We start from the raw sequence: 45,186 nt of genomic DNA on the forward strand, positions 1-45,186 counted from the left end.
GTCGGACTCGCCGTCGGACAGGTCGTGCTCGGTCCGGTCAGCGACGCGTCGGGGCGACGGCGATTACTTCTGGCCGGTACCGGCATGTTCACCATGTGGTCCTTGGTCTGCGCCCTCGCCCCGTCCATCGCCGTTTTCGATGTCGCCCGGCTGTTTCAGGGGATCGCCGGCAGCGCGGGGCTCGTCATAGGACGGGCGGTGGTCAGCGACCTGTTCACCGGCACGCTGGCGGCCCGCCGGCTCGCCACACTGAGTGTGATAGCGATGACCGCGCCGGTGCTGGCGCCGGTCCTCGGGGGCCTCGTCCTCGGTGTCGGGTCGTGGCGTCTGGTGTTTGTGGCGCTGGCCATGGCCGGGCTGGTGTTGCTGACCGCGGTCCGGGCGTGGGTTCCCGAATCGCTCCCCGCCGAACGGCGACGTACCGGCGGTCTGCGGGCCGTACTCGCAGCGGTGGGCGGATTGCTTCGGCGTCGCGAACTGGTCGGCTACGTCCTCGTCATGGGGTGTGGACTGGCCGCCCTGTTCGCCTACATCTCCGGCTCACCGTTCGTCTTCCAGAACATCTACGGCTTGTCCCCCACGGGCTACAGCCTCGTCTTCGCCACGAACGCCGTCGGCACCGTAGGAGCCGGGGTCCTCTTCGGGCGGCTGGCGGGGCGCGTGCGTCTCAACTCCCTGCTCGTCATCGGTGTGAGCATCACCGTCGCCGCCACGATCACACTGATGACCCTGCTCGCCGTCGGCATCAGCACGCTCTCCACCACGTGGGCCTGCCTGTTCGGCCTGACCTTCGGGTTCGGGCTGATACTGCCCTCCGCCACCACCCTCGTCCTCGCGGTCGGCAGCGATGCCCCTGGAGCCGCTTCCGGCATGCTCGGGGGCGCACAGTTCGCGCTCGGGGCCGCGGCCGCGCCGCTACCCGGTGTCCTGGGGAGCATCACCGCCATGTCGACGGCCGTCGTGGTGCTGGGCTTCGTTCTGCTCTCCGCGATTGCACTGATCACGCTCGCCCGGCCGTGGCAGGGCCGCGGCGAGCCCGCCGAGCACTCCTGAGACGTGCGGCAGGAGCCATGCACGCCGCGGAGGCCCCGGGCAGCGCTTACGGCGGGTGCTCGCAGGAAGCCACCATTCCCCGTAACGACAACCGGCCCCCGCCCAGGACATCACCCGAACGGGGACCGGCTCCACGAGGCGGACCTCAGGCCGCGAACTTCATGAGACGGGCCTCATAGCGCCCAACCCATCGCATCGCTGGTCTGATGGCGCCGGCCTGCAACGCCCGGCCTCAGTGGGATTCCTTGAGCACCATGGCCGACCCACCACCGCGCCGCTTGGGTTCGGCCACTGCCGAGAGCTTGCCGTCCGGCAGGAACTCCAGGGCGGCCACCGCTCCGATCTCCGGTGAGGGCGTGAAGGCCTTCGGGGCGAGGACGAACTTATGGCCCATGGCTTCCAGTTTCTTCCGCTCGGGAGACTTGAGGAAGGCCGGTTCGGCTTCGGTGGCGGTCTGGTTGCGCTGGGAGAGACGCGGTGCGGCGACCGAGGCCGGGAGCGACATGCCGAGGTCGACGCGGTTGACCAGGGTCTGCAGCACGGTCGTGATGATCGTGGCGCCGCCCGGTGAACCCACCGCGAGCATCGGCTTGCCGTCCCGCAGGACGATCGTCGGCGACATGCTGCTGCGCGGGCGCTTGCCGGGGCCCGGCAGGTTCGGGTCCGGCGTCCCCTTGGTGAGGGGGGCGAAGTCGAAGTCGGTCAGCTCGTTGTTGAGCAGGAACCCGCGTCCGGGCACGGTGATGGCCGAGCCGCCGGTCTGCTCGATCGTCAGGGTGTAGGAGACGACATTGCCCCAGCGGTCCGCGGCCACCAGATGTGTGGTCGAGGGCCCTTCGTGCGGCTGCTTGCCACCGGTCTTGTGCTCGCAGCCCGATCCCGGGTGGCGTGGGTCGGCGGGAGCGAGTGGGCTGGTCAGGGCCTTGTCCGAGCGGATCAGACAGGCCCGGTCCTTCGCGAACTCCTTGGCGAGCAGCGGCTTGGTGGGCACGTCCGAGAACGCCGGGTCGCCCACCCAGCGGTTGCGGTCGGCGAACGAGATCCGGCTGGCCTCCAGGTAGTGGTGCAGGGCCTGGGTCTTGTCGGTCTTGGAGAGGCCGACGTCCTCCAGGATGTTCAGTGCCTCGCCCACGGTGGTGCCGCCGGACGAGGACGGTGCCATGGAGTAGACGTCCAGCCCGTGATGGGTGGTCCGGGTCGGGTTCCGGTGTACGGCCTTGTAGTCGGCGAGGTCCTTCGCCTTCATGAGACCGGGGAGCGCCTTGTGCGAGGAGCTGGGAGCCATCGGCGGCTTCTTGACGGTCCGCACCACATCGCGCCCGACCGACCCGTGGTAGAGCGCGTCGACGCCTTCCCGGGCGAGCTGCCGGTAGGTCCGGGCGAGGTCGGGGTTGCGGAAGCGCGAGCCGACCACCGGGAGCTTGCCCTTGGGCAGGAACAGGTCGGTGGTGGACTTGAAGTCGCGGAAGCGCTTCTCGTTCATGGCGGTCTGCGCCCGGAACTCGTCGTTGACCACGAAGCCGTCGCGGGCCACCTGGGTGGCCGGGCGCAGCGCCTTCGCCAGTGAGATCGTGCCCCAGTTCTTGAGCGCCTTGTCCCAGGTCGCCGGCGTGCCGGGGATGCCGACCGACAGGCCGGAGTTGATCACGTCGTCGGTGGGGAGCGGCTTGCCGGTCGAGGGGTCGAGGAAGGAGTCCGGCCGCATGCGGCGCGGCGCGGTCTCCCGGCCGTCGATGGTGCGCACCTTCTTGGCCTTGGCGTCGTAGTAGACCATGTAGCCGCCGCCCCCGACTCCCGCGGAGTAGGGCTCGACCACGCCGAGTGCGGCGGCAGTTGCCACCGCCGCGTCCACGGCGTTGCCTCCCTTGCGCAGCACCTCGATTCCGGCCCGGGAGGCATACGGATTCACGCTGGACACCGCGCCGCCGCTGCCGGTGGCCACGGCCTTCTTCGCGGGCGGCCGGTCCGTGGCTTCGGCGGCGGACGCGGAGCCGTTGACATTGCAGGAGGTGGCCAGCAGGGAAAGACTGAGCGTAGCCGCAGACGCGGCAGCGACAGCGGCACGGCGGACAGCCATACGGCCTCCAGGTCTTCACTGTGTGGATGCGAGCGAATTCCGAAACACTGGCACCGCTCGACCGCCGGATCAACGCTGAGCTGCAAGGTTTGCGCGAGATCTGAGGTTTCCGCCCGGTAACCCCATGGGGGCCTGGAAGCACGGAGTCTGGATTTAGGGGTATTGCGGGCGCCGTGGGCGGGGCTCGGGGGCCGGCCGCCGGGTGTGGCCGTGCGCGCCGGTCCTTCTCAGGGTCAGGCGATCCAGTGTGGCGGGCGGGCGGTGGACGTCGGGGGGAGGCCGTCGGCGAGGGCGGTGGCCATGCGCTGGACGGCCTCGTGCAGGGTGTCCGGTGGCACGGTGTACGGGATGCGGAGGCGCTGCTCGAAGAGGCCCGGGTCGGGGGCGAAGTGGGCGCCGCCCTCGATACGTACTCCGTAGTCCCGTGCCCGGTCGGCCAGGGACGAAGCGATGGGTGCGCCGAGGTCGACCCACAACGAGAGGCCGCCGGGCGGCAGTTGCCAGGTCCACTGCGGGAGGTGCTCGACGAGTGCCGCGGTCAGGGCGGTGCGCTGCCGGCGCAGCTGTTCCAGGCGGGGTGGCAGCAGCTCTTCGGCCTGTGCCAGCAGGGCGAGGGCCAGCAGCTGGTCCAGGACCGAGCCGCCCATGTCGGTGGCGACCCGCTGGCCGGCGAGTTCGGTGACGAGCCGGGCGGGGGCGCGCAGCCAGCCGATGCGCAGACCGCCCCAGTGGGTCTTGCTCATCGAGCCGAGGGTGATGACCTGGCTGTTGCCGCCAGGTGTGCCGTAGGAGGCGAAGGGCGGCGGGGCGGGGACGTCGAGGGCGAGGTCGGCCAGGGTCTCGTCGATGACCAGCCAGGTGCCGGCGCGCTGTGTGGCGCGCAGCACGCGGGCTCGGTCGCGCTCGGGCATGAGTGAGCCGGTGGGATTGTGGAAGTCCGGTATCAGGTAGGCGAGTTGGGGCACCACCTGACGCACGGTCGATTCGACGATCTCGATGTCCCAGCCGGTGTCGGTCACCGGGACCGACACCGTGCGCAGCCGGCCGCGGCGCATGGCCTCCAGCGCGTTCGGATACGACGGGTTCTCGACCATCACCCGGTCGCCCGGGCGGCACAGCAGCCCCAGGACGAGGGTGAGGGCGTGCTGGGCACCGGAGGTCACCAGGATCTGTTCGGGCCGGGTGGCCAGCCCGCGCCGGGTGAAGCGCTCGGCGACGGCGGCGCGCAGTTCCGGCAGGCCGTAGGGGTGGTAGCCGGGGGTGTGTACGTGCTCGGCGAGCTGCGGGGCGATCCGGGTGAGCGCCTCGGTGAGCGTTTGTTCCGGCAGACCGGGGGCGGCCCTGGCCAGGTCGATCGCGGTGTCCTGGGCACCCAGGAGGCGGGTGATGCCGCTGGGGGCCTGCCCGTCCGGCAGCGCGGTCCACGTACCGGCGCCCTGGCGGCTGCGGGCGTAGCCGCTCTCGCGCAGCAGGTCGTACACAGCGGTGACGGTGGCCCGGCTGGTGTTGAGGGCCGCGGCCAGTTCCCGTTCGGCGGGGAGTCTGACGTGCAGCGCGATACGGCCGTCCAGGATGAGCGCGCTGATCGAACGGGCCAGGTGACGGTAGGCGGGCCGGGTTCCCGCGGGGGCGGGCAGCATCGCGGCAAGCTGCCGGCTCCCGAGGGTGCGGTCGGTGCGGTCCACCCTGTCCACGGGCCGGAAAGGATGCGGGTCCGCCATACCACTCCCCCTGGATTGGCCGTGTTGCCCAGGCCAATCACTGTACAGACTCACCGTATTGGTCACGCCCGAGCAGGCACCGAGAGCGCGGGCAGGGACATCCACGGAGGGGACCGGGCATGCAGCAGGACAGTGACGAGCGGCAGGAACGGGGAGTCGGGCCTGATCGTGGGGAGCATGTGGCCACGGCGGCGGGAGAACGGGGTACCGGGCAGGACGGCGGCGCCGAGTCCTCGCCGTGCCGGGGGTCGGCCGCCGCAGCGTCCCGTACACGCCCGTCGTCGCCGCCCCCACTGACCTGTATCCCCGTCGGCGAGCGGCCGTTGTGGCGTCTGCCCCAACTGTTCGTCGGCCTGGCGCTGTACGGGTTCAGTCTCTCGGTCCTGGTGAGGGCCGGACTGGGCGTCAACCCCTGGAGCGTCCTGTACGAGGGGCTGGAGCGCCACACCGCGCTGAGTTTCGGCACGATCAGCGCCGTACTGGGGGTGCTCGTACTGCTGTTGTGGATTCCGCTCCGGCAGCGGCCGACGCTCGGCACCGTCGCCAACATCGTCGTCCTGGCCTGCTCGTCCGACCTCGGTCTCCTTCTCCTCCCCCACCACTTCGGGCTCCCCGCCCGGATCGGGCTGCTCGTCGGTGGCGTCCTCCTCAACGGGCTGTCGGTCGCCGTCTACGTCGGCGCGCGCTTCGGCCCCGGTCCCCGGGACGGGCTGATGACCGGTGCGTCCGCCGTGACCGGGCGCTCCCTCCGGCAGGTCCGCACCGTGATCGAGGTCGCCGTGCTCGTGCTGGGCGGGCTGCTCGGCGGAAGTGTGGGACCGGGCACCGTGCTGTACGCGCTCGCGGTCGGTCCGGTCACCCAGTTCCTCCTGCCCTGGTGCGCCTGCCGGAGCGCTGCCGAACGCGGCGGCGACGGGGGCCGGGCAGCCGGACGCCGCGTCTGACCGGACTCGGACCACGGCCGGGAGAGGCCCCGCCAACAGCTTCGCTCCCCTCCGTGACCTGCAAGCCGGGGCCGCGTGCCGACCCGATGACGGGGGATGTGAGGATTACCGGCATGAGTAACGACGTGTACTTCGACATCACCATCAACGGCGACCCGGCCGGCCGGATCGTCTTCACGCTCTTCGACGACGTGGTCCCCAAGACCGCGCAGAACTTCCGCGAGCTCGCCACCGGCCAGCACGGCTTCGGCTACGAGGGCTCCGGCTTCCACCGTGTCATCCCCGACTTCATGCTCCAGGGTGGCGACTTCACCGCCGGCAACGGCACCGGCGGCAAGAGCATCTACGGCGAGAAGTTCGCGGACGAGAACTTCACCCTCAAGCACACCAAGCCGGGCCAGCTCTCCATGGCCAACGCCGGCCCGAACACCAACGGGTCGCAGTTCTTCATCACCACCATCGTCACCGACTGGCTCGACAACAAGCACGTCGTCTTCGGCGAGGTCGTCGAGGGCATGGAGCTCGTCAAGAAGATCGAGTCCCTCGGCTCGCGCAGCGGCGCCACCAAGGCCGACATCGTCATCGCGAAGTCCGGTGTGATCGGCGCCTGACCTGGTCAGACACCGAGGCATGTCCGGTTGGTCGGCGCGGGACCTCCCCCGGCCACCGGACAGCCCCTGACCCGTCAGCCGGCCTGCCAGCCGGACCAGCGGGTCACCTGGATCTCCACCACCGGGCCGTCCGGTGAACGGTCGGCGTACTGCCGTGGGTACTTGCGCGTCAGCAGGTCGACATAGCGCGCGGAGGCCGACGACCGCTCGGCCGGTGGCAGCACGGAGGCCGTGCCGTCTGCGCGCGCCCACCACAGGCGGTCCCAGTCCTCGTCATAGCCGTCGACGAGGAGACAGACCCGGGGGTGGGCGCGGATGTTGGCCAGCCGCTTGAGGCGTGCCGAGCGCTTCGGTTTGTGATCCACCGCGAAGACCACGGTGTCACCGGTCAGCGCGAAGACGGCGGGCACCAGGTGCGGGCGGCCGGCGTCGTCGATGGTCGCGAGGCGGGCGATCCGGGCCCGGGTGAAACGCTCCCGGGCCTGCCCTCCGGTCATCCTGGGCACTGCGGTGTCCGGCGGCTCATCGGAAGCGTTCCGCGACGCCGGAGAGCCGGTCCAGGTACGCGCGGGTCTCGGGCTCCGGCAGCGTCGGCAGGGAGAACAGCAGGCGCTCGACACCGAGCTGGGTGTACTGCTCGACGGTCGCGGGCTCGTCGGCCGCCGCGTAGACCGTCACCGGCACGCTGCGGCCCGCGACGCCGCGCAGCCGGTCGATCTTCGGCCCCAGCTCCTGCGGCGGCAGGCTGTTGGCGAGCCAGGCGTCGCCCAGGGCGGCCACCCGGTCGAAGGCCGCCTCGCCACCGCCCACGTAAATCGGCGGATGCGGACGCTGGACCGGTTTCGGCCAGGAGTAGACCGGGTCGAAATCGACGAACTCCCCGTGGAACTCGGCCTTGTCCCGCGTCCACAGCTCGCGCATCGCCCGCAGCCGCTCGTCCACGAGCCGTCCCCGGGTACGTGGATCGGTGCCGTGGTTCGCCATCTCCTCCCGGTTCCAGCCGACGCCGATGCCGAAGAGGGCCCGCCCGCCGGAGACCAGGTCCAGTGAGGCCACCTCCTTGGCCGCGATGATCGGGTCCCGCTGCGCCACCAGCGCGATACCGGTGCCCAGCAGAATCCGCTCGGTCACCGCGGCGGCCGCGCCGAGTGCGACGAACGGGTTGAGGGTCCGGTAGTAGATCTCCGGCAGTTCCCCACCGCCCGGGTAGGGCGAGCGGCGGTCCACCGGGATGTGGGTGTGCTCGGCGATGAGCAGGGAGTCGAACCCCCGCTCCTCGACGGCACGCCCGAGCGCGGCGGGCGCGATGCCCTGATCGGTGACGAAGGTCGATACACCGAACTTCAAGGGGGGGCTCCCTCGGATCGGGGTCGCGGGGTGCGGGCTTGCGAGTCCACGGGCCGGACCGGTGCGGAAGACCGGCCCCAGGGCAGGTACCCGGATCGGCCCGAGGCCAACAATCCGTGCGGCCGACCGGGCGAGCACGGGCGGCCGCGGGACGGGCCCGCGATCCGGCAGAAAACGCTTTGCGGTGTCGCCTTCGGTGGGAGATATGGTCGCCCAGCAAGCGCGGGAAGGACGTACCGCATTTCGCGGCGCGCGGCGTTGTCAGCCGTTCGACGCCCCCCTCAGCAGAGAGGCAGAGTCCGCACCATGACCGCAAACGCTTCCGGACGAGTGACACCACAGGGGCCGTGGAACGACGGCGGCGTCGTGGTGATCACCGGCATCCAGGCGGCCGGCAAGTCCACGGTGGCCCAGGCACTCGCCGAGCGTTTGCCCCGATCCGTCCACCTGCGCGGTGACACCTTCCGCCGCAACATCGTCCGGGGCCAGATCACCATGACGGCTGACGCGGCGGAGCCCGCCGTCGCCCAGCTCGAACTGCGCCACCGGATGACGGCGCACTGTGCCGACGCGTACGCACAGGCCGGCTTCACCGTCATCGCGCAGGACATCCTCATCGGCCGGTACCTCGCCGAGATGACCGGGCTCATCAAGACCAGGCCGCTCGCGGTCGTCGTGCTCCTCCCCGATCCGGCGGCGGTCGAGGCCCGCGAGGCGTCCCGCCCCAAGACGGCGTACGGCCCCGACTGGTCCGTAGGGGACCTGGACAAGCTGATGCGGGCCGAGACGCCCCGGGACATCGGTCTGTGGCTGGACACCTCACGGCAGACGGTGGACGAGACAGTCGACGAGATCCTCAGCCGGGCATGGACCGAGGGCGCCGTCGGCTGAGGACGACGGGGGTCTCACAGCGCCCGGACGGGACGGAGAGGCAGCGGTTGCGGCGCGAAGGGCAGGCCCGCGCCACACCGGGCGACAGCCCCCTCAGCCCCCCGGACCGACCGGCTCCGGCGGCACCCGCAGCACGCCGTAGACGGACCAGGCCACCGAGACCATGGGGACGGCGACGACGGCGCCGAGTACGCCCGCGGTGACACTGCCGCAGATGACCGTGAGGGCGACCACCACCGGATGCAGCTGGACCGCCTTGCTCATCACGAGCGGGTGCAGCACATGGCCTTCCAGCTGGCCGATGAGGACGATCAGCACGATGACACCGGCGGCCACCACCGGCCCCTTCGCGGCCAGCGCCACCACGGCGGCGACGGCCAGGGCCACCGGCGAGCCCACCAGGGGGATGAAGGCGGCGAAGAACTCCAGTACGGCCAGGGGGAGGGCGAGCGGAATCCCCAGGGCGAAGAGGCCCACTCCCACGAGAATGGCGTTGATGGCGGCCACCACCACGATGCCGCGGGTGTAGCCGGTGAAGGTGATCCATGCGGCGGCACCGGCGGCCTGCACGGGATGCCGTCCGCGGGCCGGCAGCTGGCCGCCGAACCAGGTCCACATCCGGTCGCCCGAGTGCAGAAAGAAGACCGAGCAGAACAGCGCCAGCACCCCCACCGTCACGGCGGCCACCAGCTGGCCGAAGCCGCTGAGGGCGGTGCTGATCAAGGTGGCGCGATGGCTGGTCACAAAGCGCGACAGCCGGGCCTGCACGTCGGAGAGCGTCCCCGGACGCAGATGGACCGGCGGCCCTTCGAGCCACTGCTCGATGCGCTCCACGCCGCCGACGAACTCCCGGCGCAGCCCGTCCCACTCACCGGCGACGGTCGCCCCGATCAGGCTCAGGACGGTGAACAGGAGCAGGATGCCGACCAGCAGGCCGACCGCGACCGCCGCCGACCGTGGCATCCAGCGGCTCAGCAGACTGACCTCGGGCTCCAGGAGGGCCGTCAGCACCAGGGCCAGGAAGACCGCCAGCGTCACCAGGTGGAAGCGTCCCAGGGCGGCGAAGATCCCGTAGGCGGCCGCCCCGACGATGATCAGGCGCCAGGCGTATCCCGCCGCCACCCGCAGGGTCGGCGAGACCGCGATCCCCTCCCCCAGGTCACGGTCCGGTGCACGCCCCCGCGCCCGCCGCCCGCCCAGGGTCCTCGCCCCGCGGGCGGTACGCCCTGCCGCGCCCCGGGGCCGCCGGGGCCCGTTCCCGTGGGGTCCGGGGGCCCGCTCGCGTTCCCCGCCGGATCGGTTCCGCACTTGGCCGCCACCGCCTCCCGCCCCTCCCGTGGCCAGCGCCGGAAGGGGGACGACTGCCGCGCGCGAGGCCGGTGCCGACCCGCTGCGTATACCCAGAGGTGGTATCACCGCGGAGCCGTCTTCGAACGTGTGCGGCCGTCCATTCCCCCAATGGAGCAGGCCGCCGGCGTACCCACACGGAGATCTTTCCGCGGCCCGCGGCGGGAATCGGCGAAAGAAATCCTCGGGCGGTCGTGTCACGGTGTCGATTCGGGGCGGGGCCCTTCGTATAGAGGGTGAGAGGCCGGCCCACGCCGGCGCGACGAACGGCCGAGGAGGCCCACCATGACGCACTACCTGCTCAGCATCTATCAGCCGGACGGGCCCCCACCGTCGGCGGAGTTCCTGGAGCCGATCATGCGGGACGTCGAGGCCGTGAACGCCGAGCTCAGGGCGGCCGGCGCCTGGGTGTTCGCCGGGGGTCTGCACCCGCCGGGCACGGCGACCGTGGTGCGGCAGAAGGACGACGAGACGCTCATGACGGACGGTCCGTACCTTGAGGGCAAGGAGCACATCGGCGGGTTCACCGTCATCGAGGCCCCGGACCTCGATGCCGCGCTCGATTGGGGCCGCAAGCTCGCCCGCGCCACCACACTCCCCATCGAGGTGAGGCCGCTGCAGCACGGGTCCTGCGGGTGACGTCCGGTGTGCCGGGGGCGGCCGCGGCCGAGGTCGGGCGCGTGTTCCGTGAGGAGTATGGGCGTGCGGTCGCCGTCCTGGTCCGTGTCTTCGGTGACCTCGATGTCGCCGAGGAGGCGGTCCAGGAGGCCTTCACCACGGCGGCCGAGCGCTGGCCGTCCGCCGGTCTGCCGCCGAGCCCGGCGGGCTGGATCATCACCACCGCCCGCAACCGTGCGATCGACCGGCTGCGCCGGGAGGCGTCCCGCGACGACCGGCACGCGCAGGCCGCGCTGCTGCACGCCGGCGCCGAACCGGCCGAGGAGGGACCCGTGCGCGACGACCGGCTACGTCTGATCTTCACCTGCTGCCACCCCGCGCTCGCCCCCGCCGCCCGGGTCGCGTTGACGCTCCGGCTCCTCGGCGGGCTCACCACCGCCGAGATCGCCCGCGCCTTCCTGGTCTCCGAGCCGACCATGGCGCAACGCCTCGTCCGGGCGAAGGGCAAGATCCGCGACGCGCGGATTCCCTACCGCGTCCCGACCGACGCCGACCTCCCGGACCGCCTGCGGGCCGTTTTGGCCGTGGTCTACCTCGTCTTCAACGAGGGCTACACGGCCAGTTCGGGTGAGTCGCTGGTCCGCGAGGACCTCTGCCGGGAGGCGATCCGGCTCGGGCGGCTGCTCACCGAGCTGCTGCCGGACGAGCCCGAGGCGATGGGGCTGCTGGCCCTCATGCTGCTCACCGCCTCGCGGCGGGCCGCCCGTACCGGTTCGGACGGCGAACTCGTGCTGCTGGCCGACCAGGACCGCAGCCGCTGGGACCACGCGCTCGTCGCCGAGGGCCAGGCGCTCGTCCGGCGGTGCCTGCGACGCGACGCGCCCGGCCCGTATCAGATCCAGGCGGCCATCAACGCCGTCCACAGCGACGCGCCGTCCGCGGCGGCCACCGACTGGCGGCAGATCCTTCAGCTGTACGACCAGTTGCTCGCCGTCGACCCGAGCCCCGTCGTGGCGCTGAACCGCGCGGTGGCGGTGGCCGAGGTCGAGGGCCCGGAGGCGGCGCTCGCCCTCGTCGACGGCCTCCCCCTCGACCGGTACCACCTCTTCCACGCCGTCCGCGCCGATCTGCTCCGCCGCCTCCATCGCAACGGCGAGGCGGCCCAGGCGTACGAGAAGGCCCTCGCCCGGACCGGCAACGCGGCCGAACGCCACTTCCTGGAGCGCGGCCTTCAGACCCTCCCCCGGGACGGGCCCGGCGAGTGAGCACGGGCCGGTGCCCTGCGTGTCCCTGACGTGGCTCCGCCCCCGGGCCTGCGCCCGCCCGAGGGACGGCGTGCCGCTGTCCTCGGGGCCGTCACGCCGGGGCGGCGGTGAGCGAGGGAAGCGGCGTGGGTGGCGTGGGGGCGGCCGCGTCCCGGAGGCTCTGGCATTCGTCCGTCAGATGCGCGAGGGCGGCGGTGAGGGCTTCCTCCGCCTGGTCGTGCGGCGGGGTCTCCGGCAGCACGGTCACGGACAGCTGGCGCAGCAGTTCGGTGTGGGCCGTCAGCGCCTGCCGGGTGCGGGGGTCGGTGTGGTCGGTGAGCAGCAGACGTGCCGCGGTGTTGGCGGCGCGCAGCCGGGGCTGGTGCATCCGGCGGTGCGAGCGGGGCAGGGCGCGCCAGGCCGTGTTGGCGACGGTCACCAGGCGCCAGATCTCGTTGTCCGCGGGTTCGGTGTCGTAGAACCGCAGGCCGTACCGGCTGACCACCCAATAGGAGCCGGCCAGGACGAAGGCGGTCGCGGCGTCGAAGGCCAGCCAGAATTCCAGCAGATGGGGCTCCCCGAAGAGCGCCCGAACCGCCAGCGCCGCCCCCGCTCCGCCGCCACCGAACACCACGGCCGCCGCGAGCAGCAGGAGGAGCGCGGCCGGGAGGGCGCCGATCCCGTTGGCGCTGTCGAGGCGCGCCATGCCCTTCCAGTGCGGCGCGAGATAGCGGGCGTAGCGGGCCCATCTGGGGGCGGGTTCGATCAGGGCGATACGCCCCGCCCAGCTGACGCTCTGCGGTCTCTTGGCGCTGTTGATGCCCGGGGCCGGGCTGCTACAGGGAATCACGTGAGCGACAACGAGCCGTACGGGAAAACGCGACATGCGAAGCCGAGGTTTACCGACCAGATTCCTCCCTCCGGCCGGGCGCACGCCGCCGCACTCCGAATGCGCCGGTGGCATACCCGGTCGATCATCCGATACATAGGCGCGGTGGGGGCGGGTCCGGACGGACCGGTTCTGCTGTTCTCGCAGCTCGGCATCGCAGCCGGAGTCTCAGTCCTTCGCTTCCCCGATGGGCAACGGTGCGAGGGAGTCCGTCATCTGGCCCAGAATCCGCGCGATCGTGGCCCTCAGGTCGCTGTGCCACTCCTGCTCCGACACCCCGAAGGCCAGGGGCAGCGGTCCCCACCAGTACGTCTCCTCCCATGCGCAGGCCTCGAAGCCTCTGCCGTCGAAGTCGTGACGGAGCCGTGCGTCGATGTCTTTCATGACCCGCAGATAGACGTCGTACAGCGCTTGGCGGCCGGTTTCGGGCACGTGGTGCTTCGACAGCGCGAAGTAGAGGGGGCTCGGGCTGGGACGCCCCCAGTCGGCCGGGGCGAAACCGATCACCAGGCGGTGGCCGGCCCACTCCGCGTGTCCCCGGTAGTTGTGGTTGCCCGCTCTGACCCACTTCGGCGCCAGGGCCTGTCCCACCAGGCTGCCGAGCACCTCCACGGCTTGCTGGGCGGCGGCGCACCCCATCTCGAAGAGATCGCCGAATTCGGCGGCCAGCAGTTGATCACGACGCCATTCCACGAGCATCCCCTCAAACCGTCGTACGAGTGCATGAACCTGCCGGATCTCCTGCGGCAGTTCCTGCTCATCCGGTGCGCCGCGGACCTCCAGCAGCCGTAGGAGGTCGACCCAGCTGACAGCGGCCAGATGTCTGCCTTCGGTCAGCGCGTGCCAGTGAATGCCCTCGGGGTCCTTGACGGGTGCGCCCCGCACCGCGAATCCGGCCTCCGCGGCCTTCCTGGTAGCCGCCTCCAGCAGGTGGGGTACGCGCCAGGAGGGACACACCAACAACAACGTCCCGCCTGGGGCGATTCTCTCCAGGTAGGTGACCGGCTGGTGATCCGTCAATCCGGAGCCGAACTTCCCTTCGATCAGCACCAGCGTCGTGTTCCTCGCCAGACCCGCTAGGTCAGGCCGGGCGGAATCACCGTCGGACCGCGCTTCGGGACGGAACCTGACGGCAGAGGTGACTGTGCGGTCATGCCGGCCGCGCTCGGCCAATTCGGCCAGTGTCGTGCGCACCGACTCGTAGTGTTGCGCCAGATAGCACAGTGCCTCCGTGACCAACGGCTCCTTGTCCACCTTGAATCGCTGCGCCAAGTGGGCGAGCACGGATCTGTCCTGCACCAGGTTCCCCCTCGCCCGCCGGGCGGCGGGACCCGGATCGTGGAAGCGCACGGTCAGTGTGGCAGGCAGGCGAGGCGTCGCGGGGTGAATCTCGGCAGCCCGGCAGTCCGGGATCGGAAGGCCGGCCAGCCCGGATCGCTTCTTCCGATCACGGTGGGGACCAGCCTCCTGGCTCGCGGGATTCCGGTGAACCCACTCCCCTCAACCTCCACCCCCGTGGCGCCCTTGCAGGGTGGGGAGGTTGCGGTCAGGGTGGTCGCACGCGGCGGATGGCCGTTGGCGTCGGTGGGTTTCGTTACACGGTTGGAGTGAGCGTGGCTTCCTTCGTACTGCCTCATGAGGTGCACGGGACGGGATCGCACAAGGTCGTCCTCGTGCACGGGTGGTTCGCCGACCGGTCGGCGTTCGATCCGGTGCGGGCGGATCTCGATCAGGGGGCGTTTCAGTACGCGCTGGTCGATCTCCGGGGGTACGGGGCGGCGAAGGGGGCGGACGGCGCGTACACCACGGGTGAGGGGGCGGCGGATGTGCTGGCGCTCGCCAATCGGCTGGGCTGGGAACGGTTCTCGGTGGTCGGGCATTCGATGGGGGCGAGCGTGGTGCAGCGGGTGCTGGCGGCGGCGCCGCGGCGGGTGCGCCGGATGGTCGGGATCTCGCCGGTTCCCGCCTCCGGGTTGCCGCTGCCGCCGCAGGAGTGGGAGCTGTTCTCCTCCGCGGACCGCACCCCGGAGAACCGGCGGGCCATCATCGATCTCACCACCGGCGGGCGGCGCCCGGCCGCCTGGCTGGACCGGATGGTGCGGCGGTCGCTGGAGTGCAGCGATCCGAAGGCGTTCCGGTCCTGGCTGGACTCCTGGTCGAGGGAGGGCTTCGCGACCGAGGTGGAGGGCTCGCGGGTGCCGGCGCTGGCGGTGACCGGCACGCTGGACCCCGCGCTGACCGCCGAGCTGACGCGGCAGACCTGGATGCGGTGGTACACCCGCGGTGAGCTGGTCGAGCTGCCCTCGGCGGGGCACTACGCCATGGACGAGACGCCGCTGGAACTGATCCGGGCCGTGGAGGACTTCCTGCGCGCCGACGAGGACGGCGCGGCGGCCGGACGACCGTGACCGCGGCCGGTGAAGCGGAGCGGGAGGGGCCGGATGTCTTCGATCCGCGGCGCTACGCCGACGGGCTGCCGCACGCGTCGTACCGGCTCCTGCGTGACCGGCACCCGGTGGCGTGGCAGGAGGAGCACGAGGTGCTGGGCTGGCCCGCCGGACCGGGCTTCTGGGCGGTCACCCGGCACGAGGACGTCGTACGGGTCCTGAAGGACGCCCGCACCTTCTCCTCGCACCTGGGCGCCACCCAGATCCGTGACCCCGACCCCGCCGATCTGCCGTTCATCCGGCGCATGATGCTCAATCAGGACCCGCCGGACCACGGGCGGCTGCGCCGTTCGGTCAGCCGGGCCTTCACCCCTCGTCAGGTCGGCCGTTTCGGTGCGGTGGTGCGCGAGCGGGCGCGTGCCCTGCTGACCGCGGCGGTCGACGCGGCGCGCGCGGGGAACGGGGCGTGTGATCTCGTCACGGCGGTCACCGACGACTTCGCGCTGCTCAACCTCGCCGATCTGCTCGGTGTGCCGCCCGCCGAGCGCGGGCTGCTCCTGGAGTGGACCCGTCGGGTCATCGGCTACCAGGACCCGGACGAGTCGGGCCCACCCGTGTCCGGCCCGGACGGGCGGCCCGCCGACCCGCGCTCGCCGGCGATGCTGCAGGACATGTTCGGCTTCGCGCGGGAGCTGGCCGCCCACAAGCGGCGGTATCCGGGCGACGACGTGATGACGGTGCTCGCCGCGGACCCCGAACTGGCCACGGCCGAGCTGGAGATGTTCTTCTTCCTGCTGACCGTCGCGGGCAATGACACCGTCCGCAGCGCGGCGCCCGGCGGACTGCTGGCGCTGGCCCGGCATCCGGCTGCGTACCACCGGCTGCGCACGGGCGCCGTGGGCACGGCGACGGCGGTGGAGGAGCTGCTGCGCTGGCATCCGCCGGTGCTCAGCTTCCGCCGTACCGCGGCCCATGACACCGAGGTGGCCGGGCGTCGCGTGCGCGCGGGCGACAAGGTGGTGGTCTTCCACGGCTCGGCGAACTACGACGAGCGGGTCTTCGCCGCCCCGCACCGGCTGGACCTCGCCCGGTCCGTGAACCCCCATGTCTCGTTCGGTGACGGTCCGCACGTCTGCCTGGGCGCGCATCTGGCCCGGCTGCAGTTGCGGGTGCTGTACGAGGAGACCTGCCGGCTGCTTCCCGCCCTGGCCGTCGCCGGTCCGCCGCAGCGGCTGGTGTCGAACTTCATCAACGGTCTGAAGTCGCTGCCGCTGCGGCTGGTGGACGGGCCGGCCGGCGACCGCTCCTGAGGTCGTGCGGGGTGGTGGTGTCCGACAGCCGTGGGCGGTCAGGGCAGGGAGGTGGCCGCGAGGTCGGGTGTCTGCTGCAACAGGGCGGCGGTGAGGGGGTGTTGAGGGGCGGAGAGCAGCTGGTCGGTGGGGCCTTGTTCCCTGAGGTGGCCGTTGTCGAGGACGGCGATGCGGGTGGCCAGGGTCGCGGTGTCGTGGTCGTGGGTGATGAGGACCAGGGACAGGTCGGGGTGGGTCCGTACGAGGCCGGCGAGGAGCGTGCGGAGGGCGCGGCGGGTGACGGAGTCCTGGCCGGAGGTGATCTCGTCGCAGATCAGGACCCGTGGGCGGGCCAGCAGGGCGCGGGCCAGGGCGGCGCGCTGGAGTTCACCGCCGGAGAGTTCCGGGGGCCGGCGGCGTACGAGGTCGGCGGCCAGTCCGAGGGTGCTGAGGGTGTGCTCGGCCTCGGCCAGGGCCGTGGCCGGCGGGACGGCACGTAGCCGGACGGCGCTGCGCATCACCTGGTCGAGGACCGGGCGGTGTTCGTCGAAGGCGGCGCGGGCGTCCTGGAAGACGTACTGGACCGCCGCCAGTTGCGCACGGGTGCGGTCGCGGAGGCTGCGGGGCAGGGCGACCCCGTCCAGCAGGATCTCGCCGTCGTGACTCCGGTGGAGACCGGCGAGACAGCGGGCGAGGGTGGTCTTGCCGCTGCCGGAGCGGCCCACGACGGCCGAACAGCCGGGCGGGAGCGAGAGTTCGGGGAGGTGCAGGACGGTGGACCTGCCGTGGCGGGCGGTGAGGGTGCGGATCTGGAGCAGGGGCGTGGTGGGGGCGGGGGTGGGGCCGGAGGCCACCGCGGCGGCCTCCGGGGCGGCAGCGGGCGTGAGCAAGGCCCGGGTCCAGGCGTGCTGGGGGCGGGTCCAGAGCTGGTCCGGGGGGCCGGATTCCACGAGGCGGCCGGCGCGCATGACATGGACCTCGTGGGCCAGGGCCCGGACGACCTCCAGGTCGTGGCTCAGGAGCAGTACGGCGATGCCCTCCCGTGCCACGGCAGCCAGGTGAGCGGCGATCTGCTGCTTCGTCAGGGCGTCCTGGCCGGTGGTGGGTTCGTCCGCGACGACGGTGCGGGCGCCGGTCAGCAGGGCCTGGGCGAGGACGACGCGTTGTTGCTGGCCGCCGGAGAGCTGGTGCGGGTAGCGGTGCAGCAGGGTCTCGCCGTCGGGGAGCTGGGCCTGGGCGAGGGCGCGCAGGATGTGGTGCCGGATCGCGGGGCGGCGGGCGCGGCGGGGCAGATGACGTACCTGGGTGCGGGCGATGTCCTGGAGGAGGGCGGCGACCGGCCGGGCGGGGTTGAGGACGGTGGCGGGGTGCTGGGGTACGTAGCCGACGAGGGTGTCGGGGACACGGACCTCGCCGGTCACCGTGGCGCCGGGCGGATACTCGTTCAGCAGGGCGAGTCCGGTGGTGGTCTTGCCGCTGCCGGAGGCGCCGATCAGGGCGGTGATCCGGCCGGGTGGCACCCGCAGGCTCACTCCGTCGACGAGGGCCCGGCCGTCGATGTCGACGCGGAGGTCCCGGATTTCGGCGGCCTCGGTCAGATGCACGGGTTGCTCTTCTCGTCTCGTCCGGGGGTGGGGGGTGTGCGGTCGGTGGCGGGAGGGACGGGGGTGCGGCCGGTCGGTGAGGCAGGGGCCGGTGCGGGCCGGACCTCGCGACGGTTCCTTTTCGGTGTGCGGTCGCGCTGGGTGAGGGCGGCGTCGAAGAGCAGGTTGGTGCCCATGGTCAACGCCATGATCAGTACGGCGGGCAGCAGGACGGCCCAGGGCTGGACGAACATGCCGGTGCGGTTGCGGTCGACCATCACCGCCCAGTCGGCGGCGTCCGGTTCGGCGCCGACGCCGAGGAAGGCGGCCGTGGCGACCAGGTACAGCACACCGGTCAGCCGGACCCCGGCGTCGGCGGCGAGGGTGCGCAGCGCCGAGCGGCCGACGTAGCCGACGGCGGTCCGCCACCAGGTCTCCCCCTGCATCCGCAGGGCCTCGACCGCGGGACGGGCGGCCGCTTCGGCGGTGGCGGCCCGGACCGCGCGGACCGCGTCCGGGATGTTGACCAGTGCGACCAGCAGGGCGAGGCCAACGGCGCCGGGCGTCAGGACGGCCGCCACCAGCAGGATGAACAGCAGTGACGGCACGGCGAGCAGCACGTCCAGCGGCCGCATCACCAGTTCTTCCAGCCAGCCGCGGTGGGTCAGTGCGCCGATGAGGCCGAGCGGGATGGCCGCCGCGTAGGCCAGTGCCGTTGCCGCGAGGGCGGTCAGGACCACCGGGCGGCCGCCGAGCAGCACCTGCCGCCAGACGTCCCGGCCGACGAAGTCGGTGCCGGCCCAGTGCCCGCCGCCGAGGGTGAAGGAGGCGGCCCGTGGGCCGGGTTCCCCGGCGAACAGCGGCCCGAGCAGGGCGAGGAGCAGCGGGACGGTGATGATCAGCAGGGCGAGGGTGAAGCGGCCGGGTCCGGGCGCCGTGCGGGGGCTCATGCCGCCACCGCCGTTCGGGGCACCAGCCGGTGCGTGGCCAGGTCCGCGGCGAGGTTGAGGAGGACGGCGGTGCAGCCGAAGACGACCGCCAGGCCCTGGATGACGGGGACGTCGCGTTCGGCCACGGCGTTCATCAGGACCGTGCCGAGTCCGGGGATCACGAAGAGGGCCTCCACGACGATGACGCCGCACAGCAGCCAGTCGACCGTGCGGGCGAGCTGCTGGGCGGCGGGGGCAAGGGCGTTGGGGAGGGCGTGCGTGTAGCGGACGCGCGCGCCGGGGATGCCGTAGCGGCGGGCCTGCGCGACGTACGGCGAGGCCAGGGCCTCGATCATGCCGGCACGGACCAGCCGGGCCAGGGAGCACACCGGGCGGGACAGCAGCACCAGTACGGGCAGCACCAGCGCCGCGGGGTGGGCGAGCAGGTCGTCGCCGTAGCCGACGGCGGTCGGCGGCAGCCAGCCAAGGCGCAGTGCGAAGACCGTCACCAGCAGCACCCCGAAGGCGAACTCCGGTACCGCGTACACCCCCAGGGTCACCGAGCTGATGAGGCGGTCGGCGAGCCGTCCTTCGTGGCGGGCGGCCAGCACACCGAGGCCGCCGGCCAGCGGGACCAGCAGGAGCAGGGTGAGCGCGGCGAGCAGCAGGGTCGGGCCGAAGCCGTCGGCGAGGTAGGAGCTGACCGGCCGGCCGGAGGTGAGCGAGGTGCCGAGGTCGCCGTGCAGCAGCCCGGCCGCCCATGCGGCGAGGCGTTCGTGGGCGGGCCGGTCCAGGTGCAGGCTCTCCCGGAGGGCCGCGATCCGCGCGGGGTCGGGCTGGTCGCCGGCGAGCGCCACCGCGGCGTCGCCCGGCAGCGCCTCGGTGAGGGCGAAGACGAGCAGCACGACGGCGAGGGTCTGTGCGGCGCCGAGCAGCAGCCGCCGGGCCGCCCATGACCGCAGCGCCGTCACGCGAGCCACACCTTGTCGAAGCGGGCCCAGTCGAGCGTGTTGGCGGGGGCCCGGTGCGCCACGCCGCGCACCGTACGGGCGGTGCCCAGAATCCAGTCGGCGAAGCCCCAGACCAGGAAGCCGCCCTCGGCGTGCAGCCGGCGCTGCATGCGCGCGTACACGGCGGCCCGGTCCGTCTTGTCCTTGGTGGACTGGGCCTGCTGGTAGAGCGCGTCGAAGTCCTTGTGCTGCCACTTGGTGGCGTTGGTGGTGGAGCCGGACAGCAGGCGCTGGGAGAAGTGCGACTCGATGGGCATCGCGCCGGAGCGGTAGCAGCACAGCGTTCCGGAGTCGAGGGTGTCCTGCCAGTAGCTGTCCTTGCTGCCCATCGCCACCTTCACCCGCACGCCGGCCTTGGCGGCCTGGTCCCGGAAGATGGCGGCGGACTCGGTGAATCCGGCGGCGACGGCCGAGGTGTCCAGGGTGACCCGCAGCCCGTCGGCGCCGGCCTTCTTCAGCAGGTGGCGGGCCCGGTCCAGGTCCTGTTCGCGCTGCGGCAGGCCGTCCGCGTAGTACTCGTACCCCTTGCCGAAGAGGTCGTTGCCGACCTCGCCGGCGCCGGAGAGCGCGCCGTCGACCAGTTCCTTGCGGTCGGTGAGGAGGAAGAACGCCTCGCGCACCCGCTTGTCATCGAACGGCGGCCGGTCGGTCTTCATCGCGAACGCCTGCATGGCGCTGTTGCGCAGCCGGATGATCTCGATCTGTCCCTTGCCCTGGTGTGCGCGGGCGGTGGTCGGGCTCAGCTCGTGGGCGTACTCGACCTGGCCGCCCAGCAGGGAGTTGAGGCGTGCGGACTCCTCGTTGGCGACCAGGAGTTCCAGCTGCTCCAGGTGGGGCGCGCCGTCCCAGTAGTCGTCGTTGCGCCGGAAGACGGCGGAGCGTCCGGGGGTGAAGGAGACGAAGCGGAACGGGCCGCTGCCGACCGGCCGGGTGTCGAAGTCCGTCGCGCCGTCGGGGACGATGTAGGCGCCGAACGCGGCCAGGATGTTGGGGAATTCGGCGGTGGGGCGCTTCAGGGCGAACGTGAGGGTGCGGTCGTCGACGGCCCGGCTGGCCTTGAGGTCGAGGGGCTCCAGTGAGGCCTTGGCGCGGAACGTCTTCTTCGGGTCGGCGATGCGGCGGAAGCTGTAGAGGACATCGCGGGCGGTGACCGGCTTCCCGTTGTGGAAGGTCGCCTTGCGCAGCTTCACCGTCCAGCGGTCCAGGGCGGCGTTCGGCTCCCAGGACGCGGCCAGCCGCGGCTCGGCGGCGAGGTCGGCGCCGAAGTCGGCGAGCTTGTCGAAGAGCGCCTTGGCGCGGGCGGCGTCGGCGAAGAGGTTGGCGAGGTGCGGGTCGAGGGTCTCGCTCGCGCCGCCGCCGGCGAAGGCGGCCCGCAGCCTTCCGCCGCGGCGGGGCTTGCCGTCGCCGTCGGCGGCGTCCGGGGTGTGGCCCGTGCAGCCGGTGAGGGAGAGCGCGCCGAGGCCGGCCGCCGCGCCGGCCGCGGCGAGGAAGCCGCGGCGGCGCAGGCCGGGGAAGCGGGTGTCGTGGGCGGGGCCTTCGTACATGGCGGGTTCCTTGGGGTGCGCGGAGGGAGGAGGCCGGGCGGCGTTCAGCCGTGCCGGGTGAGGCGGGCGACGAGGTGGAGCCGGTCCCCGTCGGCGGACTGTCCGGGGGCGGCGCCCTCGTGCCAGGGCGGCTCGGTGCGCGGCCCCGGCCCGTCGTGCAGTGCGAGGACCTCGAAGCCGTGCGCGGCCAGGAGGTGGCGCAGTTCCTGGGGGAAGAGCAGCCGCCATGCGGAGCGCTGCTCGTGGGGCGGGGAGCCATCGTCGCTGGTCCAGACGCGGGTGCGGCGCAGGAGTTGGGCGGCGCGGTCGACGGTCAGCGTGGTGGTGGAGGTGTGGACGGTGCCCTGCCAGGTGATGTCGTGGACGGCGGGGGCGTCGAGCAGTTCCGTACGGCCGAGGAAGAAGGCGCCGTTGCGCATCTCGGCCACGAGCAGCCCGCCGGGGGTGAGGCTTCGCCGGCAGGAGGCGAGGAAGCCGTCGAGTTCGGCGTTGGTGTGGCAGTAGAGCAGGGCGCTGTCCAGGCAGAGGACGGCGTCGAAGGGGCCTTGGCGGAGGTCGAAGTCGCGCAGGTCGGCCTGTACGTAGTCCGGTCCGGGGTGCCGGGTGCGGGCGTGGGCCAGCATCGCGGCGGAGAGGTCGGCGCCGACGACGTCGCGGCCCGCCCCGTGCAGGTGGGCGGCGTCGCGTCCGGTGCCGCAGCCGAGGTCCAGGACGCGGGGTCCCGCGTGGTGCCGGCGCAGGCAGTCCTCGGCCCAGCGGCCGGCGAGGCGGGCGGTGTCGGGGAAGCGGGCCTCGTAGAGCTCCGGGTTGTCGGTGAGCAGGTTTGCGCTGGTCATCTGCGTTTCCATGGGTGTCAGGCCTTCTGCGCTGTCGTGGGTGCGGCGGTGGCCGGGGGCGCGGTGGGGTGTCCCGGCAGGCCGCGCAGCCGGTGCAGCCAGGCGACGCCGGCCGCGGAGACGAGGCCGAAGGCCAGGCAGCACGCCCAGGGCAGCCACTGCGTACGGGTGTGCTCACCGGTGTCCATGGCCCAGCCGACGACGGTGTTGCCGGCCGCCGCGGCGATCCCGGAGACCACGTAGAACAGTCCGAAGTAGGTGCCGGTGAGTTCGGCGCGTCCGAAGGCGGGGATCAGCTCCATCACGAACGGCTGGGCGACCATGACGCCGAGGTAGAGCAGCAGCGCCCCGGCCAGGACGGGCAGTGCGCGCAGCGCGGCGTCACCCGGGCCGCCGGACGGTGCTCCCAGGCCCGCGAACGCCATCGGCGGGACGAAGGCGAGGCCCATCAGGCCGAGCCCGGCGCTGATCCACCGTGCCCGGCTCCCGCGCTTCGTGAGGGCGCGGGTGATCCGCATCTGGAGCGTGAGGTTGGCGACGGTGCCGATGAGGAACACCAGGCCGGCCGCGCCGTCCCAGCCGGTGGCCCGCCGGACGCCGTCGGGCAGCAGCAGGTACAGCTGGTTCTGCAAGGTGAACATACCGACCATGGCCAGCGCGAACGCCAGGAAGACGCGGTTGCCGAGGACTTCGCGCCAGTCGCCGAGGAGGCTGTTGGCGGCCGGGGCGACCGTGGAGGCGGGCAGCACGACGGCCTGGGCGATGGTGAGCAGGGCGAAGATCCCGGCGGCGGTGAGCGCGGAGGCCCGGAAGTCGACCAGCAGCAGGGCGCTGCCGAGCAGCGGCCCGATCAGTGCGCCGGTGGTCGCGAAGACGTTGAACAGGGCGAACGCCTCGGCCTTTCGCTCGCCCGCCTCCTGAGCGAGGTAGGCGCGGACGGCGGGGTTGAACAGCGCCCCGGCCAGCCCGCTGAGCACGGACGCGGCGAGGAGTACGGGCAGGCCGTCGCCGAGCGCGAAGAGGCCGAAGCCGACGGTCCGCAGGGCACAGCCGGCGATGATGACCCCGCGCGCGCCCAGCCGGTCGGCGGCCGAGCCGCCGATGAGGAACAGGCCCTGCTGGCTCAGGTTGCGGACGCCGAGGACGATCCCGACGACCGCGGCGGACATCCCCAGGTCCTCCCCGAGGTGCACGGCGAGGTACGGAATGAGCAGGTAGAAGCCGGTGTTGACGCCGAGCTGATTGATCAGCAGCAGCCGGATGGCGACGGGGAAGCGGCGCATCTCGTGCCAGGTCCTCATCGGGCCGCCTCCCCGTGCCCGGCCGGCTCCGGCGTCTCCTGGCCCGCTGTCCCGTGCGGTGCCGGCTCCTCGTCCGGTGGCGGTGTGCCGTCGGCGGGCCGTACGCCGAGGCCCGGTTCGCGGCCGGCCCGTACGGTGCCGTCGGTGCCGCCGATGCCGGTCCAGGGGTCGTGGGCGAGCAGCAGGTGGCCGTCCAGGTCGGTCCACCGGGCGCGGTCGGCGAGGTGGACGGCCGGGGCGAGGCCGAGTGAGCTGGCGGTGAGGCAGCCCAGCATCAGCGCGGTGCCGGTGCCGGCGAGCAGGTCGGCGATGCGCAGCGCCGCGGTGACGCCGCCGCACTTGGCGAGTTTGACGTTGATGCCGTGCACCCGCCCGGCCAGCCGCCGGGCGTCCTCGAAGCCGGCCGCGTCCTCGTCGGCGATGACCGGCAGCGGTGAGCGTGCGGCGAGCGCGGCCAGCGCCTCGGGGTCGCCGGGGGCGAGCGGCTGCTCAACCGCCTCGACGCCGAGGCCGGCGTAGCGGGGCAGCAGGGTGTCGGCCAGGGCGGGGCTCCAGGCGCCGTTGGGGTCGAGGAGCAGCCGGGCGTGCGGGGCGGCGTTGCGGACCGCCAGGACCCGGTCGAGGTCGTCCTCGGGGTCCGGGGCACCGGCCTTGATCTTGAGGACGGAGAAGCCGAGCCGGGCCAGCCGGGCCGCCTCCTCGGCGGCCGCGCGGCACGAGGTGATGCCGATGGTGCGGGCGGTGGTGGCGGTCGGCGGCTGCGGGGCGCCGAGCAGTTGGTGCACGGGGCGGCCGGCGCGCTTCCCGACGAGGTCGAGCAGCGCGGACTCCACGGCCGCGGTCACCGCGGCCGGTGTGCCGGGTGCGGGCAGTTCGCCCGCGCGCAGGGCGTCGAGGGCGCTCTCCGGGGTGGCGCAGCGGGCGAGTTCCCGTGCGGCCTCGTGCAGCAGCCGGCCGAGGGTGGCGGTGTCCAGGCCGTAGTACGTGCTGGTGACGGCTTCTCCGTAGCCGCTCAGGCCTTGGTGCTCGACGGCGAGCCAGACGGCGTCGCGGGCGGCCATCGTGGAGCGGGAGATGCGCAGCGGCTCGGTGAGGGCGAGTCGTACGGTGCGCTGGCTGACCTTCACGGGGCTTCTTCCCAGGTGGTGGGGCGGGTGGGGTGGTGCGAGGCGGTGGGCGGCAGAGTGTGCGGGCGTCCGCTCCCCGCGTCCGCGGGCGTGAGCGGATCGGTGACCGTCCCGCAGCGGGTCCATCCGGTCGCCTCGGCGGCCGCCGGGTGCGGGATCTCGACCGGGCGGGTGGCGGCGGTGGTCAGGTCCAGGCCGTGGGCGGTGGCGAAGTCGTCGTCGTAGACGCTGTTGAGGTAGCGCTGCGGCCCGTCGGGGAAGACGGTGGCGACCACGGCTCCGGGGTGGACCCGGGCGGCCCATGCGGAGACCAGGGCGACCGCGCCGGTGCTCCAGCCGCCGCTGACGAAGTTGCCGGTGGCGAGCCTGCGGCAGGCGTCGGCGGACTCGGCCGGGCCGACCCAGTGCACCTCGTCGAAGGCGTCGTAGGCGACATTGCGCGGGTGGATGCTGCTGCCGAGGCCCCGCATCAGCCGGGCCCGGGCGGGCTGGCCGAAGATCGTCGAGCCGGTGGCGTCGACGCCGATCAGCCGCAGGTGCGGCCAGTGCCGGCGCAGCGGGCCGATGACGCCGGCGCTGTGGCCGCCGGTGCCGACGCTGCACACCAGGACGTCGAGGTGGTCGAGTTCGGCGGCCATCTCGGCGGCGAGGGAGGCGTAACCGGCCACGTTGTCGGGGTTGTTGTACTGGTCGGGCCAGTAGGCGCCGGGCAGTTCGGCGAGCAGCTGCCGCAGCCGGGCGAGCCGGGCCGCCTGCCAGCCGCCCTCGGCGGCCGGCCGGTCGACGAGTTCGAGCCGGACCCCGTGGGTCCGCAGCAGCCGGCGCATGGACGGCTCCAGCTCGGTGTCGCCGACCAGCACGACGGGGTGGCCGAGTGCCTGGCCCGCGAAGGCCAGACCGATGCCGAGGGTGCCGGAGGTGGACTCCACGACGGGTGCACCGGGCCGCAGTTGGCCGCGTTCGCGGGCGCCGAGCAGCATGGACACGGCGGCCCGTGCCTTCATGCCGCCCGCGCCGAGCCCTTCGAGCTTGGCCCAGAAGCCGGGGTGCGGACAGGGCAGGTCGGCGGTGACCCGGGCGAGCGGGGTGCGGCCGAGCAGGCCCAGGAGCGCGCGGTTGCCGGTGGGGTGCCGGACGGCGGTGGTCACCGGGCGGCTCCCGGTGCCTGGTAGCGGTGGACGGTGCCGGGACCGCCGTCGAGCCAGAAGAACGGGTACGGCTCCGCGCACACCGCGCTCACCCCGGACCCGAGGAACCGCGGCAGCACCGCGCTGCCCGTCTGGGCGAACATCACCAGCGGCTTGCCGTGGCGCAGGGCGTGCTCCCGCAGCGGTTCGAAGGTGCCGTTGCCCAGCGTCATTCCGGAGGCGAGCACTGCGTCGCAGTGCGCGAGTTCGGCGAGCGCGTCGGTGCGGACCGGTTCGCCCCACTCCGTCGTGCCGCCCTTGAGGTCGCAGGGCACATACGACAGTCCGCGCGCACGCAGCGCCTCCAGCAGCGAGTTGACCACGCCGACCACGAGCACCCGGGCGCCCGGCGCGGCGTCGACTAGTCCGGCGACGGCCCTCGCCCTGGCCTGGGACTTCCGCAGGGAGGACCCGGCCGGCAGTGACCAGGCCCGGGCGCCGTTGGCGGGTGTGTGCGGGAGGACGTGCATCAGATAGGCGTCGAGGGCGGCCACCCGCACCGGGCGCAGTTCGTGTGCCAGGAGGCGGGCCAGGTCAGCGCCGACGCAGTCCTCGATCGCGGCGTCCGGCAGGGCACCGGGCTCCACCGCGCAGGAGCCGACCGCGCCGGCCAGCCGCAGGCTGAGCACCTCGTTGCGGTAGCCGCCGCTGCGGCCCTGGTGGCGTACGGCCTGCCGGGTGCTGAAGGCGACGGCGACCCGCTGGGTGCGCGGGTCGGGCCCGAACTCGCCGTCGAGGACGCGGGCCACGAGGTCGTCGTAGGACGTGGCGGGGGCCGGGAGGCCGGTGGTGGGGGTGGTCATCGGGTCACCACCCGCGGGCGCAGCCCGGACAGCAGCGCCTCGACGCTCCGGCGCGCGGCGGGCCCCTCGGCGTCGCCGGCCATGACGTGGCCGAGGTACTCGTTGTTGCTGCCGGCCGCCTTGACCGCGGTGCCGGGCTCGGCGAGCCGGAGTTCGAGCACGCCCGCCGCGTTCCGTACGCGGTCCGCTCCGTCGACCTCCTCCAGTACGCCCGCGGACTGCGGAACGAGGAAGCCGATCGCCGCGCTGTGCAGCCCGGTGTCCCGTATGCGCAGGTCGGGCCGCTGGCCGAGCGCCAGATCCACCGCGGCGGCGGCTATGTCGACGCCGGTGACATGGCGGATGAGTTCGGTGATGCGGTTGCCCGCCGGGCGGGGGTTGACCTCGATCAGGCGTGGTCCGTCGGGCGTCAGCTTGATCTCCGTGTGGGCCACGACGCCGTCGAGCCCGAGGGCCTCGATCGCCTGACGGGCCGTCTCCCCCGCCGCCGTCACGTCAGCCGCGGGGAGCGCGGCGGGGAACATGTGGCCGGTCTCGATGAAGGCCGGTGCCCCGCCGACGCTCTTGTCGGTCACCCCGATCACCTCGGTGCGGCCGCCGGACGTCACGGTCTCGACGCTGACCTCGGGGCCGTGGAGCAGCTCTTCGAGGAGCACCACGGGCGCCCGGCGCTGGCCGCGGGCGTTGACGGGGAAGGCATCGAGCGCGCGGTAGGCGCGGGCCAGCTCCGCCTCGTCGTCGACGCGCCGTACGAACATGCCGGCGCACAGGTCGACGGGCTTGAGCACCAGCGGATACCCGATCTCCGCGGCCGCGGCGGCCGCTTCGGACCGGTCCGCGCAGACCGCGAAGCGCGGCCCGGGGAGCCCGGCGGCGGCGAGCACCTGCCGGGTCGTGTCCTTGCGGCAGGCGTTCTCGACCGCTTCGGGTGCCGGGCCGGGCAGCCCGAGCCGGCCGGCGATCCGTGCGACGGCCGGGAGGTAGTAGTCGCAGGAGGTGATCACGCCGTCGAAGCCGAGCGCGGGGTGCAGCCGCTCGACGTACGGGAGCAGCGTTTCGAGGTCGTTGGTGTCGGCGGTGAGCACATTGCGGGCGCCGAGCAACGGGTGGGCGCTGCCCTCGGGCGCGGAGCGCAGGTAGTGGTGCAGGTCTCGGGTGAGAAAGGTGAACTCGTGTCCGCCCTCGCGGATCGCACGCGGGAGCAGCCTGCTCATCGCTCCGACCCAGCTCTCGACCATCAGCAGATGAGCCACGGTGTCCCTTCTTCGCAGCGTTGTCCGGGCTTTGTTGCGGCGGTAGTTGACGGCACGGCGCCCCGTGGGCGGGGGCCGTCCGCTTGACCGGGCCACACTGTAAACGATAATCATTTTCACTACAAAGTCCTGTGGCCCCTCCGCCGCACTCCCGAATGCGAGACCCGTGATTCCTGCCGTACGCCGCACCGGCCTGCTCTGCGCCCTGACCGCCACCGCCGCCCTGCTCCCGGCCGCCCCCGCGCCCGCCGCTCCCCCGCCCCCGGCGCTCCGCTTCGGCGCCTGCCCCGACTCCGTACCGGACCCGCCCGCGCCCGCCCGTGTGGAGTGCGGCCGGCTCCGCGTCCCCCTGGACCGCGGCCACCCGCACGGCGCGCACCTCGACATCGCGGTGTCCCGCGTCCGCGCCTCCGGAACGGCCGCCGAGCGGCGTGGCGTCCTGCTGGTCAATCCGGGCGGGCCCGGCGGATCGGGCCTCCCCTACGCGGTGACCAAGCGCGCCAAACTCCCGGAGCAGGTGCGGCGTTCGTACGACGTGATCGGCTTCGACCCGCGCGGCACCGGTGCGAGCGCGCCCGCGGACTGCGGCCCGATGGGCGGCCTCTTCGACAGCCCGGGGCAAGACCCGGTGCCGGCCGGGCCCACGGCCGAGCGCACCTACCTCGACGGGCTTCGGCGCACCGCCGACGACTGCGCCCGGCACGTCAAGGAGGCCCTGCCGCACCTCTCGACCACCGAGACCGCACGCGACATGGACGCCCTGCGCGAGGCGCTCGGTGAGCGCCGGATCGGCTATCTCGGCGTCTCCTACGGCAGCTATCTCGGAGCCGCCTATGCCGCCCAATTCCCGCAGCGGGTGGGCCGGATGGTGCTCGACAGCGTGGTCGGCCCCGAGGACTGGTACGACTTCGACCTGCTCCAGAGCCGGGCGCTGGTGCGTCAGCGGAAGGTGTTCTTCGACTGGGCGGCCCGGCACCCGGAGCGCTTCGGGCTCGGCGCCGACGGAGCGGCGGTCCGCGCCGCCTACCAGCGGGTCAGGGACGGCCTCGCCGGGCACCCGGTGGACGGCTTCGGCGCCGCGGAGTTCGACCGCACCGTGTACCGGGCGATGGGCCGCACCGAACGCTGGGCGGGCCTCGTCGACGGCCTGCGGACCTATCTGCGCGACGGCACCACCGGCCCGCTGCGCCCCGCCGAGCCCTTCGACGGCCCCGCGTCACGTACGTTCGAGGCCGCCAACCGCACGGTCAAGTGCGCGGACGGACCGGCACCCTCGCCCGCCCGCGTCCTCTCCGACATCCGTCGGATGCGGCGGCTCGACCCGCAGCCGGTGCTCACCGGGATGGAGGCCTCGGTGTGCGCGTACTGGCACCACCGGCCCGCGCACGGTACGCCGCTCGGCAGCCCGGACGCGCCACCGGTCCTGCTGATCGCTTCCGAGCACGACCCCGTCACCCCGATCGCGGGCGCGCGCGCACTCCAGCGGCGGCTGCCCGGCTCCCGCCTCATCTCGCTCCACGACGACTACTCGCACGGGGTGTTCGCCAGCCGGGGCAACGGCTGTGTGGACGGCACGGCCGCGGCCTATCTGACCGACGGCACCGTGCCCCGCGCCGATGTGCACTGCACCGGGCCCGGACTGCCCACCCCGTGAGGCACGTCGCCTGACCGCCGCAGGCCCGGACCGCACCCCGGGGACCGGGCCTGCGCCCTCGCCCGCCCGGCGGTCACCCTCCGCCCGCGCCCGCCGCCGCGCATATCGCGCAGCGGTCCTTGCCGTCCCAGCCGTCCCAGCCGAACGCCGCGGGCGACAGGGCCAGCCCCTCCAGTTCGCCGCGCACCGCCACCCGGTACGCCCACACCGCCGCCAGGTAGGGGTGGTAGGCGTCGTGGAAGGCGGGTGAGGCCGACGAGGCGCCCGTCGCGACCACCCGCTGGAGGATGCGGAGATGCTCGAACATCGTCTGCCCCGCACTGGCGACGGTGGTGGTCGCATCGATGAACAGCCGCTCACGCACCTCGTGGATCGCGGCCTCGCTCACGGCCGCACGGGCGGCCGCCGCGAGATCGGCTTCCGCGTCCGGGTCCTGGGCGACCTGCCGCAACCGCGCGTGGCACACCCCGGCGGCCTTGATGAACTCGATGTACACCGTCCGCCGCCGTGCCTCGGCGCCCCGGTCGTTCTCGTGCCGGTGCCGCAGGTGGTCGGCGAGCACGGTGCCGGCGATGGCGATGCCACCCCCGCCCAACGTCGCGACGAGCGTCCCCCAGTCCACGCTGCCCCTCTTCTGACCGAGCCGCCGAAGCCGGGACGTCACCCACGGCCCGCCGGCAGAACAAGTGCCGGGCCGCCATGGGGAGTTGGTACCCCCGGGCACCGGCCGAGCGTCACCGACGCGCACGATCCCGCGCGTCGGTGACGCTACCCCTTCCCCGGGGCCACGGCCTCAAGATCGTCGATACTGCCGGACATGATCGCCGGGAGGTGCTCGGTGAGGTGCTCGAGGGGCCAGTCCCACCAGGCCAGCGCCAGCAGCCGGGCGATGTCCGCGTCGTCGTAGCGGCGGCGGATCAGCCGGGCCGGGTTCCCGCCGACGATCCCGTAGTCCGGAACGTCATCGACGACCACGGCCCCGGACGCGATCACCGCGCCATGACCGATGCGGACACCCGGCATCACCATGGCGCGGTATCCGAACCAGACATCGTTGCCGACCACGGTGTCCCCGCGGCCGGGAAGGCCGGTGATCAGATCGAAGTGCTCCGCCCAGGAGCCGCCCATGATGGGGAACGGGAACGTGGAGGGGCCGTCCATACGGTGGTTGGCGCCGTTCATCAGGAACCGCACGCCCTCGCCCAGCGCGCAGAACTTCCCGATGACCAGCTTCTCCGGCCCGTAGTGGTAGAGCACATTGCGGGTCTCGAACGCCGTCGGATCGTCCGGGTCGTCGTAGTAGGAGAACTCCCCGACCTCGATCAGCGGTGAGGTCACCAACGGCTTCAGCAACACCACCCGCGGCTGCTCGGGCATCGGATGCACGACGGTCGGATCGGCAGGAACAACAGGCATCGCACATCAGCTCTCTCACCCGGCACGGACGGACCCGGCCATGATCGCAACCTGCCCCCGCCCGAGCCACCGGCTTTCACCGGGCAGGCGGAGGTCACCACCACGGCCCCGGCCGACCGACGAGGGCAAGACCGGCGGCGGGGCTACGACCGGCGGCGGGGCTTCCCGCGCTTGCCGCCCTTGGGAGCGCCGGAACCGCTCCGTGCCCCCTTACCGGCCGGCTTCCCCGCCGTCCGGCCCGTCGCCTTGCCCGCCGCGGGCTTCCGCCGGGCGCCGCCCGTCTCGGGCCGCTTGGCCTTCGACTGCGCCGGGGCCTCGGCCTGGGTGCGTCCCCGCGAGCTGTTCACCGTCCGCCCGCGGACGATCCCGATGAAGTCCTCCACCATGTCGGTGGTCTCTTCCTGCGGCCACGACAGTGCGACGCGCGACGCGGGGGCGTCGGTGACCGTCCGGTAGGTGAGGTCCTTGCGGTGGTGCAGACGGGCGAGTGACTGCGGGACCACGAGGACTCCCACGCCCGCCGCCACCAGCTCGATGGCGTCCGCCGTCGTGGCGGGGCGGTCGATCGCGGGCAGTCCGGGCCGCTGCTCCCAGTCGAGGGTCTCGTCGAGCGGATGCAGCACGATCTCGTCGGCCAGCTCGTCGGTCGACACCTCGTCGGCCGCCGTCACCAGGTGATCCTTCGGGATCACGACCACGGTCGCCTCGGTGTAGAGGGGGATCGCGGCGAGATCCGTCCGGTCGACGGGCATCCGCACGAAACCGGCGTCGGCGCCACCGCCCCGCAGCAGCTCACAGGCTTCGGCGGCGGGCACCGGGACCAGGGTCAGTGGGATGTCGGGCAGCCGCTCGTTCCAGATCCGCACCCACTTCGTGGGCGTCACTCCCGGGACATAGGCGAGCCGGAACGACGGGGAGGATTCCGAGCTTGTCACGCCGCCAGGTTACCGGTCGTGGTCGGAGGTAGCGCACATGCTCGATACCCTTGACCTCATGAAGTCGCACCAGACCCCCCAGACGATGAAGCCCGCGACCGCGGCGAAGAAGCTGGGGGTGTACCTCGAGGCCACCCCCGCCGAGTTCCGGGAGGGTGTCGTCTCGCGCACCGAGCTGAACGCACTGCAGGCCGATCCGCCCGAGTGGCTCGTGGACCTGCGACGCAACGGCCCGCACCCCCGTCCGGTGGTCGCGGCGAAGCTCGGCGTCTCCATCTCCGGCCTCGCCCGCGCCGGAGTCACCGAAGCACTCACCACGGAGCAGATCGACGCGGTGAAGGAGGAGAACCCCGAGTGGCTCCAGCAGGAGCGCGCCACCCAGGCCGATGCCCGCAAGGAAACGGCCCGGATCAAGGAGAAGAACGCGGAGCGAGCCGAGCAGCAGCGCCAGCCGCGCTCCTGACCTCTGTCCTCCGCCCCTGAACGCCGGCCACGGGCGCACGGGTGCCCCCTTCCGCCCCGGCCCGGCAGGCGGGCGCCTCCGCCCGTAGCCGGCCGTCACGAACAGGGCACCCTGAGCGAGCCCGGCTACTCGAACCGCGAGGGATCGCCCGCCCCTCGCCGCACGATCTCGGCACCGCCGCCGGAGAAGTCGATGACCGTGGTCGGCTCGGTGCCGCAGTCGCCCGAGTCGAGCACCGCGTCCACCACGTGGTCGAGCCGCTCCTTGATCTCCCAGCCCTGCGTCATCGGCTCCTCCTCGTCGGGCAGGAGCAGAGTGCTGGAGAGCAGCGGCTCACCCAGCTCACCGAGCAGGGCCTGCGGCACGACATGGTCCGGGATACGGACGCCCACCGTCTTCTTCTTCGGATGCAGCAGCTGGCGCGGCACCTCCTTCGTCGCGGGCAGGATGAAGGTGTAACTGCCGGGCGTGGCCGCCTTGATCGCACGGAACACGTCATTGTCGATATGCACGAACTGGCCCAGCTGGGAGAAGTTCTGGCACACGAGGGTGAAGTGGTGACGGTCGTCGAGGTTCCGGATCGACCGAATCCGCTCAAGGCCGCTGCGGCTGCCCAGCCGGCATCCCAGCGCGAAGCAGGAGTCCGTCGGGTACGCGACGAGTGCGTCGGAGCGGATGCTGTCGGCCACCGTGCTGATGGTGCGCCGCTGAGGATTCTCGGGGTGTACGTCGAAATACTTCGCCATCCGTCGAGCCTACGTGATCAGGCCTTCCACGCTGGATGACCAGGTCGCCGACGCCCCGTCCCGTGACCTTGCCGACCGCCGCCACCGCGGACGGAGGACCCCCGGAAAGCGCATCCCGGTGGCCGCGACGCCGACCGGCTCACGCTCACCGCTCCAGCAGCAGCCGGGCGATCGCGAGCTGCTCCTGCTCCAGCGCGTCCTCCCCGTCCTCGATGTTCCACAGCAGGTTCTGCAGCGCCCGCCCCAGCGTCCATGCGGCCGCCCGCTGCCGGTCGAGGCCCAGCACCTCCGTCATCAGGTCGAAGCGGTAGCGCACTTCGGACAGGTCGAAGTCATTGGCGAGCGCGGGCATCAGGTCGAAGCCCGGGTCGCCGGCCAGCGGCTTGGGGTCGATGGCGAGCCACGGCTCCCGTTCCCCGGCGAGGATGTTGTCGTAGTGCAGATCCCAGTGGAGCAGCCGGTCGCCGGGTTCGCCGACGACCTCGCGTACGGCCGCCGCGCAGCTCTTCAGGACCGCACGCTCGGCCGGGTCCGCAACAGCCCGGACCGCGTCCGGCACCGAGTCGATCATCTGCTGCGCGATGTCCCCCAGCTGCCGCAGACCGTCCGGCGCGGGCACACTGTTGAGCCTGGCCAGCAGCTCGGCGAGGATACGGACGGCCTCACGGGAGTCGTCGAGCGTCGACAAGTGGCGCTGCTCGTCGAGGCGTTCGAGAAGTAGCGTGTTGGTGTCCGCATCGTGGTCGAGCAGCCGGACGACGCCGTCGCCGCCCCAGACCCGCAGCGCGACCGGCTCCCCTTCGCTCTCCTCGTCGAGCAACTGCATCTTCAGTGCGGCCGGCGTCCCGTCGGCCCGCTCCACGGGCAGGACGAGCGCCGCCATCCCGCACAACGAGGGACCGGTCACCTTCAGCCCCCAGCGGTCGAGGAACTCCGCGGCCCGCTCCGGCAGCGCGTCGATGAACTCGCGACCCGCCGCACCGTTGAATGTGGTCTGCGTGGCGACGAGTTCGCCGGGGATTTCGATCACGCCGCCGATCCTAGGGGCGTAGCTGCCGCGGTCGTATCGGATTTCCACCGTGCGGCAGGCGCACGCACACGCCACGGCGGAGCGGGAGTGGCGAATGCCGTACGTCTCCGTCGGCAAGCCAGATTCTGCCGGGCTCAGGCGTGGCGGCCTGTCGCGGTGGGGAGAAAGACACCCTGACTCCGGGGGTGGTCGATGAACGGCGACATAGCGGGAAACCGAAGTCTGCTGGGCAGGCTCCGTGGTGCGCTCGCGCTGTGCGTCTTTCTCGGGGGACTGAGCCTGGCGCTGGTGTCCAACGGCCGGCCCGGCTTCTTGTGGTCCGCGCTCAACGAGCTGGCCCTCTTCGCCGCGGCAGCCGTCGCGATCCCGTTCTACTACGACCTGTTTCTCAAGGACGTCGAGCGGGTGCGTTTTCTCGGCGAGATGACCCGGTTACTGGATGAACGGCTGCCTGCCGGTGGTGCCGGCCGCGGCCTCACCGTCCGTGCCGAGGGTCGGCCGTCGCCGGCGGAGAAGGCCGAGTTCCTGGCGGGGGCGCACTCGGAGATCATCGAGATCGGGGTGGCGCTCCGCAGCCTGGCCGGCCTCTTCGTCTCACGGCCCGAACGGGACTTCGCCGGTCCGGTCCGCCGGCTCCTGAGCGAGGGCGTGAACATCACGTATGTGGTCGCCGATCCCGAGTCGGCCCTGATCGCCGAGTACTCCCGCAGCATCGGCGACCCGGAACTCCCGGACCGGGCGGCCTCCTCGGCCCGGGAACTGCTGGCGGTCGCCCGGGGCTTCGACGCCGAGGGGCTTCCCGGGCGGATGACGGTCCGGGTCACCCGGCAGCTGCCGACGTGCTTCCTGAGCCTGGTCGATCCCGACTCCGAGACCGGGCGCTGTCGTACGGCTCCGTATCTGCCGGGGGTGCGGCGGGCCGACTCACCGGTCCTCGACATCGCCAAGGCCTCCCAGCGCGAACTCTTCACGCGCTACGTGACCTACGCGCGCACCGTCCTGGACGACAGCCGGCCCTTGGACACTCCGTAGAACGAAACCGTCGCGGCATCAGCCTCCTACCGGCCACGGCTTCCGGCCGGCCCCACAGGCACGGATCGGTCGTCTTCCCTCAGTCGCGCTCCACGAGCAGGTGCCGGGGGCCGCGCAGTACCGGGCTGCGCCGGTAGGGAGGCGGGTCCTCGGTCAGGCGGGGAGCGTCGAGGTTCTGGATGAGTGCGTTCAGGGCGATCTGGGCTTCCAGGCGGGCGAGGGGGGCGCCGAAGCAGCTGTGGACGCCGCTGCCGAAGCCGAGGTGCTGGTTGTCCTCGCGAGCGGGGTCGAAGCGGTCGGGGTCGCGGAACCGTTCGGGGTCCCGGTTGCCGGAGGCGAGCATCAGGATGAGCGGGGCGCCCTTGGGGACGGTGAGCCCGGCGACCTCGATGTCGGCCAGCGGGGTGCGCTGCGGGAGCATCTGCACGGGGGGTTCGTAGCGCAGCAGTTCCTCGACCGCCCGGGGCATCAGGGCGGGGTCGGTGCGCAGGCGTGCCAGCTGGTCGGGGTGGCGCAGCAGGGTGAGGACGCCGTTGGTGATCAGGTTGACCGTGGTCTCATGCCCGGCGATCAGCAGCAGCACCGAGGTGGTCATGATTTCGAGCGGGGTGAGCTGCCCGCCGGCGCCGTCGCCCGCGGCGAACGCGGAGAGCATGTCGTCGGACGGCTGGTCGCGGCGCTTCTCGGCGAGGCCTCCCAGGTAGAGCGCCATCGCCTTGCGGGCCTCCGCGGCGGCGTGTTGGCGCTCCGCGGGGTCCTCCTTGGGGTTGGGGTCGATGCCGGCGACGATCGCGTCCGACCACTGGCGGAACTGCGGCTCGTCCTCGATCGGTACCCCCAGGAGGCGGCAGATCACGGTGACGGGGAGCGGGTAGGCGAAGTCGTCGACGATGTCGATCCGCTCCTTGTCCGCGAGGCCGGTGAGGAGTTCCTTGACGATGCGGGTGATCTCGCCGTGCATGGCGTCGACCCGGCCGGGGGTGTGGGGCGGGCCGAAGGAGTGCATGGCCAGGCCGCGCAGCCGGTGGTGTTCGGGGTCGTCGAGCCCGATGAAGGCGGGCGGGAGCGCTTCGTCGGCGGGGTCGCTCTCGTCCGGTGCGGTGCGGTGGCGGCGGTCCGAACTGATCCGTGGATCGTGGAGCAGCGCTTCGATCTCGTGGTACGTGCCGACGAGGTAGCTGCCGTCCTCCTGTCGTGCCACCCGGTGCTCACGGAGTTCGGCGTAGAGCGGGTAGGGGTCGGCGCGGTGGGCGTAGTCGGTGATCCGTTGGAACAGGGTTTCCGCAGCCATGCGCGGGGGCTCCTCATCGCTGTCGCTATGGAGTGGGCGGTTCACCGCCGTGCTGTGGTGGTTCGCCACCTCGGGGCGGCGGTTCGTCGTCTTGGGCGGTGTTCTCAGCGGGCCGGTTGCACCAAGGTCAGGCGGCGGTCCGGCAGATGACCGGTGAGGGCGACGGTCGGACCGTGCGAGAGCAGCCGCGGGTCCGGCACATCGGAGGGGACGGGTACCGGGGACTCGATCTGGTCGGCGGCCCCCGGAGCGGGCGGAAACGGCGCGGCGGTCTCGATCAGCCGCTGGTAGTACTCCAGTGACCTGGCCTGGTTCACGCTCACGGCCGCGGTGACCCGCCCCCGGTAGCCGTAGACGGCGACCAGCCGGGCGTCCTTCAGCGAGCCCTGGGCGATGACCACCTGGTCGGAGAAGGTGGGCACCCCGACGGACTTGATGTTGAGGCCGAACTGGCTGGACCAGAAGGCCGGGACCGTCAGGTGCGGACGTCTGCGGGGCCCCGGGTTGACCATGTTGTGCGCCGCCACCTCGGCCTGTGCGACGGCGTTGCCCCAGTGCTCCAGGGAGAGCAGCTGGTACTCGAAGAGCGGGTGCGGGAAGCGGGCGACATCGCCGGCGGCGAAGATGTCGTCGGTGACGATCCCGTACATGTCGAAGGCGCGGCACCCCGCGTCGCAGGTCACCCCCCGGGGACCGGCCGCGAGTCCCGCTTCGGCCAGCCATTCGGTGTTACGGACCGCGCCCAGGGCGATGACGGCGACATCGGCGTCGACGCGTGTGCCGTCGGAGAACTGCGCGCCGGTGAGCCGGCCGTCGCCCTCCAGGGAAGTGACCGTCACACCGCAGCGCAGGTCGACGCCGTGTGCGCGCTGCAACCGCGCGGCCATCGCGCCCAGCGTTCCGCCGAGCGCACCGACCAGGGGTGCCGGCCCCCGCTCCGCGACCGTCACCGGCAGACCGCGCTCCCGGCAGGCGGAGGCGATCTCCGAGCCGGTGAAGCCGGCGCCGACGACCAGGACCCGCCGCGGTCCGGCGTCGAGGCGTTCCGCGAGGCGGCGCGCATCGTCGCTGGTGCGCAGGGTGAACACGCCGTCCAGGGCGGCTTCGCCCGGGTGTGGCCAGGGCCGGGCACGGGTTCCGGTGGCGATCAGCAGCCGGTCGAAGGGAATGTCCGTGCCATCGGCGAGCAGCACGCGCTTCCCGATCGGATCGAGTCCGCTGGCCGCCACCCCGAGCTTCCACCGCGCGTCCACGTCGCGATGCCGGGGCAGCCCCGTGTGCTCAGCGGGAACCCTCCCGAGGAGCACCTGTTTGGACAGCGGCGGCCTGTCGTACGGGGCCTGCGGCTCCTCCCCGACCAGGGTCAGCGAGCCGGTGAACCCCTGCTCCCGGAGCGTCTCGGCGGCCCGCAGCCCCGCGAGCGAGGCACCGACGATGACGATCCGCCCGTCGCGTGGTTCACCGCGCACCGGAGCCCGCCTCCTCTCCCAGCAGGATGGCCTGCACCGGGCACGCGGCCACGGCCCTGCGCACCCGCTCCAGCTCCCCGTCCGGCACGACCGGGCGGTACAGCAGGGACTCCTCGCCATGCATCATGAACACCTCGGGCGCGAGGAACGCGCACTGCGCATAGCCCTGACAGCGATTGAGATCCACGACAACGTTCAACCCGAGCCACTCCTCCCACCGCCCACCACCACACTCGACGTCTCCGTCCTACTACCGGTGACGGCACGGCGCAGATCATGCTCGGCCATCCGGGGCGTCACCCGGGGTGAACGGAACCGCGGCCCGAGCCCCGGCGTACAGAGTCCGGGGCACCGGGGTGCTCTCCCCCACGGCCCCTTGAACGAGTGCTGCCGTCGGCGTCCGGGGTGACACCATGCGCGTCATGACAGACGACAGCACGAGCAGGTTCCGGGCGGGCCGGACTGGTCTCATCGTCAGAGTCCCGGAGGCGGAGCCGGTGGTCCGCGCATGGCGTGAACGGTTCGATCCGTCAGCCCGCGCGGGGGTCCCGGCGCATGTCACGGTGCTCTTCCCCTTCCTCGACGAGCACCGCATAGATACGCGTGTCCGCTCGGCACTCGCCGCCGTGCTCAGCCGACAACACCCCTTTGACCTGCGCTTTGAGAGCTGTGGGCGGTTTCCCGGCGTGCTGTATCTCGCGCCCGGGCCGGACACACAGTTGCGGCGGCTCACCGAGGTCATCGCCGGCCGGTGGCCCGAAGCCCCTCCCTACGGAGGCGAGTTCACCGAGGTGGTCCCTCACCTGACTCTCGCCGACGGTCAGGATGACGGTGTCCTGGATGAGATCGAAGCCGATGTTCTCGGCAAGCTGCCCTTCACCTCCCGGGTCTCGTCAGTCGAGCTCATGGTGCATGACGGCGCGACGTGGCAGGAGCGGGAGTCGTTCGCCCTCCGTGGGTGAAGGGAGGTACGGGTCACTCTCGCCGGCGGCGAGGTGCGCGGAGACCTGACAGCCGTCGTAGTGCCCTTTCGCCGACCGGCAGGCGAAGTTGAGGTGCCGGGCAGTCCCCGTTCACGGAACTCAGGACGAGACCCGGCACCGCCGGATCAGCGGTGGCCTGGCGACGAGGGAAGCGAACGCGGTACCCGTGCCCGCGTTCGGGCCACGTGTGCGCGACGAAGGCCGCCATGGAGAGTTCACTTCAGACTCACACGCTATCTGTAACCACAGTCATATGTCACCCCTATGTCACCGGTTCCGGGTCAGGTGACCCCTCTCCCCCGGCGGCCGGTTCTGGAGTCTGGGGTCCACTTGCGGAAAGCCTCAAAGGAGTGACATATGGAGAGAGTTCAGGGTCCGGTGCACGGCTCACGGTGCTGCGGACGAGGCTCGTATGGCTCATTCGCAGCTCAATTCTTGACTCCGGCGGACTGCATGCGTGAGGCCCTGACTCCCCTTGATCCTGGGCCGGTTGGGGGCGAACGGTTGACCGCGCACGCCTGTTCCCGAAGAGAAGAGGGCGCGACTCCGGGTTAATTGTGGAGAGAGATGAGTAACATCCAGCCAACCGTAGATCGATCAGGCGATAGAGAGCAGGCTGTGTCATGTCAGACTCGGAATTCGCTGCGCAGGTAGCTGCCAAACTGGAGAGCATCGCGAAAGAGATCGACGAGCTGCAGAAGCTCAAGGTGAAGCTGGAGGACCTCCAGAAGCACATCGGCGCCGGTCCCCGGAACACCGCCGTCACACCGCCGCCGGCCGAGCCCGAACCCGCGGTGACGAAACCGGTGACGGTCCCCCCGGCGCGGCGGGCTCAGGCCACCACCGCTCCGAAGGCCAAGCCGCCGACGAAGGCCCCGGCCAAGGCGGCGAAGGGTGCGAAGAAGAAGCCGCGGAAGGCCAAGCCCACCCGGGCCACCGCGGGCCGGCGGAACTCCACCCGCGCCGACCGTGTTCTCGGACTCCTCGACGAGCAGCCGCGCACGGTGGCGGAGGTGACCAAGCTGCTGGCGCAGGAGCATCCGGACCACTCCGCACCGGAGACCGCCGTCCGCAACACCCTGGAGACCTCGCTCGTCGCCAAGGGTCTCGTACACCGCAGCAAGCAGGGCCGCAGCGTCTTCTACGCCCGCCCGGCGGCCGGTGCCAAGTCCCAGACGACCGAGGTGCCCGCCACCAAGGAGGAGGCCGCTCCCACCCCTGCCTGACGGGAACGCCGTCCGGTGCTCGGCTACGCCGTCGGCCCCCGCCTCATGGCGGCCCCGCCGACGGCGAGCCGAGCCGGGCCCCGTCTTCGGGGGGCCTCAAGCAGGGTGGGACGGTACGACCGGGGGCGGTCGCGCAGGGGGAACCACACCGCGAGTCGTGTGATCGACTGCCCGCCCTGTAGGGTCGGAACGCAGTGATCCACCACGGTGATCAAGTGCCCTAGCTGCGGAAACGATGAAGATCGCCCCCGTGGCAGCCGGCCAGGAACGAGCCGCCCTGCGGGTCGGCGCACGGTCCCGACCCGGCAACTGGCAGGCCCTCGCAGCCGCGGGTCTGACGCCGTCGGCGAGGGCAGTCACGGGGGGTGTATCTGCCGAGTCTTGACTAATGGGCCTCGCCCGATCTTGACTGCCAGAGTCCCAGCCCCGCCAGGGCCCCCACCAGGGGTATTGGCCTACTCACCGAAGGTCACGATATGACGGTTGACGTCTCCGCCGCCACTGAGGTCGGGCAGTTCCTGCTCGGCGACTCCTTCCCGTGCCTGGCCGGCCGTTCAGCATGGCGACAGGGTGGTATCACCCACCGCCACTACACCTGGTTCGGGGATGACAGCTCCGCCGAACAGATGGCGGCCGACCTGCAGGAGTATGTGGAGGCGGTGGACTGGGCCGCCAAACCCTTCACCAGTTTCGTGGCCACCTTCTCGGGCCCGCTGGACCTGTCGGAGGTCGAGTTCGAGCAGTCGCTGTGGCAGCAGTTGCAGGCGGTGCACGACCACGACAGCCGGCACCACTCCTGGGCCAAGGGCTACGACCCGGACCCGCAGTCCGGTGCCTTCGCGTACAGCGTCGCCGGGCACCCGTTCTTCGTGATCGGGCTGCACGAGACGCACAGCCGCATCGGCCGCCGCCCGCCCTTCCCGATGCTCGCCTTCAACTCGCACCATCAGTTCGACCGGATCAAGGCCGCCGGCCTGTGGGACCGGCTGGCGGAGAAGATCCGCAAGCAGGACATCGAGCTGCAGGGCAACATCAACCCCAATCTCCTGGAGTACGAGAAGCTCTCCGAGGCGCGGCGCTACTCGGGCCGCCCCAAGCCGGCCGACTGGGCCTGCCCGTTCTCCGCCCGGGTCTGAGGCCCGTCGGTATCCGACGGGAGCGGCAGCGCCGAACCGCCGCGCGCGCCCGCCGCCCGCCCGGTCTCGACCATGGGCGGCGGTGGCACGCATCACGGCCCTCCTGCCCCGTCCTCAGATGGGGCAGGAGGGCCCTGGCCGGTGGCCCGGAGGGCCGTCATGCGGTCCGGGTCGCCCCGGCTCCGAGCCGGGCGAGCTGGCGGTCGTGCAGACGGCTGAGGAGCAGCAGCGAGACGACCGCTCCGAGGAGGGCGCAGGCCATGTCCCACTGGGTGTCCCACTGGTCCCCCTGGGTGGCGAGGAACGCGTCGGCCGCTTCGCCGCCGGCCAGCGCCGCCCACCACTCGATCATCTCGAAGAACGCGCTGAAGGCCAGGCAGGCGCACACGGTCAGCGGGGCCAGCCAGCCGCTGCCGCGCAACGGGGAGGTCCGGACCAGCAGTTCGCGGACCAGGATGGCGGGCACGAAGCCCTGCAGGAGATGGCCGAAGCGGTCGTAGGGGTTACGGGAGAGGTTCAGCGCGTTCTGGACCCAGTGCCCCACGGGGACTTCGGCGTAGGTGTAGTGGCCGCCGACGATCAGGACCAGGGCGTGCGCGGCGAGCAGGCAGCACAGGAGCGGGCTGAGCGGAAAGCGCTTCCGCACCGCGATCAGCACCGGTACGCCGACGATCACCCAGCAGGTCTCCATGAGCCAGGTGGTGCGGTCGTGCGGCTGGAGGCCCGACAGGGCCAGGGCGATGAGCACCACCGCGAGCAGAACCGGCGGCAGTGTGCGGGGAGTGGTCATGGCCTTCATGGATCAGCCTCGGAGACATCGGGTACGGGGCGGCGCGGCGTTCGTCCACTTCAGCGTCAGGGGCGTCGCGGAGCGCTGTCATGAGTACCGCTACTCAGATCCGTACCGCTGCGCCCGGACCGCAGATGCTCGGGCTTCTGCTCGGCCCACACCGTCTCCGCTCCCTCCGCCGGCGGGCCGGTCCGACGTGCCAGGTCGCGTTCCGCCCAGCGCACCACCGCGCGCATCCCGAGTCCGGTCACCAGGAACAGCGCCCCGAGCAGGAGCCAGCCCGGCACGCCCCAGGTGACGAGTAGCGAGGTGAGCAGCAGCGGGCCCAGCGTGCGCGCCAGCGGGACGCCCGTGCCGAAGAAGCCCTGGTACTGGCCGACTTGATGAGCCGGTGCCAGGTCGAATCCGATTTGCCAGGACCCGGCCGACTGCAGCATCTCGCCGACGAGCAGGAGCACCGCACCCGCGACGAGCACCCCACCGGCTCCCCACGGCGGCATATCTGCGGCCGACAAGGCGAACACCGGACACGAGGCGAGCATGATCAGGCAGGAGTGCCACACGGCCCGTGCGGCGGTGCGCAGCCCCGTCACCCTGCGGGCCGTACGGACCTGGAAGGCCATGACGCCCAGGGTGTTGAGGACGAACAGTGCCGAGACCAGCCAGCGTGGCGCGTCCGTACGCGCCACGATCCACAGCGGGAGGGCGAGGCTGAGCAACGGCATCCGCAGCAGGAGCACCGCGTTGAGGAACGTCAGCACGGCGTACGGGCGGTCCCGCAGCACCGCGAACCGCGGCTCGCCGCCCGTACGGCCCGGGACCGGGGCCACCGCGGGCAGCCGCAACAGCACCGCCGTACAGATCAGAAAGCCCACCGCGTCCAGGGCGAAGACCGCGAGATAGGCCTCGCGGGTGTCGTACTGCAGCGCCAGGCCGCCGAGGGCGGCGCCGAGCGCCAGCCCGGCGTTGAGCGTCGACTGGAGGTGGGCCAGTACGCCGGTGCGGGCCGAGCGGTCCACGAGCCCTGCGAGCAACGCCTGGCGGGCCGCGGCAAGTCCGCACTGTGCGGTGGCGTACAGGCACACGACGGCGAGGAACGGGACGAAGGAGCGGATGAACAGGAACGAGGCGACGGCGAAGCCGGTGGCCAGGGCCAGCAGCACCGCGGTGCCGCGCGGCCCCCGGCGGTCGGCGAGCGCGCCGAGCGGCACCCCCGCGACCGAGCCGACGGCCCACGCCACGGTCAGCCCCAAGCCGATCTGCGTCGGCGAGAGGCCGATGACCCGGGTGAAGTAGAGCGCCGAGCAGACGTAAAAGGCGCCGTCGCCGACCGAGTTGCTCAGCTGTGCCGCGGCGAGGACGCGTGGTGCGCCGGCCGGCGGCAGAATCCGCAGGGACACAGGTCTCCCAGGTGTGGCGGCCGGACGGCCGGATCTCGCGCGGTGCGTGGACGCAACGACGCTAGACAGCGGGCGGCCCGGCGGACAGATCCACTTACGCCCCTTGAACGTGGGCCAATTCGGCCTCCCTCACGGCCGGCACCACCGAATCCGGACCAGGTCGTCCAACCCAGTAGTGACGTGCACATGGCGCAGTTACGATCGAGTGCCCCCTACACGAAGGACTTCCCCCCATGAAGACGACATCCGTGCACAAGACATCCGTGAGGAAGGCGTCGGCGAAGGAGAACTCCGGTCGCAGAATCGCCTGGCGCATGCTGCTCGCGCTGGGCGGGATGGCGGCGTTAGCCGTACCGGCCGCGGGCCCCGCCCAGGCCGCCTCGCGCACCGCGGACGAGGCCGGCCGGGCGGGCCGGTGCGTCGTGGTGTACTTCGACCTCGGCGAGACCCTGGTGCACACGGCCGAGGACAAGAGCGTGCGGTACCTGCCGGGAGCGGCCGAGTACCTGCGCGCTCTGCGCGCCCGTCACATTCCCGTCGGCCTGATCACCAACGTGCCGTCCTCCTGGGGCTCCACCGACGCGGAGCGGGCAGCAGAGCTGAAGAAGGTCATCGACAAGGACTGGGCGGGCGGCACACCGTTCGCCTGGTCCGACTTCGGCGACCGGATCTTCACCCCGCGGACGGAGTCGGAGCGCAAGCCGGCCCCCGCCCTGTGGAAGCGCGCCAAGAAGGCCGCGGGCCCCTGCCGGGTGGTCTACCAGGCAGAGACCTCGGAGGAGGCACAGATGGGCAGCTCCCTCGGCTACTTCTCCTACCAGGTGGACCGGCCCGGGTGGCCCGCGTTCCTGCCGGTACGGATGATCACCGCGCTCTCCCATCTGCCCTACGGGAACACGGCTTCCGTTAAGGGGAGTTGAGGCGGTTGGGTCGCCGCCCGGGATGCGCCCCTAAGGGTCCCTAGGGGACCTTAGGGAGCCCTGGTGGCGTGACCGGCAGGAGGCGTGACCGGCTTCTGGCGTCATGTCATTGGCGGCTCTGGAGCGGAGGGTGTTCCTGCGGGAAGCCCTCCGCTCCCGGCCTTTCGTCCAGCCGAGTACGGCTACTACGGCTGTGCCGACGCCGCCGGGCCGGGCCCGGGGGCCGGGGCGGACCGCCTGGCGTTGCCCAACAGGCACGACTCAGGCGGGCTGGGTGTTTCGGCAGACCGTGCACACGATGCGGCGGGCCAGCTCCGGCAGCGTGCTTTTCCCCACGCCGTGAACGCGGACCACGGTCTCCGGCGTGGACCGGGCATGCTCGTGGCACAGCGCGGCGCCGCAGTTCCGGCAGATCGCCACCGCGGCGTTGCTTGCGTGGTCCGGCGCGCAGTCGTAGCAGTTCATGGGCACATTCCGATCTCGTGAGGTGGGCAGCGCGGGCCCCCCGCGGCAATGTACGTCGCGGCACGGGACGGAAGGCGGAAGCACATGCCGGATCGGGGCGGGGCTCACCTGCCCGCCCCAAGGACGGCCTCTCCTCACCGGCCGAGGGCCGGTGGCGGGGGGGGGCGCCGCGCGCGGGGGGGGGCGGGGGCCCGCCCCCCCCCGAGAGCCAGGGGCGCGGGACGTCACCCAGGGAGGGG

43 protein-coding genes (1 of these 43 cut by a window edge) are annotated in these 45,186 nt (G+C 72.2%); 15 read left to right on the forward strand and 28 right to left on the reverse strand.

All coding sequences use genetic code 11. The annotated features are described in order from the left end of the window. A protein-coding gene (locus ACGFN2_RS18605; protein ID WP_393361613.1) for a multidrug effflux MFS transporter crosses the window boundary here: on the forward strand, positions 1–1,053 show its 3' portion. It extends 183 nt beyond the left edge of the window; only the last 1,053 of its 1,236 coding nucleotides appear in the window; its start codon lies beyond the left edge, outside the window; the stop codon is at positions 1,051–1,053. Between the two features lie 232 nt (positions 1,054–1,285). Here the strand turns inward: ACGFN2_RS18605 and ggt are convergent, their stop codons facing one another. Together ggt and ACGFN2_RS18615 are read right to left on the reverse strand one after the other, a co-directional pair. Continuing rightward, on the reverse strand, positions 1,286–3,130 hold the full coding sequence (ggt, locus tag ACGFN2_RS18610) for a gamma-glutamyltransferase (protein WP_393361616.1): 1,845 nt from the start codon (positions 3,128–3,130) through the stop codon (positions 1,286–1,288). A gap of 233 nt (positions 3,131–3,363) precedes the next feature. After that, positions 3,364–4,824, reverse strand: coding sequence for a PLP-dependent aminotransferase family protein (locus ACGFN2_RS18615; protein ID WP_393361619.1), 1,461 nt, complete (start codon positions 4,822–4,824; stop codon positions 3,364–3,366). 146 nt (positions 4,825–4,970) lie between these two features. On the opposite strand from ACGFN2_RS18615, the gene ACGFN2_RS18620 reads away from it, so the two are divergent. Then, positions 4,971–5,795, forward strand: coding sequence for a YitT family protein (locus ACGFN2_RS18620; RefSeq protein ID WP_393361622.1), 825 nt, complete (start codon positions 4,971–4,973; stop codon positions 5,793–5,795). A gap of 113 nt (positions 5,796–5,908) precedes the next feature. Next, on the forward strand, positions 5,909–6,406 hold the full coding sequence (locus ACGFN2_RS18625) for a peptidylprolyl isomerase (RefSeq protein WP_362614196.1): 498 nt from the start codon (positions 5,909–5,911) through the stop codon (positions 6,404–6,406). Positions 6,407–6,480: 74 nt separating this feature from the next. Here the strand turns inward: ACGFN2_RS18625 and ACGFN2_RS18630 are convergent, their stop codons facing one another. Together ACGFN2_RS18630 and ACGFN2_RS18635 are read right to left on the reverse strand one after the other, a co-directional pair. Beyond that, a complete protein-coding gene (locus ACGFN2_RS18630; protein ID WP_393361625.1) occupies positions 6,481–6,903 on the reverse strand; it encodes a TIGR03668 family PPOX class F420-dependent oxidoreductase in 423 nt (140 codons plus the stop codon). 25 nt (positions 6,904–6,928) lie between these two features. Continuing rightward, positions 6,929–7,753 (reverse strand): LLM class F420-dependent oxidoreductase, encoded by an 825-nt coding sequence (locus tag ACGFN2_RS18635; RefSeq protein ID WP_393361628.1) that lies wholly within the window; start codon positions 7,751–7,753, stop codon positions 6,929–6,931. 306 nt (positions 7,754–8,059) lie between these two features. On the opposite strand from ACGFN2_RS18635, the gene ACGFN2_RS18640 reads away from it, so the two are divergent. Beyond that, a complete protein-coding gene (locus ACGFN2_RS18640) occupies positions 8,060–8,644 on the forward strand; it encodes an AAA family ATPase (RefSeq protein WP_393361631.1) in 585 nt (194 codons plus the stop codon). Between the two features lie 93 nt (positions 8,645–8,737). Here ACGFN2_RS18640 and ACGFN2_RS18645 read toward each other — a convergent pair whose 3' ends face one another. Beyond that, on the reverse strand, positions 8,738–9,766 hold the full coding sequence (locus ACGFN2_RS18645) for an AI-2E family transporter (RefSeq protein WP_393361634.1): 1,029 nt from the start codon (positions 9,764–9,766) through the stop codon (positions 8,738–8,740). 510 nt (positions 9,767–10,276) lie between these two features. On the opposite strand from ACGFN2_RS18645, the gene ACGFN2_RS18650 reads away from it, so the two are divergent. Continuing rightward, entirely contained in the window at positions 10,277–10,630 is a 354-nt protein-coding gene (locus ACGFN2_RS18650; protein ID WP_393361637.1) for a YciI family protein, read from the forward strand. 8 nt (positions 10,631–10,638) lie between these two features. Further along, positions 10,639–11,874: an RNA polymerase sigma factor gene (locus tag ACGFN2_RS18655; protein WP_393362023.1), complete on the forward strand. Its 1,236-nt coding sequence runs from the start codon at positions 10,639–10,641 to the stop codon at positions 11,872–11,874. A gap of 91 nt (positions 11,875–11,965) precedes the next feature. Here ACGFN2_RS18655 and ACGFN2_RS18660 read toward each other — a convergent pair whose 3' ends face one another. Together ACGFN2_RS18660 and ACGFN2_RS18665 are read right to left on the reverse strand one after the other, a co-directional pair. Beyond that, on the reverse strand, positions 11,966–12,703 hold the full coding sequence (locus ACGFN2_RS18660; protein WP_362614185.1) for a hypothetical protein: 738 nt from the start codon (positions 12,701–12,703) through the stop codon (positions 11,966–11,968). A 207-nt stretch (positions 12,704–12,910) separates the two neighbouring features. Then, positions 12,911–14,026: a hypothetical protein gene (locus ACGFN2_RS18665; protein ID WP_393361640.1), complete on the reverse strand. Its 1,116-nt coding sequence runs from the start codon at positions 14,024–14,026 to the stop codon at positions 12,911–12,913. Between the two features lie 329 nt (positions 14,027–14,355). Here ACGFN2_RS18665 and ACGFN2_RS18670 point away from each other — a divergent pair, with 329 nt between their 5' ends. Further along, positions 14,356–15,150, forward strand: coding sequence for an alpha/beta hydrolase (locus ACGFN2_RS18670; RefSeq protein WP_362614183.1), 795 nt, complete (start codon positions 14,356–14,358; stop codon positions 15,148–15,150). After that, positions 15,147–16,439, forward strand: a complete 1,293-nt coding sequence (locus tag ACGFN2_RS18675; RefSeq protein ID WP_362614181.1) for a cytochrome P450 — start codon at positions 15,147–15,149, stop codon at positions 16,437–16,439. The genes ACGFN2_RS18670 and ACGFN2_RS18675 overlap by 4 nt, the downstream gene beginning before the upstream one ends. A gap of 38 nt (positions 16,440–16,477) precedes the next feature. On the opposite strand, the gene ACGFN2_RS18680 is transcribed toward ACGFN2_RS18675, so the two are convergent. Genes ACGFN2_RS18680 through ACGFN2_RS18725 form a run of 10 tightly spaced genes read right to left on the reverse strand, consistent with a single transcriptional unit; the run spans position 16,478 to position 27,991 of the window. Next, the gene (locus tag ACGFN2_RS18680; RefSeq protein ID WP_393361644.1) at positions 16,478–18,022 is read right to left on the reverse strand and encodes an ABC transporter ATP-binding protein; all 1,545 of its coding nucleotides are present in this window, start codon (positions 18,020–18,022) and stop codon (positions 16,478–16,480) included. Beyond that, complete coding sequence (locus ACGFN2_RS18685; protein ID WP_393361647.1) at positions 18,013–18,951, reverse strand: ABC transporter permease; 939 nt, start codon at positions 18,949–18,951, stop codon at positions 18,013–18,015. Before ACGFN2_RS18685 ends, ACGFN2_RS18680 begins: the two co-directional genes overlap by 10 nt. Further along, complete coding sequence (locus tag ACGFN2_RS18690; RefSeq protein WP_393361650.1) at positions 18,948–19,901, reverse strand: ABC transporter permease; 954 nt, start codon at positions 19,899–19,901, stop codon at positions 18,948–18,950. The genes ACGFN2_RS18685 and ACGFN2_RS18690 overlap by 4 nt, the downstream gene beginning before the upstream one ends. Beyond that, the gene (locus ACGFN2_RS18695; protein WP_393361653.1) at positions 19,898–21,484 is read right to left on the reverse strand and encodes an ABC transporter substrate-binding protein; all 1,587 of its coding nucleotides are present in this window, start codon (positions 21,482–21,484) and stop codon (positions 19,898–19,900) included. The genes ACGFN2_RS18690 and ACGFN2_RS18695 overlap by 4 nt, the downstream gene beginning before the upstream one ends. A 44-nt stretch (positions 21,485–21,528) precedes the next feature. Continuing rightward, positions 21,529–22,320, reverse strand: a complete 792-nt coding sequence (locus tag ACGFN2_RS18700; protein WP_393361656.1) for a class I SAM-dependent DNA methyltransferase — start codon at positions 22,318–22,320, stop codon at positions 21,529–21,531. Positions 22,321–22,337: 17 nt separating this feature from the next. Continuing rightward, positions 22,338–23,621: an MFS transporter gene (locus tag ACGFN2_RS18705; protein ID WP_393361659.1), complete on the reverse strand. Its 1,284-nt coding sequence runs from the start codon at positions 23,619–23,621 to the stop codon at positions 22,338–22,340. Beyond that, entirely contained in the window at positions 23,618–24,748 is a 1,131-nt protein-coding gene (locus tag ACGFN2_RS18710; protein ID WP_393361662.1) for a mandelate racemase/muconate lactonizing enzyme family protein, read from the reverse strand. Before ACGFN2_RS18710 ends, ACGFN2_RS18705 begins: the two co-directional genes overlap by 4 nt. Beyond that, positions 24,745–25,896 (reverse strand): PLP-dependent cysteine synthase family protein, encoded by a 1,152-nt coding sequence (locus tag ACGFN2_RS18715; RefSeq protein ID WP_393361665.1) that lies wholly within the window; start codon positions 25,894–25,896, stop codon positions 24,745–24,747. Before ACGFN2_RS18715 ends, ACGFN2_RS18710 begins: the two co-directional genes overlap by 4 nt. Continuing rightward, complete coding sequence (locus ACGFN2_RS18720; RefSeq protein ID WP_393361668.1) at positions 25,893–26,738, reverse strand: Rossmann-like domain-containing protein; 846 nt, start codon at positions 26,736–26,738, stop codon at positions 25,893–25,895. Before ACGFN2_RS18720 ends, ACGFN2_RS18715 begins: the two co-directional genes overlap by 4 nt. Beyond that, the gene (locus tag ACGFN2_RS18725; protein WP_393361671.1) at positions 26,735–27,991 is read right to left on the reverse strand and encodes an ATP-grasp domain-containing protein; all 1,257 of its coding nucleotides are present in this window, start codon (positions 27,989–27,991) and stop codon (positions 26,735–26,737) included. Before ACGFN2_RS18725 ends, ACGFN2_RS18720 begins: the two co-directional genes overlap by 4 nt. A gap of 166 nt (positions 27,992–28,157) precedes the next feature. Between ACGFN2_RS18725 and ACGFN2_RS18730 the strand changes: the two genes are divergently transcribed. Continuing rightward, the gene (locus ACGFN2_RS18730) at positions 28,158–29,645 is read left to right on the forward strand and encodes an alpha/beta hydrolase (protein WP_393361674.1); all 1,488 of its coding nucleotides are present in this window, start codon (positions 28,158–28,160) and stop codon (positions 29,643–29,645) included. A 73-nt stretch (positions 29,646–29,718) separates the two neighbouring features. Here the strand turns inward: ACGFN2_RS18730 and ACGFN2_RS18735 are convergent, their stop codons facing one another. The 3 genes from ACGFN2_RS18735 to ACGFN2_RS18745 form a co-directional block, all read right to left on the reverse strand. Further along, on the reverse strand, positions 29,719–30,267 hold the full coding sequence (locus ACGFN2_RS18735) for a CchlQ (protein ID WP_393361677.1): 549 nt from the start codon (positions 30,265–30,267) through the stop codon (positions 29,719–29,721). 146 nt (positions 30,268–30,413) lie between these two features. Beyond that, positions 30,414–31,061 carry a CatB-related O-acetyltransferase gene (locus ACGFN2_RS18740; RefSeq protein ID WP_362614341.1) on the reverse strand — a complete coding sequence of 216 codons (648 nt, stop codon included), beginning with the start codon at positions 31,059–31,061 and terminating at the stop codon, positions 30,414–30,416. Between the two features lie 143 nt (positions 31,062–31,204). Beyond that, on the reverse strand, positions 31,205–31,996 hold the full coding sequence (locus ACGFN2_RS18745; protein WP_393361680.1) for a LysR substrate-binding domain-containing protein: 792 nt from the start codon (positions 31,994–31,996) through the stop codon (positions 31,205–31,207). Between the two features lie 58 nt (positions 31,997–32,054). On the opposite strand from ACGFN2_RS18745, the gene ACGFN2_RS18750 reads away from it, so the two are divergent. Continuing rightward, positions 32,055–32,459 (forward strand): DUF5997 family protein, encoded by a 405-nt coding sequence (locus tag ACGFN2_RS18750; protein ID WP_362614346.1) that lies wholly within the window; start codon positions 32,055–32,057, stop codon positions 32,457–32,459. 125 nt (positions 32,460–32,584) lie between these two features. Here ACGFN2_RS18750 and ACGFN2_RS18755 read toward each other — a convergent pair whose 3' ends face one another. Next, on the reverse strand, positions 32,585–33,205 hold the full coding sequence (locus tag ACGFN2_RS18755) for an L-threonylcarbamoyladenylate synthase (protein ID WP_362614349.1): 621 nt from the start codon (positions 33,203–33,205) through the stop codon (positions 32,585–32,587). A 145-nt stretch (positions 33,206–33,350) separates the two neighbouring features. Beyond that, positions 33,351–34,244, reverse strand: coding sequence for an aminoglycoside phosphotransferase family protein (locus ACGFN2_RS18760; RefSeq protein WP_393362026.1), 894 nt, complete (start codon positions 34,242–34,244; stop codon positions 33,351–33,353). Between the two features lie 183 nt (positions 34,245–34,427). Between ACGFN2_RS18760 and ACGFN2_RS18765 the strand changes: the two genes are divergently transcribed. Continuing rightward, entirely contained in the window at positions 34,428–35,267 is an 840-nt protein-coding gene (locus ACGFN2_RS18765; protein WP_393361684.1) for a hypothetical protein, read from the forward strand. Between the two features lie 79 nt (positions 35,268–35,346). On the opposite strand, the gene ACGFN2_RS18770 is transcribed toward ACGFN2_RS18765, so the two are convergent. From ACGFN2_RS18770 to ACGFN2_RS18780, 3 genes are all read right to left on the reverse strand, one after another. Further along, positions 35,347–36,558 (reverse strand): cytochrome P450, encoded by a 1,212-nt coding sequence (locus ACGFN2_RS18770; protein WP_393361687.1) that lies wholly within the window; start codon positions 36,556–36,558, stop codon positions 35,347–35,349. Positions 36,559–36,662: 104 nt separating this feature from the next. Beyond that, positions 36,663–38,027 (reverse strand): NAD(P)/FAD-dependent oxidoreductase, encoded by a 1,365-nt coding sequence (locus ACGFN2_RS18775; RefSeq protein ID WP_393361690.1) that lies wholly within the window; start codon positions 38,025–38,027, stop codon positions 36,663–36,665. Continuing rightward, the gene (locus ACGFN2_RS18780; RefSeq protein WP_362614977.1) at positions 38,017–38,226 is read right to left on the reverse strand and encodes a ferredoxin; all 210 of its coding nucleotides are present in this window, start codon (positions 38,224–38,226) and stop codon (positions 38,017–38,019) included. Before ACGFN2_RS18780 ends, ACGFN2_RS18775 begins: the two co-directional genes overlap by 11 nt. 223 nt (positions 38,227–38,449) lie before the next feature. Here ACGFN2_RS18780 and ACGFN2_RS18785 point away from each other — a divergent pair, with 223 nt between their 5' ends. From ACGFN2_RS18785 to gntA, 3 genes are all read left to right on the forward strand, one after another. Next, entirely contained in the window at positions 38,450–38,989 is a 540-nt protein-coding gene (locus ACGFN2_RS18785; RefSeq protein ID WP_393361693.1) for a 2'-5' RNA ligase family protein, read from the forward strand. A gap of 644 nt (positions 38,990–39,633) precedes the next feature. Next, positions 39,634–40,236, forward strand: a complete 603-nt coding sequence (locus ACGFN2_RS18790) for a hypothetical protein (protein ID WP_393361696.1) — start codon at positions 39,634–39,636, stop codon at positions 40,234–40,236. Between the two features lie 476 nt (positions 40,237–40,712). Further along, positions 40,713–41,372 (forward strand): guanitoxin biosynthesis heme-dependent pre-guanitoxin N-hydroxylase GntA, encoded by a 660-nt coding sequence (gene gntA / locus ACGFN2_RS18795; protein WP_362615322.1) that lies wholly within the window; start codon positions 40,713–40,715, stop codon positions 41,370–41,372. A gap of 157 nt (positions 41,373–41,529) precedes the next feature. Here gntA and ACGFN2_RS18800 read toward each other — a convergent pair whose 3' ends face one another. Both ACGFN2_RS18800 and ACGFN2_RS18805 read right to left on the reverse strand, forming a co-directional pair. Next, positions 41,530–42,162 (reverse strand): DUF2238 domain-containing protein, encoded by a 633-nt coding sequence (locus ACGFN2_RS18800; RefSeq protein WP_393361699.1) that lies wholly within the window; start codon positions 42,160–42,162, stop codon positions 41,530–41,532. Positions 42,163–42,227: 65 nt separating this feature from the next. Beyond that, entirely contained in the window at positions 42,228–43,562 is a 1,335-nt protein-coding gene (locus ACGFN2_RS18805; RefSeq protein ID WP_393361702.1) for an MFS transporter, read from the reverse strand. A gap of 233 nt (positions 43,563–43,795) precedes the next feature. Here ACGFN2_RS18805 and ACGFN2_RS18810 point away from each other — a divergent pair, with 233 nt between their 5' ends. Next, entirely contained in the window at positions 43,796–44,482 is a 687-nt protein-coding gene (locus ACGFN2_RS18810) for a hypothetical protein (protein ID WP_393361705.1), read from the forward strand. A 261-nt stretch (positions 44,483–44,743) separates the two neighbouring features. Here ACGFN2_RS18810 and ACGFN2_RS18815 read toward each other — a convergent pair whose 3' ends face one another. Then, positions 44,744–44,947, reverse strand: coding sequence for a DUF2180 family protein (locus ACGFN2_RS18815; RefSeq protein WP_393361708.1), 204 nt, complete (start codon positions 44,945–44,947; stop codon positions 44,744–44,746). Between the last annotated feature and the right edge of the window lie 239 nt (positions 44,948–45,186).

This window comes from Streptomyces sp. NPDC048612 (assembly GCF_043199295.1).
In the GTDB taxonomy this organism is placed as follows: Bacteria; Actinomycetota; Actinomycetes; order Streptomycetales; family Streptomycetaceae; genus Streptomyces.

What these genes read in the sequence shown, in the direction of transcription:
- gntA (WP_362615322.1), top strand. Translation starts at nt 40,713, where the DNA reads ATGACGGTTGACGTCTCCGCCGCCACTGAGGTCGGGCAGTTCCTGCTC.
- ggt (WP_393361616.1), bottom strand. Translation starts at nt 3,130, where the DNA reads ATGGCTGTCCGCCGTGCCGCTGTCGCTGCCGCGTCTGCGGCTACGCTC.
- ACGFN2_RS18810 (WP_393361705.1), top strand. Translation starts at nt 43,796, where the DNA reads ATGAAGACGACATCCGTGCACAAGACATCCGTGAGGAAGGCGTCGGCG.
- ACGFN2_RS18625 (WP_362614196.1), top strand. Translation starts at nt 5,909, where the DNA reads ATGAGTAACGACGTGTACTTCGACATCACCATCAACGGCGACCCGGCC.
- ACGFN2_RS18620 (WP_393361622.1), top strand. Translation starts at nt 4,971, where the DNA reads ATGCAGCAGGACAGTGACGAGCGGCAGGAACGGGGAGTCGGGCCTGAT.
- ACGFN2_RS18800 (WP_393361699.1), bottom strand. Translation starts at nt 42,162, where the DNA reads ATGACCACTCCCCGCACACTGCCGCCGGTTCTGCTCGCGGTGGTGCTC.
- ACGFN2_RS18695 (WP_393361653.1), bottom strand. Translation starts at nt 21,484, where the DNA reads ATGTACGAAGGCCCCGCCCACGACACCCGCTTCCCCGGCCTGCGCCGC.
- ACGFN2_RS18720 (WP_393361668.1), bottom strand. Translation starts at nt 26,738, where the DNA reads ATGACCACCCCCACCACCGGCCTCCCGGCCCCCGCCACGTCCTACGAC.
- ACGFN2_RS18650 (WP_393361637.1), top strand. Translation starts at nt 10,277, where the DNA reads ATGACGCACTACCTGCTCAGCATCTATCAGCCGGACGGGCCCCCACCG.
- ACGFN2_RS18815 (WP_393361708.1), bottom strand. Translation starts at nt 44,947, where the DNA reads ATGAACTGCTACGACTGCGCGCCGGACCACGCAAGCAACGCCGCGGTG.
- ACGFN2_RS18750 (WP_362614346.1), top strand. Translation starts at nt 32,055, where the DNA reads ATGAAGTCGCACCAGACCCCCCAGACGATGAAGCCCGCGACCGCGGCG.
- ACGFN2_RS18765 (WP_393361684.1), top strand. Translation starts at nt 34,428, where the DNA reads ATGAACGGCGACATAGCGGGAAACCGAAGTCTGCTGGGCAGGCTCCGT.
- ACGFN2_RS18755 (WP_362614349.1), bottom strand. Translation starts at nt 33,205, where the DNA reads ATGGCGAAGTATTTCGACGTACACCCCGAGAATCCTCAGCGGCGCACC.
- ACGFN2_RS18700 (WP_393361656.1), bottom strand. Translation starts at nt 22,320, where the DNA reads ATGACCAGCGCAAACCTGCTCACCGACAACCCGGAGCTCTACGAGGCC.
- ACGFN2_RS18685 (WP_393361647.1), bottom strand. Translation starts at nt 18,951, where the DNA reads ATGAGCCCCCGCACGGCGCCCGGACCCGGCCGCTTCACCCTCGCCCTG.
- ACGFN2_RS18790 (WP_393361696.1), top strand. Translation starts at nt 39,634, where the DNA reads ATGTCAGACTCGGAATTCGCTGCGCAGGTAGCTGCCAAACTGGAGAGC.
- ACGFN2_RS18640 (WP_393361631.1), top strand. Translation starts at nt 8,060, where the DNA reads ATGACCGCAAACGCTTCCGGACGAGTGACACCACAGGGGCCGTGGAAC.
- ACGFN2_RS18705 (WP_393361659.1), bottom strand. Translation starts at nt 23,621, where the DNA reads ATGAGGACCTGGCACGAGATGCGCCGCTTCCCCGTCGCCATCCGGCTG.
- ACGFN2_RS18785 (WP_393361693.1), top strand. Translation starts at nt 38,450, where the DNA reads ATGACAGACGACAGCACGAGCAGGTTCCGGGCGGGCCGGACTGGTCTC.
- ACGFN2_RS18630 (WP_393361625.1), bottom strand. Translation starts at nt 6,903, where the DNA reads ATGACCGGAGGGCAGGCCCGGGAGCGTTTCACCCGGGCCCGGATCGCC.
- ACGFN2_RS18740 (WP_362614341.1), bottom strand. Translation starts at nt 31,061, where the DNA reads ATGCCTGTTGTTCCTGCCGATCCGACCGTCGTGCATCCGATGCCCGAG.
- ACGFN2_RS18770 (WP_393361687.1), bottom strand. Translation starts at nt 36,558, where the DNA reads ATGGCTGCGGAAACCCTGTTCCAACGGATCACCGACTACGCCCACCGC.